53 protein-coding genes and 9 pseudogenes are annotated in these 55,593 nt (G+C 42.6%); 40 read left to right on the forward strand and 22 right to left on the reverse strand.

Annotated elements, in window-relative coordinates; translation table 11 throughout:
* The 10 genes and pseudogenes from PCORN_RS20290 to PCORN_RS09780 form a co-directional block, all read left to right on the forward strand.
* A pseudogene (locus PCORN_RS20290) lies at nucleotides 1–504 on the forward strand (hypothetical protein); the annotation flags it as partial.
* Complete coding sequence (locus PCORN_RS20295) at nucleotides 389–898, forward strand: UDP binding domain-containing protein (RefSeq protein WP_277620189.1); 510 nt, start codon at nucleotides 389–391, stop codon at nucleotides 896–898. The pseudogene PCORN_RS20290 and the gene PCORN_RS20295, both read left to right, overlap by 116 nt.
* Before the next feature lie 75 nt (nucleotides 899–973).
* The gene (locus PCORN_RS09745; protein ID WP_051999376.1) at nucleotides 974–1,789 is read left to right on the forward strand and encodes a glycosyltransferase family 2 protein; all 816 of its coding nucleotides are present in this window, start codon (nucleotides 974–976) and stop codon (nucleotides 1,787–1,789) included.
* A 1-nt stretch (nucleotide 1,790) separates the two neighbouring features.
* Nucleotides 1,791–2,912, forward strand: coding sequence for a phenylacetate--CoA ligase family protein (locus tag PCORN_RS09750; protein ID WP_036079861.1), 1,122 nt, complete (start codon nucleotides 1,791–1,793; stop codon nucleotides 2,910–2,912).
* A 180-nt stretch (nucleotides 2,913–3,092) separates the two neighbouring features.
* The gene (locus tag PCORN_RS09755; RefSeq protein WP_051999377.1) at nucleotides 3,093–3,941 is read left to right on the forward strand and encodes a glycosyltransferase family 2 protein; all 849 of its coding nucleotides are present in this window, start codon (nucleotides 3,093–3,095) and stop codon (nucleotides 3,939–3,941) included.
* Between the two features lie 127 nt (nucleotides 3,942–4,068).
* Complete coding sequence (locus PCORN_RS09760; RefSeq protein WP_036079863.1) at nucleotides 4,069–5,223, forward strand: CDP-glycerol glycerophosphotransferase family protein; 1,155 nt, start codon at nucleotides 4,069–4,071, stop codon at nucleotides 5,221–5,223.
* Nucleotides 5,220–5,651 (forward strand): FAD synthase family protein, encoded by a 432-nt coding sequence (locus PCORN_RS09765; protein ID WP_036079866.1) that lies wholly within the window; start codon nucleotides 5,220–5,222, stop codon nucleotides 5,649–5,651. Before PCORN_RS09760 ends, PCORN_RS09765 begins: the two co-directional genes overlap by 4 nt.
* A 20-nt stretch (nucleotides 5,652–5,671) precedes the next feature.
* The gene (locus tag PCORN_RS09770; RefSeq protein ID WP_036079869.1) at nucleotides 5,672–6,988 is read left to right on the forward strand and encodes a lipopolysaccharide biosynthesis protein; all 1,317 of its coding nucleotides are present in this window, start codon (nucleotides 5,672–5,674) and stop codon (nucleotides 6,986–6,988) included.
* A gap of 104 nt (nucleotides 6,989–7,092) precedes the next feature.
* The gene (locus PCORN_RS09775) at nucleotides 7,093–8,070 is read left to right on the forward strand and encodes a GDP-mannose 4,6-dehydratase (RefSeq protein WP_036079872.1); all 978 of its coding nucleotides are present in this window, start codon (nucleotides 7,093–7,095) and stop codon (nucleotides 8,068–8,070) included.
* A gap of 396 nt (nucleotides 8,071–8,466) precedes the next feature.
* The gene (locus PCORN_RS09780) at nucleotides 8,467–9,285 is read left to right on the forward strand and encodes a hypothetical protein (RefSeq protein ID WP_241433154.1); all 819 of its coding nucleotides are present in this window, start codon (nucleotides 8,467–8,469) and stop codon (nucleotides 9,283–9,285) included.
* 59 nt (nucleotides 9,286–9,344) lie between these two features.
* On the opposite strand, the pseudogene PCORN_RS09785 reads toward PCORN_RS09780, so the two are convergent.
* Nucleotides 9,345–10,140: pseudogene (locus PCORN_RS09785) on the reverse strand (Cof-type HAD-IIB family hydrolase).
* 177 nt (nucleotides 10,141–10,317) lie between these two features.
* Here PCORN_RS09785 and yjfP point away from each other — a divergent pair.
* Together yjfP and PCORN_RS09795 are read left to right on the forward strand one after the other, a co-directional pair.
* Nucleotides 10,318–11,070: pseudogene (yjfP, locus tag PCORN_RS21080) on the forward strand (esterase).
* Between the two features lie 61 nt (nucleotides 11,071–11,131).
* Nucleotides 11,132–11,440: a metal-sulfur cluster assembly factor gene (locus PCORN_RS09795; RefSeq protein ID WP_036066843.1), complete on the forward strand. Its 309-nt coding sequence runs from the start codon at nucleotides 11,132–11,134 to the stop codon at nucleotides 11,438–11,440.
* 72 nt (nucleotides 11,441–11,512) lie between these two features.
* Here PCORN_RS09795 and PCORN_RS09800 read toward each other — a convergent pair whose 3' ends face one another.
* Entirely contained in the window at nucleotides 11,513–11,866 is a 354-nt protein-coding gene (locus tag PCORN_RS09800) for a PTS sugar transporter subunit IIA (RefSeq protein ID WP_036079877.1), read from the reverse strand.
* Between the two features lie 149 nt (nucleotides 11,867–12,015).
* On the opposite strand from PCORN_RS09800, the gene PCORN_RS09805 reads away from it, so the two are divergent.
* Together PCORN_RS09805 and PCORN_RS09810 are read left to right on the forward strand one after the other, a co-directional pair.
* Nucleotides 12,016–12,213 (forward strand): hypothetical protein, encoded by a 198-nt coding sequence (locus PCORN_RS09805; RefSeq protein WP_036079880.1) that lies wholly within the window; start codon nucleotides 12,016–12,018, stop codon nucleotides 12,211–12,213.
* Nucleotides 12,214–13,240: 1,027 nt separating this feature from the next.
* Nucleotides 13,241–13,758, forward strand: a pseudogene (locus PCORN_RS09810) (type 1 glutamine amidotransferase domain-containing protein).
* Between the two features lie 33 nt (nucleotides 13,759–13,791).
* On the opposite strand, the gene PCORN_RS18445 reads toward PCORN_RS09810, so the two are convergent.
* From PCORN_RS18445 to PCORN_RS09825, 3 genes and pseudogenes are all read right to left on the reverse strand, one after another.
* A complete protein-coding gene (locus tag PCORN_RS18445) occupies nucleotides 13,792–14,055 on the reverse strand; it encodes a hypothetical protein (protein WP_077913857.1) in 264 nt (87 codons plus the stop codon).
* A gap of 122 nt (nucleotides 14,056–14,177) precedes the next feature.
* On the reverse strand, nucleotides 14,178–14,600 hold the full coding sequence (locus tag PCORN_RS09820) for a DUF805 domain-containing protein (RefSeq protein WP_036079885.1): 423 nt from the start codon (nucleotides 14,598–14,600) through the stop codon (nucleotides 14,178–14,180).
* A gap of 127 nt (nucleotides 14,601–14,727) precedes the next feature.
* Nucleotides 14,728–16,016: pseudogene (locus PCORN_RS09825) on the reverse strand (NCS2 family permease).
* 194 nt (nucleotides 16,017–16,210) lie between these two features.
* Here PCORN_RS09825 and PCORN_RS09830 point away from each other — a divergent pair.
* Together PCORN_RS09830 and PCORN_RS09835 are read left to right on the forward strand one after the other, a co-directional pair.
* A complete protein-coding gene (locus PCORN_RS09830) occupies nucleotides 16,211–16,858 on the forward strand; it encodes an HAD family hydrolase (RefSeq protein WP_036079887.1) in 648 nt (215 codons plus the stop codon).
* Nucleotides 16,859–16,892: 34 nt separating this feature from the next.
* Nucleotides 16,893–17,183, forward strand: coding sequence for a hypothetical protein (locus PCORN_RS09835; protein WP_051999384.1), 291 nt, complete (start codon nucleotides 16,893–16,895; stop codon nucleotides 17,181–17,183).
* Between the two features lie 63 nt (nucleotides 17,184–17,246).
* Here PCORN_RS09835 and PCORN_RS09840 read toward each other — a convergent pair.
* The 3 genes and pseudogenes from PCORN_RS09840 to PCORN_RS09850 form a co-directional block, all read right to left on the reverse strand.
* A pseudogene (locus PCORN_RS09840) lies at nucleotides 17,247–18,385 on the reverse strand (pyridoxal phosphate-dependent aminotransferase).
* Between the two features lie 65 nt (nucleotides 18,386–18,450).
* Nucleotides 18,451–19,173, reverse strand: coding sequence for an amino acid ABC transporter ATP-binding protein (locus PCORN_RS09845; RefSeq protein ID WP_036079893.1), 723 nt, complete (start codon nucleotides 19,171–19,173; stop codon nucleotides 18,451–18,453).
* Nucleotides 19,166–20,627, reverse strand: a pseudogene (locus tag PCORN_RS09850) (ABC transporter substrate-binding protein/permease). The gene PCORN_RS09845 and the pseudogene PCORN_RS09850 overlap by 8 nt, the downstream one beginning before the upstream one ends.
* 270 nt (nucleotides 20,628–20,897) lie before the next feature.
* Between PCORN_RS09850 and PCORN_RS09855 the strand changes: the two are divergent.
* Nucleotides 20,898–21,344: a hypothetical protein gene (locus PCORN_RS09855; protein WP_036079895.1), complete on the forward strand. Its 447-nt coding sequence runs from the start codon at nucleotides 20,898–20,900 to the stop codon at nucleotides 21,342–21,344.
* 66 nt (nucleotides 21,345–21,410) lie between these two features.
* Here PCORN_RS09855 and PCORN_RS09860 read toward each other — a convergent pair whose 3' ends face one another.
* The 3 genes from PCORN_RS09860 to PCORN_RS09870 all read right to left on the reverse strand — a co-directional run bounded on the left by PCORN_RS09860 (nucleotide 21,411) and on the right by PCORN_RS09870 (nucleotide 23,701).
* Nucleotides 21,411–21,929, reverse strand: a complete 519-nt coding sequence (locus PCORN_RS09860; protein ID WP_036079897.1) for a hypothetical protein — start codon at nucleotides 21,927–21,929, stop codon at nucleotides 21,411–21,413.
* Between the two features lie 137 nt (nucleotides 21,930–22,066).
* Nucleotides 22,067–23,068 (reverse strand): inorganic phosphate transporter, encoded by a 1,002-nt coding sequence (locus tag PCORN_RS09865; protein ID WP_036079900.1) that lies wholly within the window; start codon nucleotides 23,066–23,068, stop codon nucleotides 22,067–22,069.
* A 12-nt stretch (nucleotides 23,069–23,080) separates the two neighbouring features.
* Nucleotides 23,081–23,701, reverse strand: a complete 621-nt coding sequence (locus PCORN_RS09870) for a DUF47 domain-containing protein (RefSeq protein WP_036079902.1) — start codon at nucleotides 23,699–23,701, stop codon at nucleotides 23,081–23,083.
* Between the two features lie 481 nt (nucleotides 23,702–24,182).
* Here PCORN_RS09870 and PCORN_RS09875 point away from each other — a divergent pair, with 481 nt between their 5' ends.
* From PCORN_RS09875 to PCORN_RS09885, 3 genes are read left to right on the forward strand one after another with little or no spacing between them, the layout of a single operon-like run.
* Nucleotides 24,183–25,052, forward strand: a complete 870-nt coding sequence (locus tag PCORN_RS09875; protein ID WP_036079905.1) for an aldo/keto reductase — start codon at nucleotides 24,183–24,185, stop codon at nucleotides 25,050–25,052.
* A gap of 22 nt (nucleotides 25,053–25,074) precedes the next feature.
* On the forward strand, nucleotides 25,075–25,734 hold the full coding sequence (locus PCORN_RS09880; RefSeq protein ID WP_036079908.1) for a DNA alkylation repair protein: 660 nt from the start codon (nucleotides 25,075–25,077) through the stop codon (nucleotides 25,732–25,734).
* 13 nt (nucleotides 25,735–25,747) lie between these two features.
* Nucleotides 25,748–26,134 carry a VOC family protein gene (locus PCORN_RS09885; RefSeq protein WP_036079911.1) on the forward strand — a complete coding sequence of 129 codons (387 nt, stop codon included), beginning with the start codon at nucleotides 25,748–25,750 and terminating at the stop codon, nucleotides 26,132–26,134.
* 40 nt (nucleotides 26,135–26,174) lie between these two features.
* Here PCORN_RS09885 and PCORN_RS09890 read toward each other — a convergent pair whose 3' ends face one another.
* The 3 genes from PCORN_RS09890 to PCORN_RS09900 form a co-directional block, all read right to left on the reverse strand.
* Nucleotides 26,175–27,497 carry a hemolysin family protein gene (locus PCORN_RS09890; RefSeq protein ID WP_036079914.1) on the reverse strand — a complete coding sequence of 441 codons (1,323 nt, stop codon included), beginning with the start codon at nucleotides 27,495–27,497 and terminating at the stop codon, nucleotides 26,175–26,177.
* Nucleotides 27,498–27,790: 293 nt separating this feature from the next.
* Nucleotides 27,791–28,675 carry a cation diffusion facilitator family transporter gene (locus PCORN_RS09895; RefSeq protein ID WP_036079917.1) on the reverse strand — a complete coding sequence of 295 codons (885 nt, stop codon included), beginning with the start codon at nucleotides 28,673–28,675 and terminating at the stop codon, nucleotides 27,791–27,793.
* A gap of 95 nt (nucleotides 28,676–28,770) precedes the next feature.
* Nucleotides 28,771–29,190 carry a low molecular weight phosphatase family protein gene (locus tag PCORN_RS09900; protein WP_036079964.1) on the reverse strand — a complete coding sequence of 140 codons (420 nt, stop codon included), beginning with the start codon at nucleotides 29,188–29,190 and terminating at the stop codon, nucleotides 28,771–28,773.
* A gap of 357 nt (nucleotides 29,191–29,547) precedes the next feature.
* Here PCORN_RS09900 and PCORN_RS09905 point away from each other — a divergent pair.
* From PCORN_RS09905 to PCORN_RS09920, 5 genes and pseudogenes are all read left to right on the forward strand, one after another.
* Nucleotides 29,548–31,689, forward strand: a pseudogene (locus PCORN_RS09905) (transglycosylase domain-containing protein).
* A gap of 270 nt (nucleotides 31,690–31,959) precedes the next feature.
* Nucleotides 31,960–33,320 (forward strand): annotated as a pseudogene (gene fumC / locus PCORN_RS09910) (class II fumarate hydratase).
* A gap of 97 nt (nucleotides 33,321–33,417) precedes the next feature.
* Nucleotides 33,418–34,356 (forward strand): DUF445 family protein, encoded by a 939-nt coding sequence (locus tag PCORN_RS09915; RefSeq protein ID WP_051999379.1) that lies wholly within the window; start codon nucleotides 33,418–33,420, stop codon nucleotides 34,354–34,356.
* Nucleotides 34,337–34,552 (forward strand): DUF445 family protein, encoded by a 216-nt coding sequence (locus tag PCORN_RS20835; protein WP_206537439.1) that lies wholly within the window; start codon nucleotides 34,337–34,339, stop codon nucleotides 34,550–34,552. The genes PCORN_RS09915 and PCORN_RS20835 overlap by 20 nt, the downstream gene beginning before the upstream one ends.
* A 72-nt stretch (nucleotides 34,553–34,624) precedes the next feature.
* Entirely contained in the window at nucleotides 34,625–34,978 is a 354-nt protein-coding gene (locus tag PCORN_RS09920) for a YlbF/YmcA family competence regulator (RefSeq protein WP_036079920.1), read from the forward strand.
* Between the two features lie 59 nt (nucleotides 34,979–35,037).
* On the opposite strand, the gene PCORN_RS17355 is transcribed toward PCORN_RS09920, so the two are convergent.
* Entirely contained in the window at nucleotides 35,038–35,472 is a 435-nt protein-coding gene (locus PCORN_RS17355) for an NUDIX domain-containing protein (protein WP_051999381.1), read from the reverse strand.
* Between the two features lie 162 nt (nucleotides 35,473–35,634).
* Here PCORN_RS17355 and PCORN_RS09930 point away from each other — a divergent pair, with 162 nt between their 5' ends.
* From PCORN_RS09930 to PCORN_RS09950, 5 genes are all read left to right on the forward strand, one after another.
* Nucleotides 35,635–36,873, forward strand: coding sequence for a metallophosphoesterase family protein (locus PCORN_RS09930; protein WP_036079923.1), 1,239 nt, complete (start codon nucleotides 35,635–35,637; stop codon nucleotides 36,871–36,873).
* Complete coding sequence (locus tag PCORN_RS09935; RefSeq protein WP_036079926.1) at nucleotides 36,870–38,879, forward strand: AAA family ATPase; 2,010 nt, start codon at nucleotides 36,870–36,872, stop codon at nucleotides 38,877–38,879. Before PCORN_RS09930 ends, PCORN_RS09935 begins: the two co-directional genes overlap by 4 nt.
* Complete coding sequence (locus PCORN_RS09940) at nucleotides 38,839–39,678, forward strand: ATP-binding protein (RefSeq protein WP_036079929.1); 840 nt, start codon at nucleotides 38,839–38,841, stop codon at nucleotides 39,676–39,678. Before PCORN_RS09935 ends, PCORN_RS09940 begins: the two co-directional genes overlap by 41 nt.
* A 51-nt stretch (nucleotides 39,679–39,729) precedes the next feature.
* Nucleotides 39,730–40,671, forward strand: coding sequence for a 3'-5' exoribonuclease YhaM (gene yhaM / locus PCORN_RS09945; RefSeq protein WP_036079970.1), 942 nt, complete (start codon nucleotides 39,730–39,732; stop codon nucleotides 40,669–40,671).
* A 302-nt stretch (nucleotides 40,672–40,973) separates the two neighbouring features.
* Nucleotides 40,974–41,354, forward strand: coding sequence for a VOC family protein (locus PCORN_RS09950; protein ID WP_036079932.1), 381 nt, complete (start codon nucleotides 40,974–40,976; stop codon nucleotides 41,352–41,354).
* A 46-nt stretch (nucleotides 41,355–41,400) separates the two neighbouring features.
* Here PCORN_RS09950 and PCORN_RS09955 read toward each other — a convergent pair whose 3' ends face one another.
* The 5 genes from PCORN_RS09955 to PCORN_RS09975 all read right to left on the reverse strand — a co-directional run bounded on the left by PCORN_RS09955 (nucleotide 41,401) and on the right by PCORN_RS09975 (nucleotide 44,193).
* Nucleotides 41,401–42,294: a peptidylprolyl isomerase gene (locus tag PCORN_RS09955; protein ID WP_036079935.1), complete on the reverse strand. Its 894-nt coding sequence runs from the start codon at nucleotides 42,292–42,294 to the stop codon at nucleotides 41,401–41,403.
* Between the two features lie 147 nt (nucleotides 42,295–42,441).
* Nucleotides 42,442–42,630: a hypothetical protein gene (locus PCORN_RS09960; protein WP_036079938.1), complete on the reverse strand. Its 189-nt coding sequence runs from the start codon at nucleotides 42,628–42,630 to the stop codon at nucleotides 42,442–42,444.
* Nucleotides 42,631–42,641: 11 nt separating this feature from the next.
* Nucleotides 42,642–43,007: a DUF3267 domain-containing protein gene (locus PCORN_RS09965; RefSeq protein WP_241433150.1), complete on the reverse strand. Its 366-nt coding sequence runs from the start codon at nucleotides 43,005–43,007 to the stop codon at nucleotides 42,642–42,644.
* Nucleotides 43,008–43,385: 378 nt separating this feature from the next.
* Nucleotides 43,386–43,760, reverse strand: a complete 375-nt coding sequence (locus PCORN_RS09970; RefSeq protein ID WP_036079941.1) for a YtxH domain-containing protein — start codon at nucleotides 43,758–43,760, stop codon at nucleotides 43,386–43,388.
* A gap of 13 nt (nucleotides 43,761–43,773) precedes the next feature.
* On the reverse strand, nucleotides 43,774–44,193 hold the full coding sequence (locus PCORN_RS09975; protein WP_036079944.1) for an HIT family protein: 420 nt from the start codon (nucleotides 44,191–44,193) through the stop codon (nucleotides 43,774–43,776).
* A gap of 165 nt (nucleotides 44,194–44,358) precedes the next feature.
* Here PCORN_RS09975 and PCORN_RS09980 point away from each other — a divergent pair, with 165 nt between their 5' ends.
* Together PCORN_RS09980 and PCORN_RS09985 are read left to right on the forward strand one after the other, a co-directional pair.
* Complete coding sequence (locus PCORN_RS09980) at nucleotides 44,359–45,108, forward strand: ABC transporter ATP-binding protein (protein WP_036079947.1); 750 nt, start codon at nucleotides 44,359–44,361, stop codon at nucleotides 45,106–45,108.
* Entirely contained in the window at nucleotides 45,098–46,315 is a 1,218-nt protein-coding gene (locus tag PCORN_RS09985; protein WP_036079949.1) for an ABC transporter permease, read from the forward strand. Before PCORN_RS09980 ends, PCORN_RS09985 begins: the two co-directional genes overlap by 11 nt.
* A 593-nt stretch (nucleotides 46,316–46,908) precedes the next feature.
* Here the strand turns inward: PCORN_RS09985 and PCORN_RS21085 are convergent.
* Nucleotides 46,909–47,133 (reverse strand): antibiotic biosynthesis monooxygenase family protein, encoded by a 225-nt coding sequence (locus tag PCORN_RS21085; RefSeq protein ID WP_338151771.1) that lies wholly within the window; start codon nucleotides 47,131–47,133, stop codon nucleotides 46,909–46,911.
* Between the two features lie 2 nt (nucleotides 47,134–47,135).
* Nucleotides 47,136–47,411, reverse strand: coding sequence for a hypothetical protein (locus PCORN_RS20310; RefSeq protein ID WP_241433151.1), 276 nt, complete (start codon nucleotides 47,409–47,411; stop codon nucleotides 47,136–47,138).
* Nucleotides 47,412–47,625: 214 nt separating this feature from the next.
* On the opposite strand from PCORN_RS20310, the gene hemE reads away from it, so the two are divergent.
* The 8 genes from hemE (at nucleotide 47,626) to PCORN_RS18470 (ending at nucleotide 55,360) form a co-directional block, all read left to right on the forward strand.
* Complete coding sequence (gene hemE, locus PCORN_RS09995) at nucleotides 47,626–48,684, forward strand: uroporphyrinogen decarboxylase (RefSeq protein WP_036079952.1); 1,059 nt, start codon at nucleotides 47,626–47,628, stop codon at nucleotides 48,682–48,684.
* A gap of 15 nt (nucleotides 48,685–48,699) precedes the next feature.
* The gene (gene hemH / locus PCORN_RS10000) at nucleotides 48,700–49,605 is read left to right on the forward strand and encodes a ferrochelatase (RefSeq protein ID WP_277620190.1); all 906 of its coding nucleotides are present in this window, start codon (nucleotides 48,700–48,702) and stop codon (nucleotides 49,603–49,605) included.
* Nucleotides 49,606–49,638: 33 nt separating this feature from the next.
* Entirely contained in the window at nucleotides 49,639–50,400 is a 762-nt protein-coding gene (gene hemG, locus PCORN_RS20840; protein WP_051999382.1) for a protoporphyrinogen oxidase, read from the forward strand.
* Nucleotides 50,393–51,055, forward strand: a complete 663-nt coding sequence (gene hemG, locus PCORN_RS20845) for a protoporphyrinogen oxidase (protein WP_051999383.1) — start codon at nucleotides 50,393–50,395, stop codon at nucleotides 51,053–51,055. The genes hemG (PCORN_RS20840) and hemG (PCORN_RS20845) overlap by 8 nt, the downstream gene beginning before the upstream one ends.
* 224 nt (nucleotides 51,056–51,279) lie before the next feature.
* On the forward strand, nucleotides 51,280–53,433 hold the full coding sequence (locus tag PCORN_RS10010) for a WxL domain-containing protein (RefSeq protein ID WP_036079958.1): 2,154 nt from the start codon (nucleotides 51,280–51,282) through the stop codon (nucleotides 53,431–53,433).
* A gap of 52 nt (nucleotides 53,434–53,485) precedes the next feature.
* On the forward strand, nucleotides 53,486–54,232 hold the full coding sequence (locus PCORN_RS10015; RefSeq protein ID WP_036079973.1) for a WxL domain-containing protein: 747 nt from the start codon (nucleotides 53,486–53,488) through the stop codon (nucleotides 54,230–54,232).
* A gap of 109 nt (nucleotides 54,233–54,341) precedes the next feature.
* Nucleotides 54,342–54,938: a DUF916 domain-containing protein gene (locus PCORN_RS18465; protein ID WP_077913861.1), complete on the forward strand. Its 597-nt coding sequence runs from the start codon at nucleotides 54,342–54,344 to the stop codon at nucleotides 54,936–54,938.
* A gap of 32 nt (nucleotides 54,939–54,970) precedes the next feature.
* A complete protein-coding gene (locus PCORN_RS18470; protein ID WP_338151772.1) occupies nucleotides 54,971–55,360 on the forward strand; it encodes a DUF3324 domain-containing protein in 390 nt (129 codons plus the stop codon).
* The last annotated feature ends 233 nt before the right edge of the window (nucleotides 55,361–55,593 follow it).

Below are 55,593 nucleotides of genomic sequence, written 5' to 3' on the forward strand. Positions count from 1 at the left end.
GTGATTGTAAAATCGACGGTGCCAGTGGGGACGAATGACAAAATTGAAGCAATTGTGCGCGGCGCCTTGCAAAGTGCGGCGGACGTGGATATCGTGTCGAATCCGGAGTTTTTAGCGCAAGGAAGCGCGGTGTATGATACGCTACATGGTTCACGAATCGTAGTGGGAACGGAGTCGGCAAATGCGGAAGCCAAAATGCGGGAAATCTACGCGGATTACGGGCAACCCATCGTTTCGGTATCACGCAAAAGTGCAGAACTCATCAAATACGCCAGCAATGATTTCCTAGCTCTCAAAATCTCCTTCGTGAATGAAATTGCGAATTTGTGTGACATTTTGGGTGCAGATATCGAGGAAGTCACAGAAGGAATGGGTTACGACCCGCGGATTGGTAATAGTTTTTTTACGTGCCGGGATTGGTTATGGCGGATCGTGTTTTCCGAAAGACACGAAGGCACTGCATTGGCTCGCGGAAGATCACGGTTTTGTCTTACGGACGATTGAAGCGGCCATCAAAATTAACGAAAAGCAAAAATATTTGTTACTTCATAAATTGCGTCAAGAGATGCCGACGGTGGCGGGGAAGAAAATTGCGGTGCTTGGTCTGACATTCAAGCCAAATACAGACGATTTACGCGAAGCTCCCTCGATTCCCAACATAAAGGTGCTACAAAAAGAAGGCGCGATAATCCAAGCATATGATCCGATTGCGATGGCGCAAACAGCGGAAGAGCTTGGCGATGCATCGATCATGAAGGATTCTATCGAAGCGGCGTTAGAAGGCGCGGACGCTTGCCTAATTTTCACGGAATGGGACGAGATTCGCGCGATAGCACCAGATACCTTTAAAAAAATGGATGGCAAATCCAATCGTGTTAGACGGCCGAAACTGTTTTAACAAACATGAGATGGAAGCAGCTGGCATCGCGTACCAATCCATCGGTCGTCCATTGAAGAAAGTAGGACAGCTACAATGAATGCATCACCACGTATTTCAGTTATTATAGCGACACTTGGCAATCGAGTTGTTGAGCTTAAGAGATTGCTAGAAACACTAGAAAATCAGACATATTCGCACATGGAAATCATCTTAGTTTTACAAAAGGAGCAGGATGATTGGAGCGAGCGGTTGGCAACGTATAACTTAGAGTCTAAGGTCGTGCGAATAGATGATCGAGGTCTTTCTAAAGCGCGTAATATAGGTCTAGAGCACGCGACAGGAGATATTGTGACATTCGGCGATGATGATTGTTGGTATGCTCACGACACCTTCCAGCATGTGGTAGAAGCCTTTCAGAGGGGGAAAGAAGTTATTAGCTTGACAATGTATGATCCAGAACAGCAGAAATTTGGTCGAGCGCAAAAAATAAAGACCAGTCGTTATTTAACAAAACGCGAGCTAATGAGCCGTTCTTCGATTGAAATTTTTGTGAAGCGGGCGTGTTTGGAGAAGAATGAGGCTGGTCCAGCTATCCGTTTTGATGAAGCGTTTGGGCTCGGTGCAACCTATGTCTCTGGTGAGGAAAATATCTTTTTGGTCGATTTGTTTCGGCAGGGATATCGGACGTATTTTCACCCGGAATGGTTGGTGTATCATGCTGTACAACCAAGATTGACAAGGTTGACGAGAGCGCAAATGTTGAGTAAAGGCCCCTTGTTTAAACGAATGTATAATGCTCCACTGGCCTTTCTCTTTGTCTCTTTATTTTATGTGAAAAAGAAGCAAAAAAAACTATTTTGGGAAGTCCTAGAAGAAACACGGACCTATCAGCCAAGAGGGGAGCGGTAACGTGTATCAATGGATTTATAAACAAGGCGTCAAGCGGCGTAACCCACTTTTGCCAGATGCTGAACGATTTTTAGAAGAAACGAACAGGTGGACGCGGCCAGAATTAGAGGCATACCAGCTGGAGCGATTGCAAGCACTTGTACGCTGGGCCTATGAAAACTCTGCCTATTATCAGCGCTTATTCGATGAGCTAGGCATTCACCCTAATGATATACAAGAATTAGGCGACCTCTCACTCATTTCCCCGATTACAAAAAAAATATTGTTAGAAGAAAATGAAGCGATTCATGCAACGGCGGATTTTGATCGACTCCTTTTTTCCGAGACTTCTGGCAGTACAGGTTCTCCATTGACGTTTCAACGGAATTTAGAATGGGATGCGAGACACCGCGCGGCGATACATCGAGGGTATAGCTGGTATGGAATCAAACCTTGGGATCGTAATGGATATTTTTGGGGCTATAACTTGGACGTAAAGAAACATTGGAAACTGAAAATAATGGACAAACTAGTGAATCGATTTCGCATTTTTTCTTATGAAACGAAGGATATCAATACTTTTATAAAGAAATTAGAACGGGCGGATTATCTGGAAGGGTATTCTTCGATGATTTACCATATCGCGCAGAAAATCGAACGAGAAAATTTGCCGATTCAAGCGGATTTAAAAATGATTAAAGGAACCTCAGAGAAGATTTTTGATGCGTATCAACCAGTCGTGGAAAAAGTATTTGGACGTAAAATCATTAGTGAGTATGGCGCAGCAGAGACTGGGATTATCGCGTTTGAATGTCCGGATGGGAACATGCATGTGACCATGGAAAACGTGATTATCGAGGTGATTGACGGTGAGATTTTTGTGACAAACTTGTTTTCGCATTCGTTTCCGATTATTCGTTATGCGCTGGGAGATTATGTCGAGCTGGATACAGAGACGATGTGTTCTTGCGGACGTGAGCATTCGATTGTGAAGTCGGTGATGGGACGCATTGGCAAAGCAATTGTAGGAAAAAAAAGAAACGTATCCGAGCTTGACGTTTTATTATATTTTCAAAAATATCGTGATGGATGGCGGGGAAGCAATTGGTTACCAAGTATTACAGCGCGAGAAAGGGCATCTTGAGTTCCGAATTGAGTCTCATTTAAGTTCGCATACACGAAGGCGCTTAGAAGCCGAAATTGCAAAATATTTTATGGCGGATATGACTTATGAAATCAACGAAGGCGCTACATTTTATCGTGATGGCGGCAAGTTGAAGGATTTTGTTTCGTTCGTGGATATGGTGTGAGGAAGGAGTACTCGATGAAACCCGTAGAAGTATCGATCATTATACCAGTATATAATATTGAAAAGTATGTGGCACGTTGTTTGGATTCGGTTCTAGCGCAGAGCTATCCGCACTTTGAGGTTCTTGTGGTGGATGATGGTTCAACAGACGGCAGTGCTGGGCGTGTGTTGCAGTATGTGCAGCGCGATTCCCGAATAAAGTTACTTCAAAAAAACAATGGCGGCCAGGCAAGTGCGCGAAACTTAGCGCTGCAACAGGCGAGTGGCGATTATATTTTAATGGTGGATGGTGATGACTATATTTTACCGAATTTACTGGAAAAATGTGTTGGCAAATTGGAAGATGACACGGATATCGTGATATTTGATTATTTGACGCTTGATAAGAATCAGAAGACAGACAAAGTGGCAGTTGGAGCTTCGGCGATTACAGCGGGAACGGCTCCATGGAATAAGTTGTATCGCGCGACGCTTTGGCAAGATACTTTTTTCCCGGAAGGTTGTTGGTATGAGGACTTAGGAATTATACCTTTTCTATTATTAAAGGCAAAAAATATTTGTAAAATGGACGAGCCTTTCTATGTGTATGACCGATCACGCGACGGTTCCCAAACGAACACTGTCAATACCACGCGCTATATCGATATTCTATTTGTACTTCAGCATTTGAAGCAACAAGTTATGACGCTGCCGGGAACGCATACGGATGATATTGCGGGGATGTATTTAGAACAGCTAGGCTATGTGATGACGCTAAGTAAGAGCCAATTTATCCAGGACAAAAAAAGAACGGAGCGCCTTTCTAAAAAGGATGGAGCAGGAACTAGAAAAAGCATGTCCGAACTGGCGCACTTTCACGCATAAACCAGAAAATAAAGTTTTGAAAAAAAATGCGAAGAATAGCTATACAAGCCTATTTTAGAGGTCATTTTCCACTTGGAGATATGCTCTATGTATGGCCTAAAAAATGGAGAAGGATCGGAGCCAGACTATGAAACAAATTATGCATGCGTTACTTGCTTTATTTCGGTTGTTCCCTATGAAAAATATTATCCTATTTGAGAGTATGTCAGGATTTCAAGACAATTCCAAGGCACTATTTGAAGAGATGATAGCGCAAAACTTGAATCAAACATACAAGCTGATTTGGTTTGTTGCTAATCCGAATGATATGAAAAATCGGCATGACGCGAATGTACATTTTATGAAGAAATCCGGCATTACAAGGAAATCGTTGCGCTATCTTTATTACAATTGTGTTGCTAAATACTGTTTTTATACACATGAAGTGCTGGGATATCGCACGGATGATAAGCAAATTCGCTTTTTCTTGACACACGGAACACCTTTGAAAGATAGTCGTGGTTGTTTTGGACCAACAGAAAATCATACGTATATATTATCCACGTCGGTTTTTGCGGCGGAATTACGCGCGACCTCATTACTCGGTGGTGCACAGAAGATGCAGGTGTTGGGTTTTCCGAGAAACGATGCGATGTTCCGTGATGATGAGGGGACAAATCAATTCCTCGCTAAGCAAGATTATGAAAAACTCGTTGTTTGGCTACCCACATTTAAGCATATTAACAACAGTGATCGCGTCGATTTTAAGATGGATAGTGAACAAGATGTATCCCTTATGAGCCCCGATTTTTTTCATACCTTAAATGATAAATTAGCAGAGACTAGAACGCTACTTATCATCAAATTCCACCCGAATCAGGACTTAAGTTTCGTCTCCTTTACCAACCTCTCGCACATCAAGACGTTTTCCAATGTAGAGATGTTACGAGAACGCGTGGATTTATATGCTTTATTGGGTAAATCAGATGCACTTATTACTGATTTTTCCTCTGTCTACTTCGACTATTTGTTGTTAAATAAACCAATCGGCTTTGAACTCGGTGATATATTAAATTACAGTTCTGGTCGGGGTTTTCTCGTAGAAGAACCACTCGATTATATGCCTGGCAAGAAAATACGTGAAGAAGCTGATTTTCTACATTTTATCGAGCAGCTTGTATCTAATCAAGATGACTATGTGTTAGAACGGGCAAAACTGTGTATTAAAATGAACCTTCACCATGACAATAACTCTGCGAAAAGAATTTTAGAATTTCTAGGAATGGACGGTGCGATCGCATGAAAAAATATAAACTAGGCTACACCTCAGGAGTTTTCGATCTTTTCCATATTGGCCATCTTAATATTTTGAAGAAGGCAAAAGAACAGTGCGAGCATCTCATCGTTGCGGTGAGCACAGACGAACTCGTCCAAAGCTATAAAAATAAAACACCAGTCATCCCTTTTGAGGAACGACTAGAAATCGTCGAATCCATCACGTTTGTTGATGAAGTCGTGGCGCAAATGAACCGAGATAAAGTCGCCGCGATGGAGCACTATCAGTTTGATGTCATGTTTGTCGGTTCCGATTGGAAAGGTAATGCGCTGTTTACTGAAACCGAACAGATTTTCAAGGCAAATGATGTGGATGTCGTCTACTTTCCTTACACAAGCAACACATCCTCCACACTATTAACCGAAGTACTAAACAAAATTGCGCAACCACATTAAACAGGAAATGAGCCAGATACATGAGCAGTAAATATAAAAAATTATTTCAAAATACGATTCTTTTTTCGATCGGTAGTATGGGAAGCAAGCTCATCAGTTTACTGCTTGTCGTGGTGTTTACCCATCATTTGAATCCGCAAGAATACGGAGAGGTCGAGCTGATTTCAGTGATTATCAATCTCTGTTTGCCGTTTGTAACGTTGTCCATCTATGACGCCGTTCTCCGTTTTGTCATGAAAGATAATGAAGATCAAGGGAGCGTTCTACGCAACGGACTCGCGATTTGTGCGTTAGTTGGATTGGTTTTCCTATCGGGTAGTGTTATTGGTATTCTCTTTTTTGGCTTAGAAACGAATACGCTCGTGATAGCTGCGATTATTTTCGCTCAGTCCATCAATCTGGTGTTCGCTCAATATGCCCGTGGAACAGGGCGCATCAAGCTTTACGTCATAAATGGATTGCTTACCGCGATTTTAATTTTTTCGATTGTGAGTGTGTTGCTCATTTATTTCCATGTGGGTATTATGGGCTACTTTATTGGAATGGTTATTTCGTTTACGATTAGTAATATTATGTTGTTCTGCTTTAGTGGCAATGTCGTGGAAATGATGGTCAAAGCCCCGTGGGATGGGAACCTGATGAAACGCATGTTGCTTTACAGTTTACCGCTTATTCCTAATACACTGATGTGGTGGGTGATGGATACATCGGACCGCCTGCTCATTCAATCTTTTCTTGGGCTCGCCGCGAATGGCTACTACGCTGTCGCTAACAAAATTCCAGTCATTTTGAATACGCTAAGCGCCATTTTTATGCAAGCATGGCAACTATCGGCGATTGAAGAGGGCGAGCAAAAAGATCGAGATCGTTTTTATTCCAGCGTGTTTAATGCGTTTGCTTCCTTCATGATTATTGTCAGTGCGATTATTCTTTGTGTTTTAAAATGGGGATTTGGCATCGCACTCGGCAGTGAGTTTTACGAAGCATGGAAATTTGTTCCGATTCAATTGTTTGCCGTTATATTCTGTAGTTTTTCTGCATTCATTGGCGTTATCTATGCTGTACAAATGCGCACGAATCAAGTATTCATCACATCTTTCGTCGGTGCAGCACTCAATATTGGGCTCAATCTCTTGCTCATTCCACGCATTGGACTTTACGGTGCAGCGGTTGCGACGACGATTAGTTTTTTTCTCCGTCTGGATCGTACGCTTACTACAAACAAGAAAATATGTCCGGATACGCATTCAATACATCACGCTTTTGCCAGCGCTCATTGTACTGGGCATCCAATCCTTATTTCTCTATCAAACGACAATCCCAGCGCTACTTACTAATAGCCTGGCAGTGGGACTCATATTGTTAATAAATATCCAAAGCATCCGATTCATAATGAAAAATATCCGAATGAAAAAATCAAAAAAAGGAAGAGTGATGTAAAATGAGCCGAGAAACAGTTTTAATTACAGGCGGTGCTGGCTTTATTGGCGGACACTTGGTAGAGCAATTATTGAAAAAGTATCACGTTGTCGTACTAGATAACTTAAGCACTGGAAAAATTTCTAATTTACCTTCTAGTCCACACTTAGATTTTCTATTCGGGGATGTAAGTAAAGTATCCGATATAGATAATGCCTTCGAAATATATACTTTTACGTATGTTTTTCATTTAGCAGCTGTGGCTAGTGTCGCAGCATCTATCGAGAAGCCACTTGAAACACATCAAATCAACATGGACGGCACGATTCACCTATTAAATGCCGCGAAAAAACAAGCGGATACCATTCAAAAATTTGTTTTCGCATCCTCGGCCGCAGTTTACGGTAGCGAACCAACACTTCCAAAAAAAGAAACTTCGGTTATAGCGCCAATGACACCATACGGCATCGATAAATTAGCGTCCGAAAGCTATGTGATTGCGTACAGTCGTTTGTTTGGTCTTAAAGCAAGCGCCGCCCGTTTTTTCAATGTATACGGACCACGGCAAAATCCGGACTCACCTTATTCAGGAGTGCTTTCCATTTTGACTAGTTGCGTAGAGCGCGTGTCAAACGGTGATGAAAAAGCCATTTTCAACATATACGGCGATGGGACACAAGTCCGGGATTTTGTCTATGTAGATGATATTGTGAGTGGTTTGATCCTGCTCGCAGAATCGGACGAAAGTACATCAGAAGTTTTCAATATTGCCTCCGGTGAAAACCATACATTACTAGAAGTCATCGCGATTTATGAGGAAATTATCCATCAAAAATTGCCATTAAGATTCGAATCAGCAAGATCTGGAGATATTCATAAATCATATGCCAATATCACGAAAATAAAAAACATTGGTTATCGTTCACAAACTACTTTAAGAGAGGGCCTTGCGAAATACCATGCGCACGAAACTAGCCAAGAAGTGATGGTTCTTATATAATATAGTAGAAAGTCAATGAACCTGAGCGCTAACAGAAAGCTATGATAGGAATGTATACCCGCCGGAAAAGTGAGGAAGCGAACACAAAAAGGTGAGGAGATGACAAGTAACAATTACCTCCTCGCCTTCCTATGTCTTCATGTACAAACTCACATACTTGAATATTTTTCTAAGTACACGGCGATTCAATCTTCTTCATTTTTTAGCGGTTCACTGGCAGTTCCCATCGCATAGATGATTGCGAATAATATGGGAAAATTCATCGATAGTCTATAATCGGAAGGAGAAGTAGTATATGGTTTTTGTAGGGGTATCTATAGGTATTATTTTGGTGCTTTGTTTGAGTTATTTTTTTATTTTTATCCTTCTGAACCAGTCCTTAAGATCAAAAAATTGATGAGGATAAAGGAGAAGTATGCAACTGAAATAGAGGGGCCAAAGCGTCTTATTGTTGGGGGAAGTGACGCTCTTTATAGTTTTAACACGGATTTAATATCTGAAAAAACTAATGTTCCAACCGTTAATTTCGGTCTAAATGTGGGGCTCGGAATGGGATTTATCTTGGATGTAGCTCGCAGAAATATTAAAAGTGGTGATGAAGTGATACTTTGTTTGGCTTACTCACTGTACTTTAAACCAAGTTACGATGTGTTTGCGTATGAATATTATAGAATGCTTCGTAAACGAGAACTGCGCCATTTTTCATGGAAGCAACATGGTTACTATATCCTTCTCAACTTAAAATTGAATATTAAATATTTCATGCAGAAGTTCAAATCGGGAGAAGAGGGTGAACAAAGACCGCTGCATTTTTCAGAGAGTGGGTCTTGTTTGGACGCAGATGGTTCTGCATTTGCCGCCCGCAAAAATATCCCGCTACAATTTCCTGATAAATTCGAGAAAACGGCTTCTGTTTTGGCATTAGAAAAATTTTATGATGCGTGTACTGAGAAGGGGATCACAGTTTATATCACCTATCCAAGTACGCTGGGATTTGAAAGGTATAAAGACTTGAATTATTTAAGCGATTTAGAGAAATATGTAACGGGAAGATACGATGTTATTGGTAAGCCTAGTGATTATTTTGTACCATATGAAAATATTTATAATTCGGTGTATCATGTGAACAGTAAGGGACAGGAGAAGCGGTCCATGCGATTTCTAGAAGAATTACAACTACGAAAAGGAGATAGTAGTACACTGAAAAATAAATAGGTAGAACCGTCTCTATTGGTCCTACCTAAAAAAGCTTATATTAATTGATAAAGCGAAGATTATACGCCTAAAGTTTCTTCTAAATAAATGGCAATACCATCCTCTTCGTTGGATAGCGTGACTGTATTTGCTACATTTTTCAGTGGATCGATAGCATTTCCCATTGCGACACCAACGCCAGCGTAATCTAGCATCTCAAGATCGTTATCTTCATCGCCAAATGCAATAATATTCTTTTGGTCAATGCCTAGATATCGACTTGCTGCTTGGACCCCAATCGCTTTATGCACACCGAATTTTGTCATTTCCATCGCAGGCCATTCTGCGCCCCAATTTCGATACGTTACAATGTTAGATAGGCGCGTATCCATATGGTCGCTTATTTCTTGTAGCATTTCGTGACTCGCGAAGAACAGTAGCGATGTAGGATCTGACGTAATCGTGTTTCGCAAATCGCCAATGAAGACATTTTCCTTACCTTGCTGGAACATATCCGGCACGCTAGCATTTCGTTCTCGCAAGAACACACTGTCCTGCACTTCCGCAGCAATATTATCAAGCGTATAATTCGTCGAAAAATCGAGTAGTTCATGCGCCGTTTTCAAGTCAATCGCTTGGTGGTAGGCACTGCTGAATTTAATATCACGCGGATGATGGAATACAGCCCCGTTAAAATTCACAATCGGTGTATCGAGGCCTAATTCATAATAATACATATGGCTCATGCGGTAAGGTCGCCCTGTTGCAATCATGACTTCATGGCCTTTTTCACGCGCGTTTTCCAACGCTTTTTTTTGTTCGATCCGAGATGGTCTGATCGCCTTTTAGAGCAGTGCCATCAAGATCGAGAACGATTAATTTTTTTTGTCATATATGTCTCCTCATTCTTTCCATAATTCGTATATCTAGTCCCCGTTTTGATAAAGTGATAGAATAGATAGTATACCTTCATGATAGACGTTCGGGCGCGCTTTGTAAACGCCTAAGTGCTTTACAGAAAGTTAATAAATCACATGGAAATGAGGCCTACCAATGATTCAAGTGGAACATAAGTGGATAAAAGAAATTCCGGTCCTACATATTTATGAGGCAACACACGCGACCGAAAAATTACCAACTGTCTTTTTTTTATCATGGTTTTCAATCGCAAAAGGAATTATATTTACCGTACGCTTATTTGTTGGCGCAACGTGGAATGCGTGTTATTTTGCCGGATGCGCCAATGCATGGGGAACGAAGCGGGAATGAGTCGGAAACGGAGCAGGCGATTTATTTTTGGGACACGGTTCGTGGGAATATCGATGAGTTGCCTCTATTAAGAGATGCTTTAGATGCAGAAGGCTGATTGATCCGTCGAGGCTTGCAGTTGGCGGTTTTTCGATGGGAGCAATTACAAGTTATGGGATGTTAGCGCAGTATGATTGGCTGAAAGTGGGGGTTTGCCTCGCTGGGAGTTCGTACTATGGTCATTTCGCGAAGGCGCTTGCGGATGGTGTGACCAAACAGGGCATCGAGTTTCCTTTTGATGTGGACGCGCGGATTCGTGAATTGGCGCCGTATGATTTGAGCGCTGCGCCTACGAAATTGAAAAATCGCCCCTTGATGATTTGGCATGGGAAAGCGGATGATGTGGTGCCATTCCAGTACAGCGAAAAGCTATATGAGGCGTTGGTTGAGGAAGATATGTCGGATAATGTGGCTTTCATGGTGGACGAAAAGGCCAAACACAAAATCTCCATTGAGGGCATGCTTGCGGGTGTCGGCTTTTTAGAAGAAAAATTATAATGAAAATCATTCTCAACTATGTTACAATAATGAGAGAAAATCAAAAGGAGGCTACTACTTCATGGATGCAGAACTAAAAGATAATTTGATGGGTGCGTTAGAGCAAGTAATTGATCCAGAGCTAGGCATTGATATTGTCAATATTGGTCTAGTTTACGATGTGGATTTGGACGAGGACGGGCTTTGTACGGTAACAATGACGCTAACAACAATGGGATGCCCACTTGCTGGGGTTTTGACAGATCAAGTACGTGTAGCGATGTCAGATATTCCAGAAGTGAAAGATACGAAAGTCGACCTTGTGTGGACGCCGGCTTGGACGAAAGACCGGATGTCGCGTTACGCTAAGATTGCACTCGGTATTCGATAAAATGAAAAAGATACGCGGATAAGTGTATGCAACATCGAGTTAGGATGCGGCGGACTTATCTTCGTATCTTTTTTAGTTATTGGCTTGTTCTAATTTTGCGATGCGTGCTTCTAGTTTGTTCTGACGCTCGTATTGGCGAACGATTTGTTTAGCTAAGTTAAGCTCGGCTTGCGCTGTCATCAAATGATCTTGCCCGTGTACTAATAAAAAGGATGGCGTTATATCATTATCTGGGCTCCGGCGCGAGACTAATTTCGTCTGCCAAGCATGTCCTTCTAAAAATTGTACTTCTGCCTTTTGCAAATGAGATGTTGCCTCTTCGAAATGATAGTTTTCAGCGGCGGTAATTGCAGCATAAGCTTCTTTTCGCGTGTTTCCGCCATGAAGAATTAATTTTACAACGGCTTCTTCTGTATGAATATCCATTTTTTCACCTCATTTAAGCTATTTATCTTATTGTAGCAAAGCGTGCGAGTAATTGCTATTATTAGGTTAATCAGCCTATGGTACGATGACAGGGTGCGCGCAATCGATATATAATGTAACTATCAAAGTGGTCGAAAAGAGGGATACTGATGGAAGAACGATTATATGATCTTGAGGATAAAGTACAGGATTTAGAGCTAGAGGTGTTGAGTCTACGCCAACAAGTAAACGAGCTAGAGCAAGCGAAATCGACGAAATCACATAGAGGCAACTGGTCATGGGGAATGTTTGCGTTAATCCCAATCGTAGCAATTATTTGTAATATGATTGTAGAACTAGTAGACTAATAGAAGAAAGATAATTCCCTAATCTGATTGGGGAATTCAGTGTGTCGACAAACGCTCATTTTCGTCGTTTAAAGCTCCGTTCCAGTGCTCACGTACCCTAGTACGCTCCGCGCTGGTACTCACTTTTGCCTAGAAACTAAGCATTTGTCGACACGCTGAAGTTTTGAGAAATATCATATAAAGCGGTTTGTCTAGAGTCTGAATCCCCTAATCTGATTGGGGAATTATTTTTTGGGAATTTTGTTCGCCTCTGTTCGTATGGGAATGCGAAAAATTATACCCAAAATTATGTACAATACCCAGATATAACTAAAAAAGTTGTTAATTAAGCGCTTTTTTCATAAATTCGTATATAAAAGGCTATAAAACAAATTATTTTAGTCACAAAAATTACACAGTTTGTTCCCTTGCTTTTTCCGCTCAATAAAAGTAGAATATATATATACCTTGCATTTAGTGTAAGCTCTTATTTCGACAAAAGTATACAGTTCTTGTTTATTTTTGTGGGGATAAGACCCTATCATGGTTATAATGGAATTCGGTGTATCCATCTTCCAAATGGTGAGCACTTGTGTTTATCATATGATTTCGCACCGATAACCGTTATTTGTTTTCATTCATCTCATTTGCCATGTAGTTTTCGTTTGTGCCTCATCCCGTTAAGCATAAACATTCGAACATGATGGCCTGCCTAGTCAATTGACTGGGCCTTTTTTTTTGTTGTTGTGTCTGTTCGAACAAAGTGAGTTACAGCCTCAATATGCATGAGAGCAAAGCGAGCATGTAATCCTTCTCGGCTGTTGAAAGCAAAATCTCCGCCTTACGCCAAATAGTGGTTAAGGCAATTTTATTTTGTTTAGAGATTTACCCAATCAAGGAGAGAACATAATTTTACAATCATTATCACTAGCCTTCCACAAATCGTCATGAGAAACCAACCCAATAATCCCCCACAAGCAGATTACTTCAAGCCCACCATCTCTATTGGTATACTTGGAGTAAGAAATGATTGAAGGAGGACGATAACATGACACTACAAGGTAAAAAAGTAATCGCTCTAATCAGCGATGATTTCGAGGATTTAGAATTATGGTATCCAGTTTTACGAGTTCGCGAAGCTGGAGCTGAGGTTCATCTAGTTGGGGAAGAAGCCGGTGTTGTCTACCACGGGAAGTATGGCGTTCCTGCAACAAGTGATTTTAGCTTTGAGGATATTAAAGTGGAAGATTACGACGGGATTTTAGTTCCAGGGGCTGGTCGCCAGATAAGTTGCGCCGCTTCGATAAAGTATTGGAATTTGTACGCTACTTCGATAAACAAAAGAAACCGATTGGCCAAATTTGTCACGCCGGTTGGGTGCTTATTTCAGCAGGAATTCTGGATGGCGTCAACGTCACCAGTACGCCTGGTATCAAGGATGATATGACGAATGCTGGTGCGATTTGGCATGATGAAGCAGTTGTTACGGACGGCCATATTATTTCGAGTCGTCGCCCACCAGATTTACCAGATTATGTACCAGCTTTCATCGCAGCGTTTAAGTAAGTAGAAAAAAAAGAGCCGAATTTGGCTCTTTTTTCATGTGAAGTAATAACTAATTATGAAACCAATGAAGGATGGAATCGCGGCAACTGCGAGTAAGATGCTCCATCGTAATTGAATTTTGCGATTCGGATTTTGCGCTCTGCCTACGGATACGAGTGCGGAGCAGATGATCGACGCCAAAATTAAGACCATCAAGACGAAGGAGAATAGCGATGACATGCTGTATCCGGTCGTTAGTAGGCTGAAAATGATAACGAGTGCGGCAATTCCAATACCGCTAAAAAATGCTTTCCACAAATGGCTCACTCTTTTCTATTCAATATCTCTTACCTTTATAGCAGATATGGGAGGCAAATGTCTAATGATATGAAAAATACCAAACAAAAAAGGACGGAATTTCTTCGCGTCCTCGTCATACGTTAAAAATCAAAATCGTCACTGAATGATGGTTCACTAGGCAGACACATGAAAATAATCATAATAATACTACCTACAAATGGAATCAGGCTGAGCAAAACAAACCAACCGCTTTTGTTAGAATCGTGCAAACGGCGAATAGTTAAGGCTAGCAGTGGAATAAATGTTGCTAATTCATATAAGAACAGGAGTAGTAAGATAAGCAGTGTTGAGCCTGATGTCATGATGAAAGCAAAATCTCCTGTTGCGTCGCTTACCGATGATGTTGCAGCTGTGAACACGGTGAAAACTAAGATTAATACATAAAAAATACTGATAATAATCGCATTCCATAAAACGACATACCAATAGGCAGAACGTGAGGAACGCCCGCTGAAATTCACGTAATTTTTCCAAAAAGATTTATAAGCTTCTAGAAATCCCAAGATAAAACCCTCCCTTCTAAGATGTTACATTCCAGTATAGCACGGTTTGAAGCGGATTTGTTTGTCGGAATGGTGAATAATTTAAAAAAACTGTACTCCAAATTTGAATTGGAATACAGCTTTATTTTTAATGAGGTAGGAAGGCGACTAGAATGAAGAATAGAATCGCGATGACGATGATGAACCAGTTGAGTTCGCGCCATTTACCTGTGAAGATTTTTAGGATTGGGTAGGAGATGAAGCCGAATGCTAGTCCGATGGCAATGCTTGATGTTAGCGGCATTGCCAGGATAACTAGAAAGGCTGGGAAGGCTTCGTCGAGCGTGTCCCAATCGATTTCTTTGACGGCGCCAATCATCATGCTACCAACGATAATCAGGCTGGTGCGGTAATCGCTGAAATGCCGGATACTGCGCCGACAAGTGGGGCGAAAAACGCGGAAACTAGGAACAATCCGGCAACAGTAAGCGTCGTTAAACCTGTCCGCCCGCCTGTTGCAACACCTGCGGAAGACTCGATGTAGGCGCTAGTTGGTGTTGTCCCGAACATAGAGCCAACACTTGTTGCGACCGCATCTGCGAGTAGGGCGTGTTTTGCATTGGGCAAACTTTCACCTTTCATGAGGCCGGCTTTTTTAGCGACACCAATCATCGTTCCTGTCGTATCGAAAATCGTGATTAAAAGGAAGGACAGAACAACGCCGTAAAGGCTGTACGTGACGACATCGCCGAACGCGTGGATTGGGTTTGTGATAACCAAATCCGGCATCGACGGCATTTTGACAAAGCCATTGAATTTAAGTTCACCGGTGAAGAAAGCAATAATCCCAGTCGAAATCATCCCGATAAAAAGTGCTCCTTTGACGTTCAGCGCTAGGAAAATCAGCGTAATCAGAAGTCCGGCAATAGCAAGCAAGGCTTCTGGAGAATGAAGATCGCCAAGCCCGACTAGATTGGAATCGCTTTTTACGATAATTCCTGTCATACGGAAGCCGAGGAATGCAATGAAAAGACCGATACCAGCTGTGATTCCTGCTTTTAGAGTATGTGGAATCGCTGTGATTAATTTCTCCCGGAAAGGTGTTAAGGATAATAGTAAGAAAATAATACCTGCTACGAAAACGGCTGTAAATGCGGTTGCGTAGTCTAATTTTTGCGTGGTGACAACGGTGACGAAATAGGCGTTCATCCCGAGTCCTGGTGCAATGGCGATTGGGTAATTGGCGAATAGTGCCATCCAAAGTGTCCCGATGACGGCCGAGATAATCGTTGCCATGAAGACTGTGTTAAATGGAACGCCTGCCGCTGAAAGGATTGCCGGGTTTACGACGATGATATAGACCATTGTTAAAAATGTCGTAAAACCTGAAATAACCTCTGTTTTGACGTCTGTTCCATGAGCTTTTAGTTGAAACATATAATTCCACTCCCTTTTATAGTTAAAAAGATGATTCTTCGTCTTATTACGAACGTTTTGAAACCACAACTACAATAATATTCGTTTTTCGACTGAAATGCAAGCTTATTTTGGGAAGTTATATTCTTTTTAAGGATGAAACGGTTTCATATGTTATAATGAATGTGTTGAAATATGATAGGTGGAGGAATTTCATGAAAGCATTTGTTTTTGATTTTGATGGAACGATGATTGATACGGAAGCAGTTTGGTTTGACGAGACACAGAAGTATTTACAGGCGAACTATGGCATGAGCTTGCCGATGGATGTTTATGAGCAAGTGGTTGGAAGCACCGACGAACCGCTACTTCTTTATATGGCGGAACAAACGAATGGCAAATTTGACGCTGCGGCTTTTCAAAAATACATAGACTTACAAGTGCATAATGGCCGTGATAAATTAGAAATGCGCGATGGTTTCATGCGATTGTTCGATTATGCCAAGGACAATGGTTATAAAATTGGTTTGGCGACAAGCTCCGCGCGTGCTTGGGTGGACCCGATTTTGGAGAAGTTCGGCATTTTGGATGATTTTGAAACGATTCAGACGGCGGATGATGTGGAGGTTATTAAACCGGATCCAGCGCTGTATCGTCAAGCAGTGGAGGCACTTGGGGTGAAACCGGAAGAAGCGATTGCCGTGGAAGATTCACGGAATGGTTCGTTATCGGCGGTTGGCGCAGGGCTACACGTGATTGTTGTGAAGAATGAAGTGACGAAGGGCATTGTTTTCCCGGAAGGAACGAGTGTGTATGATTCGTTTGCAGATGTGGATTTGGATGCATTTTTAGCGGGTAAATAGAGTTAGAGGAGTGATTGGAATGATTGAAAATACGATAAAAGAAGTAGAGTTATTTGAACAAATGACGCATGGTGAGCCGGTGCTTTTTGTGACGGCAATTGGGTATGTTATCGGGATTACGGATATTCCTGATGAGATTCCGCACAGTGTTGTGAAGTTGAAAGATGTATATATTAATTGTGTGTCGGCATCACGGGTAAATCGTTTTTCGAAGGGTTTGACGGTTTCGGTGGATCAGATTATCGCGTTTAATGTGTTGACGGAGGAAGAGATGCAACGAATGATTACGAATTGGCAGGTATCTATGGCTCCTACTATAGGATAAAAAGGTTTGTGACTTTATTTTAATAAAGTCACAAACCTTTTTTTCGTTATTATATAGCTAAGGCTAGAATTTTAGTTTGGCTAGGCGGTCGAAGGCTTCTTTTAGGACGTCTAGGTTTTGTGTCGCGGCTAAACGGATGTAGTTGTCTCCGGTGTCGCCGAACGCTAAGCCTGGGATTAGTAGGACTTGCGTTTCTTTTAAGACGTATTCGCAGAACGGGACGGAGGTCATGCCGGAGCCGCTGATGTTGATGAAGGCGTAAATCGTACCTTTGACGGGGTGGATGGATAGGTAGGGTATCTCGGTGACGCGTTTTCCGACGTATTCTAGCCGTTCTTGGAAGGTTTTTGTGACGGCGGGTATAAACTTCTCGGCGTTGTTCATCGCGTGTACAGCGGCTCTCTGGGACGGTGAAGGGGCAGAGAACGTGATGCCTTCATTGATTGCCTTCACGGCTTGGATAATGTACTCGCCCGCAATCATATAACCGATCCGCCAACCGGTCATCGCAAAATTTTTCGAGAGACTGCCGAGTGTGATGGTTTGCTCTGGCGCGAATTTTGCCATTGGGGTGAACTTTTCGTAAAAACTGAAGCATCGTAGACTTCATCGGATAGGATGTAAAAATCGTGTTTTTTCGCGAGGGTAGCGATTTCTTCAAAGATTTCTTTGGAGAAGACGGCGCCTGTTGGGTTGTTCGGCGAGTTTAGAATCAGCGCTTTCGTTTTGTCGGTAATCGCGGCTTTTAAAATATCTAGATTGATCGCAAAATCGTCTTTTTCATAGGTTGGAATGAAGACGGGAATGCCACTAGCAGCCATCACTTGGTCTTTGTAAGGCGTGAAGTAAGGCTCGTGGATGATGACTTCGTCGCCGGTATCAATGATGGCTTGGAGCGCGAGATACATGCCGTGGCAAGCACCAACTGTTGCGCGGATTTCACTAGTTGGAAATTGCAAATCGTATGTGCGGTCGTAAAATCCCGAAATAGCTTCGAGTAATTCGATGTCACCAGAGGCTTCGGTGTATTTGGTTTGGCCGTTCTTCACGTCTTGGAAGGATGCCTCGATGATTTCCTGGTCGGTAATCAGGTCAGGATCGCCAATCGAAAAGTCAATTAGGTTCGGCGTTGTTTTCGCAATGGTCGTGATTTGAGATAGTATATTGACGGGCGCTTGTTGATATTTTTTAGCTAATTTCATTTAAAAAACCTCCATATGTAGATAAAAGTGGAATGCGCTTAGTTTGCATTCCACTTTTTTGTTTATTATAACACTTTTCCGAGGAAACTTTGTGTTCTTTCGTTCTGTGGGTGTGTGAAAATTTGTTCTGGTGTGCCTTGTTCTTGGATATAGCCGCCGTCCATGAAGATGACGCGATCGGCTACTTCTTTTGCAAAGCCCATTTCGTGTGTCACAACGACCATCGTCATGCCTTCTTTGGCCAAACTCTTCATAACTTGCAGTACTTCGCCGACCATTTCTGGATCGAGCGCGGATGTTGGTTCGTCAAAAAGCATCACATCGGGATTCATCGCCAAGGCGCGCGCGATGGCAACCCGCTGTTTTTGTCCGCCGGATAGGGAGGATGGATAGCTGTCAGCCTTGTCGTCCAACCCAACTTTGTTAAGCAATTCTAGGGCGTGTTTTTTCGCTGATTCTGCGGTTTCGCCTTTCACTTTTAGCGGCGCGAGAGTAAGGTTGTCCAGCACGGTTTTATGTGGAAACAGGTTGAAGCTTTGGAAAACCATACCCATCCGTTGACGCAAATCATTGATATTGACGTTTTTGTCAGTGAGGTTGGTACCTTCGAATTCGATAACGCCGCCAGTTGGTTGTTCGAGCAAGTTTAAACAACGCAGGAAGGTACTTTTTCCTGATCCTGAGGGGCCTATGACAACGACCACCTCGCCTTGCGCTACTTCTATATCAATTCCTTTTAAAACTTCTAATTTATCAAAATGCTTTTGTAGTTTGGTTACTTTAATCACTTGTTCTCATTCTCCTTTCAGCAACGCCTAAAAGTCTGGATAGACCGAACGTTAGGATGAAGTAAATTACGGCTGCGACTGCGTATGGAAGGAAGGCATTTAGACTTGCTCCTGCAACGACGCCCGACATGAACATCAATTCGCCGATACCGATAATCGATACCATGGAAGATTCTTTAATAACGGTAATAAATTCATTGCCCAGCGCCGGTAAAATGTTCTTAATCGCTTGTGGCAAAATGATGTAACGCATACTCGCGGCTTTCGTCATACCAAGCTACGCGCTGCTTCTTCTTGTCCTTTATCAACGGCCATGATTCCAGCACGAATGATTTCAGCAACATAGGCGGCACTGTTGAGCGATAGGGCGATACAACCGGCAACAATCGCGGGCAAATTCAAACCGGCAAAAATAGCGGTCGTACCAAAGTAGATAGGAAAATCTGAACGAGGAGTGGTGTTCCACGTAAGAATTCGATGTAACAATTGGCAGGCCAACGCAACCATCTTGTTTTCGATAATTTCATGAGCGCAATTAAAGCACCGATAATCGCACCGAAAAATACACCAACAGCGGCAATCCCGATTGTGTATAGTGCGCCTTTTACGTAATAAGAACCGTATTGCGTGAAGAAATTACCTTCTTGGAACATCGCTTTACTGGCTTCTTCTTGATATTGCTTCAGAAGACCTTGATCTTTAATTTCTTTTAAAGACGTGTTAATGCTTTTTTGCAGAGAAGTTGTCCCTTTATTCATCGCAATGGCCGTTTGTTTCGTACCATTGACAAAATTCACATCAGAAATCATTAAATCATCATATTGTGTGATATACGCGTCGGCAACGGGGCCTTCTAGTACAACCGCATCCAGTTTCTTTTGCTGTAACTCAAGCATCAGTGTCGTTACTTTGGATAACGATTTGACAGTAGCACCAGTTAGCTCGTCTTGTGCTAACGCTTCTTGTGTCGATTGTTTCTGCGCGCCGACTTTGGCACCTTTAAAATCAGTCGTTGATTGGAACTTATCCTTATCTTCTTTTCTGATCACGACTTTTTGTTGCACAGTCATATACGGATCGGAAAAATCAACTTCTTTAAGGCGTTCTGGTGTTGGAGACATGCCTGAAATGATGACGTCAATTTTATTTGTTTTAAGGGCAGGAAGTAAGCTGTCAAAATCCATTTCACTAATGCTTAAATCTACACCCATATCATCAGCAATTTTTTGTGCAATGCTGATATCAAAGCCGACATATGTGTCTTTTCCTTTTATAGTTTTGTGAAATTCATAAGGTGGATAATCTGCGGATAAACCAACAATCAGTTTCCCTCGTTGTTGAATATCAGCCAGTGACGTGTCTTTTTCTGCTGCTAAAACGGGAGAAAAGCTAGCAAATACCATCATTAGTATAAAAAATATAGCGGTTAACTTGAGATAAAAATTCCCTTTAATCATGATTACACTCCTTTATAATGTATATCATCTCGGTAGTTTATGCATTTTCATGAATAACTAGTAAAGATGAACATAGAATTTATAACTTCTTTTGATAGATATAATAATACATGTTTTTGAGTAATTATGCAATAGTGTTTTTAATAAAAATATAGAAAGGAGGAAGAGGCTGGTTTTTCGTTTGGCTGGGATGTTGGTGTCGTGTTATATTGAAGGTAAGGATATTATATCGTGGATAGCCAAATAAATAAAAAGGTGTGATTCGAGATGGAGAAAGAATTTGAGCTTGTGATGCAGGAAGTGGAATTTCCGAATGATTCCAGAGGGGTATTTGATGGGACGCTTTTGTGTTTGGAATTTTTTGTTGCTAAGAAAAAAGTGGCTTATGATGCAAAAAGCGGGGAACCGATGTTGCGCAGGGAGGATCGGCGTCTTGTGAATGGCTTGATTCAGGGCGAGTTTAAGGTATTTGAGCAAAGGATGGAAGAGGAGCAGGAGATCAGGCCGCTACATCATTTGGATGCGCTTTTTCAGGCGTTGGAAGTTGGACTCGGCGCGTTGTTTTCACCGGAGCAGGAGATTGAGTTTGCAAATGTGGGAATTGATGGCTTTATTCAGGTGTATAATGATCCAGATGTTCAGGCGAAACATGCGGACGCGATTCTGGCGAAGATGTTGGGAAGTTTGGACGGAGAGATGGATGAGGAATATTAAAATGAAATAGATATTGAAAAAAACGCCAATCTAACCAGTCATTAGCTGATTGGATCGGCGTTTTTTTTAGAATTCTTCTTTAATCAGGCGAACAATGAAGAAAGAAAGTAGGAAGAAGGCGGGAGGCAGAATTTCATTTTCTTGGTATTCAATGCTTACAGCGCTGCCGGATAAGGATTTATCAACTACGATATGGCATATATCTGTATGGTCAAGTAATATTTTGATAGTTCCTTTGGCTTCAGGCTGGATAATATCGATGCGATGATCTTGCTTTAGGCCGCGAATATGAAGGCTGTGATCGCTACTTGGAATTTCTTTGAGTGAGATATCAAAATTTGGTTGGGTATTGTGATACACAACAGAGGAACCGTCTTCCCCAAGCCAACCGATTTCGATAGTTAGTGTTGCGAGTTCTCTCTTTGTTTCGTCATTGGAATAGCTATACAATGGGTGGTTATTTTGAAAAGAGATACGTGATGAAATTTTTTCGATGGTTCCAACGAGTTCTTCGTTTTCATTCTTAACTTCGACGGGTGTGCTTTTTCTTAGGACTAGTGGTTTTTGGAAGTGAAAGCTTGGCATAATATTATTCATCTCCTGACGTAATATCTAATTTTTAAGTAAACGTTTTTTTACAGTCTTATAGGAACCTATTCCCTTTATTTAGTAGTGGAAACATAAAAAACTCGTCTCTGCTATCCAGAAACGAGTTTTTGAAATTATGCTAGGAAGAAACGTAGGACATAGTAAATGGCTGCAGCAAGTGCGGCTGAGATTGGCAACGTGATAATCCAAGTGATAATCATGCGTTGTGCTGTATCCCATTTAACGCCTTTCACACGGTGAGCTGTTCCTACACCAAGGATGGAGGAGCTGATAACGTGTGTTGTACTTACTGGTAGATGAATGAATGTCGCACCGAAAATGATGAACACAGAACTTAAATCTGCGGCTACACCACTTACTGGTTTGATTTTCATGATCTTACCGCCAACTGTTTTGATGATTTTCCAACCACCGATCGATGTACCGACGGCCATCGCGATCGCACAGGATACTTGTACCCACAGTTGAACGTCATCGGTATGTTGGAACCCGTTCGCGATCAAAGCTAGTGTGATGATTCCCATTGATTTTTGGGCGTCATTGGTACCGTGTGTGTAAGATTGGAGTGCTGCTGTTCCGACTTGAATAAGCCTGAAACGTCGATTGGTTGTAGATAAGTTTAAGTTTTTTAAGAAAATTTTAAATAGGCTATAAATCAGGAAACCAACACCGAATGCTAGGAATGGAGACACGATAAGGCCTATAATAATGGTTAAGAAGCCTTTATATTCGAGTGCGCCAAATCCTGCTGCGGCAATCGCACCACCAGCTATAGAGCCAATCAGTGCGTGAGAGGAACTACTTGGGATACCGAAGTACCACGTGAGTAAATTCCAGGTGATGGCTGATATCAGTGCTGCAAGGATAACGAGATCGCCATGCGGTAATGAGAACGGGTCTACGATATCTTTTGTGATTGTTTTGGCAACCCCAGTGAAGGAAATCGCACCGACAAAGTTCATCACAGCGGCGAGGACAATCGCATGTTTTGGTTTTAATGCTTTCGTTGAGACACTGGTTGCAATCGCGTTGGCTGTGTCATGAAATCCGTTGATAAGGTCAAACGCTAGTGCTGCAATAACAATGACAATCGTTATAAATAACATACCTTCCATTTAGCCGACCCCTTACGCGTTTTTCATAACAATTGATTCAAGCGTATTGGCTACACTTTGACAACTGTCTGCGATTTCTTCAAAATTCTCATACACTTCTTTCATCCGAATTAAGCGGATTGGGTTTTCTTCGTTTTGGAATAGTTGAATTAGAGACTCGCGATAAACTTCATCACAAATCGATTCGTAGTTTTTTATTTTAATAGCTAATGTGCGTACGTCTTTTAATTTTTTATCGAAAACGAGATCTACTGCTTTTTCAATTTCCACAGTACTTGCTTCAATCGCATCAATGAATTTCTGCATGTAGTCGTCAAATCGTTTGATATGACAGATTTCGAATGTGAAGGCAATTTGTTCAAAGCCGTCCATTACGTCATCTAATCGGTTTGTTAGCTCTAACATGTCTTCGCGCTCAATTGGCGTGATGAAGGCATCATTTAGTTCTAAAATCATTTTGTGGACAAGTGAATCACCGTGTGTTTCATATTCCTTCATCTTCTCCGAAAAAGTATGTAAGTCTTCCCCAGTTTCGATGTTGTAAGAAGCGAAATAGTTGGCGCCCTCACGTAGGTTTACTGCCATGTCATGTAATAATGAAGCAAAACGGTCCTTTTTGTTTTTAAAAGCCATTTTTTAATTCCCCCGATCTTTTTTGTGTGATTTTTTCCCAGTATAATAGGGCCCACTTTTTCGTTGATGTTTAGTGAGCGGATGTTTACAAAAATAATACAGAAAAAAATCATAACAAGGATAGAAATTTACTACATATTCATACTAACATAGGATGGAGCCAATAGGTATCTTTTTTTTGAAGCGAAATAGGTAGAAACTAGTTGAAATCGGTTACAATTGTTATTTAGCGGGTTTTCAAGAGGTTTGGCTGTTTGATATTTTTTTTTAGCAAACACAGCTGATTTTTGATTATAGTAGAAGGGGCCGAGAATGAAAGTATTATTTGGAAAAAAGAATTGTTAGTTTTTTCACGTAGTTTTACATTTTAAGTTGCATTTTGATGGATAAGGGAAGCGTATTTATGTATACTAACGATAAGTATTAATGAAAGAAAATGCGGCAAGTATCGATTAAACTACAAAAGCAGGAGGTTTTATCAATGGTCAATTCCTTTCAATCACGTTATCGTTTAAATAATGGCGTGATGATTCCTTATCTTGGTATGGGTGTTTTTCAAGTGACAGATCAGCAGCATGTGGCTGGCGCAATTGAGAAGGCGCTCGAATTCGGTTATCGTTCGTTTGATACGGGCGCGGTTTATAACAACGAAAAGCTAGTGGGCCAAGCGATTAGCCATAGTGCGGTACCGCGAGACGAGCTCTTTATTAGCTCGAAAATTTGGAATGGAGACCAAGGTTATGATAAGGTCTTGACTGCTTTTGAGCATACATTGGCGAATCTTGGTGTGGATTATTTGGATATGTATTTGATTCATTGGCCGCTGACGGAGATGTATACGGAAACATGGCGGGCGATGGAGCGATTGTATGAGGAAAAAATGGTGCGCGCGATTGGTGTCGCGAATTTTAAGGAGCATCATTTGGCTAGTTTGGCTGTGAAGGCGAATGTGAAACCGGCGATTGATCAGGTGGAGACGCATCCGTTGTTGCCTCAAAATGAGCTGCGGGCGTATTTGGCGGATCATGACATTGCGCACGGTGCTTGGTCGCCGCTTGCGAAGGGTGCGCTATTTCAGAACCCAGTAATCGAGGAGATTGCACGAAAGCATGGTGTTCATGTGGATCAGGTGATTTTGCGGTGGCATATGGAGCGGGGTACGATTACGATGACACGCTCCATTAGTGCGAAACGGACGCTTGAGAATACGCAATTGTTTGATTTTTCTTTGGATACAAATGACAGGAAGCGTATTGGGCAGTTAGAGAGCGGGAAGCGTGTGGGCCCAGATCCGGATGATGTGGAATTCATGTTAGCGAGTATGGAAAAGGAACGCGCGATGTTTTCTTGAAATGATATGTCGGGAGGTTCAGATGGATAGCTATACGGAGCAGTTGGTTTTATATATGAAAGAACATGCGGATTCTGAGGAAAAGCGAGCAATGGAGCAGTACATGCGAAATCAGTTTGTTTTTCTTGGTTTGCGGAGTCCTAAGCGGCGTGTTGTTTATCGGGATTTTGTTGCGGCATATGGGAAGCCGAAAGATGCTATTGCTGTTGCGAAGGAGCTTTATGCGCAGTCGGAACGGGAATTTTATTATATGGCGATTGATATTTTGACGAAAGGTGTTAAAAAGCAATCGATGGATGCCGTGGATTTTTATGAGCGGTTGATTTTGACGGAACCTTGGTGGGATACGGTAGATTTATTGGCGAGTACGCTCGTTGGTGGACATTTTGCGTTGTACCCGGAGCTAGTTGAGAAATATAATGCGAAGTGGATTGAAGGGGATAATATTTGGCTGGCGCGCACGGCGATTTTGTTCCAGCTGAAATACAAGGAAAAAACGGATGAGACGCTGTTATTTGCGAACTGTGAAAAATGGTTGGGCTCGGATGAGTTTTTCATTCAAAAGGCGATTGGATGGGCGTTGCGTCAATATGCGAAGTTTGATGCGGATGCGGTGCTTGATTTTGTGGAGTCGCATGCGTTGGCACCGCTGAGTCGGAGAGAGGCGCTGAAGCATTTTTAGGAGGAGGAGCGAATTGTTGCATCATGTGGAGATTAATGTTTCAAATTTGAAAGAGGCGCGGTTGTTCTGGGATGATTTGTTGGGGCGACTGGGTTATACGCTTTATTCGGAGTGGGAGAAGGGCGTTAGTTGGATGTATGGGGAGACATATTTGGTGTTTGTGCAGACGGAAGAGCGTTTTTTGGAGTCTGGGTATCATCGCGGGCATACGGGATTGAACCATTTGGCATTTCACGTGGCGACGCGTGCGGATGTGGATGCTTGGACGGAGCGTTTTCGTGCACTGGGGATTCCAATCCTGTATGAAGACCGTCATCCGTTTGCGGGAGGCCCGAATTATTATGCCGTTTTCGCGGAAGGACCGGATAGAATGAAGGTAGAGTTAGTCGCGAAAAAATAGAAAATCCCGAAATCCGGTAAAATGGATTTCGGGATTTTTTTTATGCTTCTGGGGTTTCTTTATGTTTTTCTTTTTTGAAAACTTCGATGTAGGAAATGTGATGTGGCTCGGCTTCTTTTACGCGGAAAATGTAGCCGTTGTTTTCAATCTCATCACCAATTTCGACTTCATAGTTATGTGTTAGGAACCAGCCGCCGATTGTATCGACTTCTTCTTCTTCGATATCTGTGCCAAGCATGTTGTTAACTTGATCAATCAGAACTTTCGCGTCAATGATGAAGTGCCCGTCCTTAATTTTACGGATTTCTGGGATTTCGTCAGCATCGAATTCGTCGCGAATGTCACCAACGATTTCTTCGACGATATCCTCGACCGTTACAAGTCCTGATGTTCCGCCGTATTCGTCAAGCAGAATCGCAATATGAGAGCGTTCGCGCTGCATCCGGATAAGTAATTCTTTAATTGGAATCGTTTCGATAACACGGATGATTGGTTTTACGTAAGGATCGGTGCTAAACGATGGATCAGAGCCATTTTCGACGTATGCAGAAAGGATTTCTTTCAGGTTCAGCACGCCGATAATGTGATCTTTGTCGCCTTCAATGACTGGATAACGAGTGTAGCGTTCGTATTTCATGATATCGGATAGATCGGCAATCGTGCCACCTGTATCCACGGTAACGATTTCTGTACGTGGAATCATGACTTCTTTTGCCATTCGTTCGTCAAAATCAAAAATCTTATTTACGTAGCTAAATTCGGATTGGTTAATTTCACCGCTCTTGTAACTTTCACCGACGATAATGCGCAATTCTTCTTCTGTATGGGCAATTTCGTGATCGTTCGCTGTTTCTAAGCCGAATAGTTTCGCGATGACAACCGCGGACTCGTTTAAAAGCCAGATGAACGGGAACATCACTTTGTAGAAAATGTGCAATGGGCGTGCGACAGCAAGCGCGACAGCCTCAGTTTTGTCGATAGCTAACGTTTTTGGCACAAGCTCACCAACAACAACGTGCAAGAACGTGATGAGGACGAACGCGATGGTAAAGGAGAGAACGGATGTAACGGAGCTCGGCAATTCAAACATCACAAAAAGTGGATGAAGAGCTGCTTCGACAGTCGATTCTCCTAGCCAACCAAGTCCAAGGGAGCTGATGGTGATACCCAACTGACAGGCGGAGAGGTATGCGTTCATGTGCGCGTAGATATGTTTTGCTAACGTCGCGCGTTTGTTACCTTCTGAAATTAGTTGGTCCAAACGACTTGGACGCATTTTTACGATGGCGAACTCGGTCGCAACGAAAAATGCGGAAATTGCAATTAGTAAAACGATAATTAAAAATTTAGTGGTTAGTATCAATGAATGGCCACCCCTGATAAAGCACCAGAAATGGCGAACACCTCCTATGGGTTCTAAAGTTTTTTATGCTGTGTTTGTGTTTGTTCCAGAAGGTTTATCCATTCGGTGAGGAAACACGAGACAGCAACGATTTATATTTTTTGGTTCTTTTTATATGGTTTCTTAGTTTGTCTGCCCCACTGTGTTTTTCCCTCCCAACAATTTACGTAGAATACACTTATTCTAAATTATAAGTCAAATGCTTCAATAAGACAAGCGAACAAGAAAATGTATTTAGTCTAAATTTTTACATTTTACTCGGTTGTTTGTGTATCGAAATAGGGCTCGATGTGGACAAGTGTATAAGCGTTTGGATAAGTTTCACGAATGGCTGTTTCGATTTGTTCTGTGATGGCATGGCTTTCGGCGACACTAAGGTCGGCTTTCACGGAAATGGTGGCGTCAATCCAGATACGGTTGCCGTTCATGCGGGCTTTGATATCTAAAATTTCGTGGACTTGCGGGACGCCTGCGATAATGGTATGAATATCCTCGATTTTGCCAATATCAAAGCCATCAGTGAGCGTGTGTGCTGCATCGTAAAATATTTTCCACGCAGTGTAGAGGATGAGAACACCAACAAGGAATGCGGTGACGTTATCGAGCCATGAAATGCCGATAATCGCACCAGTAATCCCGATGAAGGTTCCAAAACTGACGTAAGCATCAGAGCGATTATCGTAGGCGGCGGCTTTAACGGCCAAACTGTCGACTTTGTTTGCGAGATTATTGTTGATTAAGTAGACGATATACATGACAATGCCTGAAAATAGGGCGACGATAGCAGTAAGCGCGGAAGGTGTCGCGAATTCTTGGTGAATAAATGCCAGAAATGCTTGCCAAATAACTTGGAGGCCCACGAGAAACATGATAAAGGAGGCTAGTAAGGAGCTGATGGTTTCCGTGCGCCGGTGTCCATAAAGATGATCTTTGTCTGGCGGGATGCGTGAGATTTTAAGCCCAACAAGTAAGGCGACAGAGGCGATAATATCGGTCGTGTTATTTAAACCATCAGCTTGCAGTGCGTCGGAATGCCCAACGGAACCAACGACGATTTTTAGAGTAGCTAGGAAAATGTAAACAATGATACTGAGCCATGCGCCTCGTTCGCCTCTTTTTAGGTCTTCGTAATTTTCCATCTGACTTCACCTCGTTTCCTCATTAATATATTAGATAATAAAAATCCCGCTAGCAAGGCGTATCGAAATACGATGGGCTAGAGAGATTAGAAATTTTATAAGAGTGCTTTTTCTAAACCTTTAACGGAGGTGGCAATGTTGTCGCAAACTTCTTGGTAATACGCCCATTTTACAGGTGCCTCTGAGCTTTGTTCAGGATCCTTGATGTCCCAATAGACGATTTTGTCGCTTAGCTCGGCTGGAAATCCAGGGGCGAGTTCGGAGGTGGAATCGTAAATTGTGACGATTAAATCAGCCTCGTTTAATAATTTTTGACTAGGAGTTACGGGCATTGTTGCTGGTGGTTCCATGGCGTATTCCAAAAGGGCATCGGCGACAAAAGGTGATGTCTGTGTGTGACACCAAGAGCCGCTAATAAATTGAGCGTTACTGATGGCGAGTTTTGAGGCCCAAGCTTCCGCCATGGAACTGCGAATGTGTCTTTGTGATAAGAAATAAATGAGTTTTTTCTTCATGCTCCAAATCCTTTCTTGCTCTTTAGACTGAAAAAATGAGAGTTTTGCGTTATTTTTCAACTAGGTCTAAAAGGAAGCAGGTAGTAACGCCTGTGTGAAGAACAGCGGTGATTTATAGATTCATTCATTTGGCCTTTCCCGTTAACACTAGGTAAATACCCCATCTGAATAGACAAAAACCTGATTTCAAAAATAAAATTAAAAAAGCGTAAATATTGTTACGAAATTGTGTATTATTACAAAGCTATTACAAAAATCGGTCTAAAGTTGGTGGCGCAAATCGGGCTTTTGCCGTAAAATGGGTGTATACAGCTGAGTTTAACTTACCAAACTAATGTAGAAAGCTAGGAGATATGCGTGAATAATGAGAACAAATCTATCTTGACCTATTTAAAAAGCTTCTTTCTCTTTCTAAAGAAGTGGTTGGGGATCGGTTGGAGTAAATTCCGCCGTTTTTGGAAGAATAAGCATATCGGAAAATTTTTTAACACTTATCGGCTTGACGTGTGTACTGATTTTTATCGTATCACTGGTCATTGTAGCCAAAACAGCCGATATCGATGCTTTAAAAAAGGGACTTGAAACGACGACAGTGATTTATGATAAGGATAATGACAAGGCGGGCGAACTTTCCGCGTCGGATGCTACATTTGTGAGTATTAAAGATATTTCTCCGAATCTGCAAAATGCTGTTATCTCAATTGAAGATAAACGTTTTTATGAACATGGTGGTTTTGATATGAAGGGGATTTTCCGATCTATTTGGGGACTTGCCTCGACAGGAAGCATCACGGGTGGTGGTAGTACAATCACGCAACAGGTAGCAAAAAATGCGCTTTTGACGCAGGATCAGACTTTTACGCGGAAAGCGAAAGAGTTATTTATGGCGCGTGAAATTGAGAAGACGTACACGAAGGATGAAATTTTAGAGATGTATTTGAATACGTCCTACTTTGGGAATAATGAGTGGGGTGTGGAGAACGCGGCGAAGAAATATTTCGGAACGAGTGCTTCTGACTTAACGATTCCGCAAGCTGCGACAATTGCTGGTCTTTTGCAAGCTCCATCTGCTTATGATCCTTATACGCACGCGGATAGAGCAGTAAATAGACGTAATATCGTGCTTGGTTCAATGTACACAAACGGTAAGATTACGAAGGAGCAAATGAAGGAATACCAGGCGACGAAGCTTGTATTGACGGATAAATCGAATGACCCGGATAACTATCACTATCCTTGGTATACCGACGCTGTCATCAATGAAGCTTTGAAAGAAACGGATCTGACGCAAGATGATATTATGAAGCAAGGTTACCAAATTTACACCGAGCTCGATCAGAATTATCAAGCAGCATTGGAGAGTACGTTCGAAAATGATAGTTTGTTCCCGTCAAATGCAGCAGATGGTACGCTTGTACAAGGTGGTGCGGTGTTGATGGATCCTGCGAGTGGTGGAGTACGTGCGCTTGTCGGTGGCCGTGGAAAACATGTTTTCCGTGGATTTAACCGTGCGACGCAGATGAAAGCCCAACCAGGTTCGACAATGAAACCACTTGCGACCTATGTTCCAGCGCTTGAAGAGGGTTGGAAAGTAGACGACATGTTGCAGGATAAAAAAAACAACGTACGGCAAATATACACCGACGAATGTTGGTGGAATATATCGCGATGAAGTACCAATGTACACAGCCGTAGCGAAGTCCATCAATGCACCGGCAGTCTGGTTACTTGATCAGATTGGATTGCAAAAAGGTGTCGATTCCGTGAAGCGTTTCGGAATTCAATTAACGAAGGAAGATGAATACCTTGGTCTGACACTTGGTGGCCTGAACAAAGGTGTATCACCGGTTGAATTAGCAACAGCTTATGCGACATTTGCGAATGGCGGTGCGAAACCAGAATCGCATATCATCCGCAAAATTGTCGATCCAACTGGAAAAGTAGTATATGAGAACGAGGAATCTAAGAAGCAAATAATTTCCAAGAAAGTTTCAACAGACATGACTTCCATGCTAATCGATGTCATTAATAATGGTGGAACGGGTGAAAATGCTGGTGTTTCTGGTTATGAAATGGCCGGAAAAACTGGTTCAACACAAGTACCATTTACAACGGATGGCACGAAGGATCAGTGGTTTGTAGGTTATACACCAGAATTGGTCGGTTCGGTTTGGATTGGTTTTGATAAAACAGACGAAGCGCATTATTTGAAAACGAAGAGTTCTGACGGTGTGGCTTCACTTGCGCATTACGTGATGAAGAGCGGGTTGAAATATCAAAAACCGGTTGACTTTGGGACGAAGAGCGCGTCTGCTAAGACTGAAGAGAAGAATCAGGAAAATGCTGTAACGGAACAAGCTGGCGATTTCTGGGGTTCGATTAAGGACTCTGCGAAAGGCGCGGGCGAAACCATCAAAAAAAGGCGCTGATAAAGCGAAAGAAATTGGTGGACAGATTACGGATGGGTTTAATAATATACTCGATTCGTTTGGAAATTAGTTGCTCAGAGGGCCGACAAACGCTCATCTCCGTCGTTAAAAGCTGTGTTCCGATGCCTTATGTACAAATCGTACATTCCGCTTCGGTACTCGCTTTTGCCTAGAATCTGAGCATTTGTTGGCCCCCTGAGGTTCGGCGATGCAGGCAGGATTTTAAAGAAATAACTATAGATTTTGACTCAAAGCGTGGATTGTTGCTTTGGGTCTTTTTTGTTGGTAGGATGGATATAGGAAAGTACGGCGAAAGTACATAGTTTGGGAAGGGGATTTTTTGATGGTAAGAATGGAGCGGGATACGATTGGTGAGATTGCGGTTGCTGAGGATAAGTTTTGGGGCGCGCAAACGGAGCGGAGTCGTCTGAATTTTAAGATTGGTGAGGAGAAAATGCCGGATGAGGTTGTGAAGGCTTTTGCGCGGTTGAAGAGGGCGGCAGCTTGGAGTAACGCGGATCTTGGAAAGCTGCGTGTGGAGAAGGCGCAGGCGATTGCGACGGTGTGTGATAGAATTGTAGCTGGGGATTTGGATGCGCATTTTCCATTGGTGGTTTGGCAGACGGGGAGTGGGACGCAGTCGAATATGAATGTGAATGAGGTCGTGGCACATGTTGCGGGGATTCGGTGCATCCGAATGATGATGTGAATATGTCACAGAGCTCGAATGATACATTTCCAACGGCGATGCATATTGCGGCTTATACGGCGGTTGTGGAGCAGTTGATACCGGAGCTTGGAGCGATGCGGCGAGTGTTGACGGAGAAAAAGGAGAAATATTGGCGGATGGTCAAAATTGGACGGACGCATTTGCAGGACGCAACGCCACTGACGCTGGGCCAGGAGATAAGTGGTTGGGAGAGCATGATGGCGCATGCGAAAACGTTTATTTCGCAGAGTAGTGATCATTTGTTGGAGCTCGCGATTGGTGGCACAGCGGTCGGTACTGGGCTGAATGCGACGGCGGATTTTGGTGATCGGGTTGCGAAACATTTGGAGGCTGATACGGGATATCCGTTCCGCTCGGCGTCGAATAAATTTTACGCGTTGACGAGTCATAGTGAGCTTAGTTTTGTGCATGGCGCTGTGCGTGCGCTGGCTGCTGACTTGATGAAGATTGCAAACGATGTGCGGTTTTTGGCGAGTGGGCCTCGTAGTGGGATTGGTGAATTGACGATTCCTGCGAATGAGCCGGGTAGTTCCATTATGCCTGGAAAAGTGAATCCAACGCAGTGTGAGGCATTGACGATGGTTGCGGCGCAAGTGATGGGCAATGATACGACGATTAATGTGGCGGCGAGTCAAGGGAATTTTGAGTTGAATGTGTATAAGCCTGTCATTATTTATAATTTCTTACAGTCGGTGCGCTTGCTCGCTGACGGGATGCGATCGTTTCGAGTGCATTGCTTGGAGGGCTTGGAGGCGAACGAAGCAGTGATGCAGGAATTGGTGGATCGGTCGTTGATGCTTGTGACGGCGCTAAATCCGCATATTGGTTATGAAAAAGCGGCGAAAATTGCGAAGACGGCGTTTGCGGAGGATTTGTCGCTAAAAGAGGCGGCGATTCGCTCTGGTTTTGTGACAGCAGAGCAGTTTGATACGTGGATTGATCCGCTTAAAATGACGAACTTAGAGGGGTAATCATACTTTAGGCTGAACTTTTGGGGAAACTATTGTGTCGCTGGCTAAAATGCCGTAAGATGATAGCACTACATGGAAATTAGAGGGTGATGCTATTTTGAGTGACTGGATGACGATTTTATTTATGGTGATTGTTGGGGCATTTATCGGTGCTGCGACGAACTTTATTGCGATTCGGATGCTTTTTAGGCCGTTCGAGGCAAAATATATTGGTAAATGGCGAATTCCTTTTACGCCGGGGGTGATTCCGAAGCGACGCGAGGAATTGGCTGTGAAAATTGGTGAAGTTGTCGCGGAACATTTGCTGACGAATGAGGCGGTGCAGGCGAAGCTTTCGGAGGAAGAATTGCGTGCGGAGTTGATTGTGACGGCAAACTCGCTGGTTCGTGAAAAGTTGGTGATTACGACGACACCGAGGGAACTGTTGGTACAGTGGGACATGACGACTATTGGAGACAAGGCGCATGATAAAATCGCTACGGTTTTAAAAGGGCAACTGGATCAGTTTTTCGTGAAGCGTAATGAGCTGGCGGTGAAAAATGTGTTACCGGACGTGGTGCACGAAGAGTTGGCTCGGAAAATTCCGGCGATTTCGGCGCAAACATTGGCGAAAATCGGGTTGTTTACGGCGAGTGATGCTGGGAAACTCCAGATGAAGGCGATGATTGAGCGAATTTTGGCGGAACGTGGGAAAGTTGGCGGAATGGTCGGACTTTTCTTGAATAACGATACGTTCGTGACCAGGATGCAAAAAGAGGTCGTGAAATTTATTGGTAAGCCGGAGACGGAGGCAGTTTTGGAGGCATTGATTGTATCGGAATGGCAGCAGTTTTCGGAGCGTGCTTTGGTGGACGTGATGCCGGTAGAGAAGCAGGAGCAGTTTTCCGAGCAGTTGATTGCGGAGATTATGCGAACGGTGCAGTTGGAGAAGTGGATGGATACGCCAGTTCAGGATTGGATTCGTCCTTATGAGCAGGATATATTGGATAAAGTCGTGCCATTTTTGGGGGGATGCGGTGTTGCAGTTTGCGAGTGAGCATAGCGCAGAGGTAATGGAGCGTCTGGAAATTGGGAAGATGGTGCAGCATCAGATTGAAGCTTTTTCATTGCGAGAAATGGAACAGATTGTGCTTGATATTTCTGGAAAAGAGCTGAAAATGATTACGTATTTAGGCGGTTTTCTAGGAGGATTTATCGGTATACTTCAGGGGATTATTGCGATTTGGTTTTAACTTTTGCCCTTGTCCTCGAAATTTGATATAGTGGGGAAGGAAGAAAATTTCGTATATATGGAGGAACATAAAATGACTATCAATATTTATGACATTGCGAACGAATTAGAACGTGGTATTCGTGAAACAGAACAATTTACGAACTTGAAACAAGCGTATGCGGATGTGAATGCTGACGCTGAGGCGAAAGTGAAATTCGACCGTTTCCGCGAAGTACAAGTAACGATTCAAGAGAAACAAATGAGTGGTCAAGAAATCGATGATGAAACGATTGACTTAGCGCAAGAAGTTGCAGAAGAAGTGCAAAGCAACGCGGCTATCACGAACTTGATGGAAAAAGAGCAAGCGATGAGCTTGATTATCAATGACTTAAACCGCATCATCATGACTCCGTTACAAGAATTATATGATGTAAAAGAAAAATAAGGATGAGGGAAACGCCGTACAAAAGCTACGAATGAGTGGCTTTGGTACGGCGTTTCTTTTTATTTCTGCAGGATTTCAGCGGCTTTTAGGGCAGCTGGAGTCGCATTTTTGTCTGTTAGTAAATCCATTGGAACCCATTGATAAGTGCGTGTTTTCGTAGGTTCGGATTGGAAGATGAGCGGAACGGCTTTCTCCGCTGAAAAATCAACGCTCATATAGAAAAGAGCCGTGATGTGTTGCAAAATTCGTTTATCAAGAAAAGGATAGCCAACAAGGAAATCGTAGACGCCAAGATTGGCAGTAATATCGGGCTTTCCGCCAATTTCCGCTATATTTCGTTTAAGGCAATCCATCAGTGTTTCGTCGTCGTTTAGTTTGCCCCCAGGTAGATCCCATTTCTGCTTATAGGGATCGTTTTCGCGTTGTATCATGAGTAGTTTGCCGTTATCTTCTGCGACGCCATATACGCCCAAACTTCGGTGCCAGTTGCTCATTGTTCTTACCTCCTGTGATGTTGTTACGTTTAGGATAGCATGTTTTCTTTCTAAATGGGAGCCTTTTGGGAAAAAATTATCAAACTTTGGGAGGGAATTCATTGTGTGATAAGGGTTTTCAGGTTATAATAGAACGTATATTCGTAATTTAGGAGGGCTACAATGAAAGAGATACGATTTGTACATATGGCGGATTTACATTTGGATAGCCCGTTTTTAGGCTTGAAGCAGTTGCCGGATGAGGTTTTTAGGCAGTTAAAGGATAGTACGTTTGTGTCGTTTGCGAAGGCTGTGGATGTGGCGATGGAAGAAATGGTTGATTTTGTAATTATTGCAGGGGATATATATGATGAGGAAGATCAGAGTATTAAGGCACAAGCTCGGTTTTATCGGGAAATGGAGCGCTTGAAACGGAGTGGGATTCCGGTTTATATGATTCATGGCAATCACGATTATGTGGCGAAATATCAGGATCGGTTGCAATTGCCTGATAATGTGACGGTTTTTGATACGGAATTAGAATGTCATGCTTTTATTAGTTCGCAGGGATATAAGGTGAATTTGTATGGATTTAGTTACGGAGAGCGTCATATTAGAGAGGCTGTTTATACGAGATATAAGCGTGAGGGTGAAGCTGATTTTCATATTGGTTTGTTGCATGGTTCGGAAATGACAGGAAATCCAGTGCAGGATGTGTATGCGCCGTTTCGAGTGAATGAGATGAAACAGATGGATTATTGGGCACTTGGACATATTCATATACGACAGGTTTTAGCGGAGGAACCAATGATTTATTTCCCGGGAAATATTCAGGGGAGACATCGTAAGGAAACTGGTGAGAAAGGTGTGACGCTTGTTTCATTGCGTGAAACGGGAGCGGGGTTGGTATTTGTTGATACGGCGCCAATTATTTGGGAGGAGAAAACGCTCGAGATTCAGGCGGAAATTGATTTTTCGGGGCTTTTTCAGTTGTTGATGCAAGCGGTGAAAGAGGCTACAAGACCAGATAAGGCTGTTTTATTGTCGTTGGTTGTGAAGTCGGAAGTGGCGCTTAGTAGTGATGTGAAGCAGCGAATGGACAGTGGTGAATGGCTGGATATGTTGCAGGAGCTTTGGATGGATGAGCCTAATTTCGTTTGGGTGATGCGGGTGACCTATGAGGTGGCGAAGCAGGATACGGATTGGTTGGCTACATCGGGGCTTTTGAATGAATGGGAGCTAGCGAAAGCGGATTTGAAGCAGGAGAGTGCGTTTTATCAAGCGACAGAGAGTTTATTTGCGAATGGAGCAACGAATCGATTTTTGGAGGATTTGGGAGAAGGGGATCGGGAAAGACTTGTGGAGGAGTCTGCAAGTTTGCTTGAAAATATGTTGGAACAGTTAAAGGGTGACATCAAATGAAGATTAGTGCGTTGGAAATTGTCGGATATGGTAAATGGGAAGGTAAAAAAATAGAAGGATTGCAGGATTTTCAATTGTTTTTCGGGGCGAATGAGGCTGGAAAGTCGACGATTATGGCTTTTATTCATAGTATTTTATTTGGTTTTCCGACGAAACAGCAGAGTTTGCCGCGGATGGAACCAAAGAGTAAAGGGGCATATGGCGGGAAACTGGTGTTGGAGGATACGATATTTGGTCGGGTGATGGTAGAGCGATTGCGCGGAAAAGCGACTGGAGATGTTACGGTTTATTTTGAGGATGGTTCGACTGGAACAGAGGCTTATTTAGAGCAGATGCTTGGGGGAATGGACCGGACGCGTTATCAGTCTATTTTCTCGTTTGATATTCATGGGTTGCAAAATGTGCAGAACTTGAAGGAAGTGGATTTCGAGAGGTATTTATTGGCAACGGGGACGATTGGTTCGGATGTGTTGATTCGGGCGGAGGAGCGATTGCAGAAACGTTTGGATGAACTGTTTAAGCCGAGTGGGAAAAATCCGAAGTTGAATCAGCAGTTGTTGAAGGTGAAGCAGGCGTTTGCGACGTATCAGGACGGGAAGCGGAATAATCAGCAGTATTTGCGTATTGTGGAGGAATTGGAAGGGGCGCAGGCTGGTGTTTCGCGGGCGTATACAGAACGGCAAGGACTGCGGATGGAGATGGAGCAAGAGGAAGCGCTACTAAAGGTTTGGCCGGTTTATGAGGAATGGCAGTTTTTGCGGAAGCAGATGGAGCAGTTGGGTGATTTGGATTTTCCAGCGAATGGAGTTGTGCGATTGGAGCATCTGGAGGCGCGGGAGAAGGAGTTGAACGCGCAACTCATTCAGTGGCAGGAACGATTGGTGCAACTTGTGGAGCAGCAGCGGGCGAGTGATTTGTGGAGTGATTCGGATGCGGAGAAAGTGGATGGCTTGCTTGAGATATGGCCGCTTTTTCAGGAATGGCAGAGGCGTGCAGGTGAGTTAGAGCTGGATATTCGTTATTTGGATCAGAAGGAGTCGCAACAGTTTGCTTCGCTGGATGCGGTGAAAGTGATTCCGGAGGACGAGGATATTTTAACGATGCGGCTAGATGTTTCGGTGGAGCAGGATTTGGCTCGATTGCAGCAGGAGTCTGAGCAGAATCGAGTTCAAGTTGTGGAATTGGAGCAGCAGCAGGCGTGGAAGAAACACGAGTTGGAGCAGACTCAGAAACAATGTGAGGATTTGGAGCGGAATTTGTGGTCTTCGGCGAAATTTCAACAGGTACAACAGCAGTTGGAGCGGCCTGAAACGAGGAAGCGAACGGTGTATCCTGTTCCGGTGATTGGTTTTGCTTTGTTGTTTTTGGTGAGCTTGATTTTAGCTGGTGTTTTGCAGTGGGTTATTTTATATGGTATTGCGGCTTTATTTCTTGTTGGGATGGTATTTGCTTGGATTGGATTCGCTCGGAAACAGGGAGGGAAAACTTCTTATGAACCGGCAGAGTATGGTGCTTTTATGGAGCAGAAGCAGGCGAGAGCGGCGCTTAAGAAATGCTACGATGGGATGGATCACTTGGCGCTAGAGATAGAGCAGAATGAGCGACGATTGAGGGAACTGCAAGTTGTGGATACGGATTTGGATGCTAAATGGCAGGCGTATCGAGAGCTGTTTTTCTTACCTAGTGATTTTTCTGGGAAGCGTTTGGAGAGTATTTTTTTTGTGTGGCGTGAGATTAAGCAGGGGATTGAAAACAAGAGGAAGACCGCAAAAGATGTGCAGATGCTTCGCGGGAAAGTGGCGGAATGGGAGGCGAATCTGGAGGAATTGGTGCAGCAATTGGATCTGGAATCGTTGCCTGTGGTTGAGCAAGTGATGCTTTTGAAAACGAAGCGGAAGGCTCGGAAATCGTTTGTCGCGGAGATTGCGAAGTCACAGGAGAAAGAGGAACAATTGCGGAATCAGATTGCTATTTTGGAGCGGGAAAAAAAATTCGATAGCGCTTGATAAATCGGAATTGTTGAAAGCGGCGAATGTGAAGAATGAGGAATTTTTTCGTCAGAAGGGATTGCAGGTGGAGCAACAGTGGAAATGGCAGGAACGGGCTGTGTTACTTCGGGCGCAGATTACGGATTCGCATTTGGAGAGCTTTGCGGGGATTCAGCAGGAAAGTGAGATTAGTGCGCAGGTGTTGGAGCGTAAGGACCGGTTACGGGTGCTGGATACTGATTTAGATCGTTATCGCAAGGTGATTGCGGAGAAGGAATTGGCACGGGAGACACTTGAGGATGGACAAAGTTTTTCGGATCGGATGCAGCATTTTTATTCGGAGCAGGAGTCTTTTCAGGAGTTGGCGAAGGAATGGATGCGCGTGAAGTTGGCGAAGGAAATGGTTGGTCAGATTATGCGTAAGTTGCAGGAGGAGAAGTTGCCGAAAGTCTTGACGCGTGCGACGCATTTCTTTGATGTGCTTTCGGTGGGAAATTATAAGTTAGTTCGATTCTCGGAGAATAGGTTGCAGGTGGAACGGTATGATGGGATGCGCTTTTTCCCGGAGGAGTTGAGTCAGGCGACGAAGGAGCAGTTGTATTTGGCGATTCGGTTTGCGGTGATTCAGATGCTACACGCGGAATTACGATTGCCGATTATTATTGATGATAGTTTTGTGAATTTTGATGAGGAACGTTTGGAAGAAATCATGGTATTATTACAGGAGATACGGCGGGAGAATCAGGTGATATTTTTTACATGTCATAAGCAGCTTAGCAAATATTTTTCCAAGGAAGAGCAACACATGCTATACTAAAGGGGTAAAGTAGAGGCGAAAATGGAATCGGAGAAAGTAGGCGATCTGAAGATGGATAAGAAATTACTGGATTATGAAATTGGTGAAGGGCTTGATTTGTTTCTATTAATAAAATCGAGTACGAAGGGAATCGCGAGCAATGGTAAGCCTTTTTTATCGTTAGTTTTACAGGATAAATCGGGGGAATTGGAGGCGAAACTGTGGGATATCTCGGACAGTGATGAGGAAAATTATGCGAGTCAAAATATCGTGAACATCGTTGGGGAAGTGCAGAATTATCGTGGTAGAAAACAGTTGAAAATTCGCCAAATTCGTCAGTCATCAGGACTTGATGGTGTGAGTATTGGGCAGTTTATGGAGACGGCACCGATTGATAAGGTTGAGATGAGTGAAGAGGTAACGAAGTATATTTTTGAAATGCAAAATCCGAATTTGCAGCGGATTACGCGTGCGCTTTTGAAGAAGTATCAGGATGATTTCTTTGATTATCCGGCGGCTGTGCGGCATCATCATGAATTTGTTTCGGGACTTAGTTTTCACGTAGTATCAATGTTGCGATTGGCGAAATCAATTGCGGATTTGTACCCAACGGTGAACCGTGATTTATTGTATGCTGGCGTGATTTTGCATGATCTTGGGAAAGTGATTGAGCTTTCTGGGCCGATTTCTACTACATACACACTGGAAGGAAATTTGATTGGTCATATTTCGATTGTGGTAGAAGAAGTAAGCAAGATGGCGGATGAGCTTGGAATTGAAGGTGAGGAAGTTGTGATATTGAAGCATGTTCTTTTGAGTCATCATGGGAAGGGCGAGTGGGGTAGTCCTAAGCCGCCACTTGTGAGAGAAGCGGAGATTTTGCATCAGATTGATTTGATGGATGCGACGATGAATATGATGGATAAGGCGCTACGCCATACGAAGCCTGGAGAATTTTCAGAGCGGGTATTTGGATTGGACAATCGATCGTTTTATAATCCGAACTTTAAATGAAGTGCTGAAAGAGCCCGTTTAGCTTCGACAGAAATTGTTAGGGGGCGCAGTGAAAGTCCTCTTTGACTTTTACGGAGGCCACGAAATTTTCGAGAGGCTGGCTCTTGAAGCCGGATCTGGAGGTCATGACGCAGAGCCACAACAAAGCTAGATCGGGGGGAGATGCTGGTATGACGTAAAGCAAGGATTACATGCTCACTGCGTTCTCATGCATATTGAGGCTCTAAATCAGCAAAAGATGCTTCATAAGAGCTACAACATAAAACAAGCAATCAAAAAGTAAAAGAAAAGAGGAATAAGACATGATTAATAAAATCGGGCAAGTGATGATTTACGTTAACGACCAAGAGGCAGTTGCTAAATTTTGGACAGAAAAAGTAGGATTCGTAATCAAATCCGAAAATGCAGCAAGTGACGCAGAACGCTGGATTGAAATCGCGCCAACCAAAGATGCTGCAACGACATTCGTCCTTCAAGATAAAGTAGCCGTGGCCAAAGCCCAACCAGAAATGAACTTGGGAACACCATCTATCTTACTATATGGTGATAATCTGGATGCGATGTACGAAGACTTTAAAGCAAAAGGTATCACAGTCGGTGCGCTTGTAGATGTGCCAAATATGGGCCGCGTTTTCAACTTTGCTGATCCTGAAAATAACTATTTTGCAATCCTTCAAAAATAAGCAAAAAAAGACCTGAAATCTATCACAGATTTCAGGTCTTTTACTATTACTTAGTAGTTGTCGATGAATCAGTTGATGCAGAACCGTCATATTGCTTGAATGCATCTTTCAAATCTTTATCATCAATCTTAACGTCAGCTTTTTTGTAAATCTTTTGTAGTGCTGCAGTTTTTGATTCAGCAGTTACTTTCGATGCCAAGTAGTCTTTCTTCACTTGTGCTTTGTCTTTTGCAAAGTCAGTTTTTGCTGGGTGGTCAAGCATTTTGATGATGTGGTAACCAGCGTCTGTTTTGATAACAGGGCTGATGTCACCTTTGTTTTTCAATGCGTAAGCTGCTTTTTCGAATTGAGGTAACATTTTACCAGGACCGAATGGAGCTAATTTACCGCCTTGTGTAGCAGAACCTGTATCTGTAGAGTTAGCTTTTGCTAATTCTTCAAAGTTACCGCCAGATGTTACTTTCTTGTGAAGTTCATCTGCTTTCGCTTTGTCAGCAACTAAGATGTGTTCTACTGTGATATTTGGTTGCCACGTTTTGTAATATGCTTCTAGTGCTTTATCGCTTGTATCAACAGAAGCTTCTGCTGCTTTTGTGCTTAAAAGATCGAATTTAAGGTAGTCAGACTTGAATGATTTCTCTGTGTAACCACTTTGTTGTAACATACTCGCAAGTTGGTCACCATATTGGTCTTCGAAAGTCTTGTATGCTGCATCGATTTCTTTATCTGTCACTTTGTATTTGTCTTCTAAAATCTTCGTCATTGCTAATTGTGATACATATTGATCGCCGACTTTAGCTTTCATTGCATCGTAAAGTTCTTGTTGTGTAACGTCTCCGGCTTTGGTTTCAACAACAGCATCGTTCGCTGAATTTCCACAAGCTGCTAAGCTGAATAGACCCATCATTGATACCATACCTAATACTAATTTCTTCTTCATTAAATAATACACGCTCCTCAAAGTTTTAAATAAGTTCTGCTTAACTACATAATTTATCATACCACATAATGGGTGATAATAAAGCAAAATGTCAAAAATCTAATCTATTTCTAATTTTTTCTGTTGTTTCTCTCACATGTTTTTTTTTTAGGATAACATAATCCCTTCCAGTGTCGCTGAAAACAGTAGTAACAGGACGCCAATATTCACAATTCGATAAAATAATTGGCATTGTTTTGGGTTGAAATCTTGTTTTGTGGCGTATCGCTCGACTAACAAATTAAAAGCTAATAAAGCGAGGACTCCAAAAACGGTGTACAAGACGTAAAGTAACACTGTATCCCTCCTTACTCTTCTGAAACAAGCACCGAAAAGCCACGATCAGCATCTTCCACAAAAGTATGTTTTGGTGTTCCGATAATGTTTCTAATATGAATGAAATCTGGATAGCACATACCTGCATGAATCGCAATCAAAATAAGAAAGAGTGGCGAGTGGAGTACAGGTGTCGCGAACATAGCAACGATTAGCAGCGCCGAGATAACGACAAATGGCAAAGCAAGTGATGCAATGTACCGCCATTTCGGAATGACGCGTTTTACTTTTACTTGTAAACACGGCACGATATAAAAGTGTCGTTTAAAGCGCATCTGCACGCCATCACGATAACGTAATAAGGCGAGTAAATGAAGCCCTTTATGAATCGGATACAATAGAAGTAAGGCGATAAACGTCGGCAGTTCAAAAACCCATCACAAATTGGCCAGGAAAAACCAGATTTTCAACTAAAAATAAGATGCACATCACGAGAAGTGAAATTAAGCTGGATTTAAAAAAAGACGCGATTATACTCATCTCTTCGTTCCACATTAATTGTCTTTAAACAACGCATGGATAACTAATCCTCCAGTACAATAATAAAATAGTAATCTCCTTGGATCACCTTAGTATTGTAGTCCCTGCGGCGCTTTTTTTCAACCCTTTTTCGAGTAATAAATAATGGACTGTGTATAAACTGTGACAAATGTAGCTTTTTATACCATTGAAAAAGGCGCAAATGCCCTGCGAGAGAACAGTTTGCACCTTTTCATTTAATTGCTTTCTTTTTTTGTCTTTTTTTTAGTGTTTTTTTCTAAATCTGAGATCGTTTTTTGCATATCTTTAATCTCGTCTTTAAGGCGGGCTTTTTCGGGTTCCATTTCCTCGTTCCAATTGGCAACGGATTCTTTGATATCTGTAGATAAATCCTTGAGTAAAGTCGTGCCTTCTGTACCTAGAACTTGAACGGATTGGAATAAATCTGTCGCATTATAGGCTAATTCTTTCAAAATAACGCTTGCTTCGCCTGATTTAGAGGCGATATCGTGGCGCAGTTCGCGACCTGACTTAGGTGCTAAAATAATAGCTGTTGCGGCGCTTGTTATACCACCAATAAGTACGCCGAGTAAGATTGATTTTGCATTCATAGTTAACACTCCTTTAGACTTCTTTGGCAATTTTGTTGGCTAGTTCTTGGAAGGCTTCTTTTGTATACCAGTTGGCATTATCCGCCCATTTCAAACCGAAATCGTCTTTATTTGTATAGCGGGGAATAAGGTGGATATGAAAATGAAAAACGCTCTGTGACGCGATTTCTTCATTGTTATTCAAAATGTTGAGTCCTTTTAATGGCAAGGCTTTTTTGAGGCCTGCCGCAATCTTCGGAACACGCCTGAAAATTTCTGCGGCCGTTTCTTCCGGCAAATCAAAAATATTACGCGCGTGTTGTTTTGGAATGACCAGTGTGTGTCCTTCTGTTACTTGTCCTAAATCAAGAAAAGCGTATACTTGGTCATCTTCGTAAACTTTAGCAGAAGGAATCTCGCCGTTTACTATTTTGCAGAAAATACAATCATCCATATTGAATTAGACACCTCCGAATAAATTCACTCTCTATGTATCTAATGTACCATAAAAACGCACAAAACGCATGTCTGAAACAAGGTCAAAATAGTTAATTTATAGCGAAAACGGTATCAACTGTGCTATTATAGGGACAATAAGATGGATAATAGGAGTGATAACATGGCTTTAGTGGAGGTTCATAATTTAACTGGTGGCTATACGAAACGCCCGGTTTTAAAAGATATTTCCTTTGCAATTGAGGAGCGCCAAATCGTCGGGCTGATTGGTTTGAACGGTGCTGGTAAAAGTACAACGATTAAACATATTACAGGTTTGATGCAGCAGAAGAAAGGTACAATCACGATTAATGGGCACACGTTGACGGAAAATACGGAGGAGTATCGCAAACAGTTCGCGTATATTCCAGAAACGCCAGTACTATATGAAGAGTTAACGCTGAAAGAGCATTTGGAGCTGACGGCGATGGCGTATGGTTTGACGGAAGAGGAAATGAAGACGCGAATGGCGCCACTGCTTAAAGAATTTCGTTTGGAGAAGAAGCTGAATTGGTTTCCGGCGCATTTTTCAAAAGGGATGAAGCAGAAGGTGATGATTATGTCGGCGTTTTTGATTGAGCCGAATTTGTATATTATCGATGAGCCGTTTGTTGGGCTTGACCCGCTTGGTATTCAGTCACTGTTACAGTGGATTGAGGAGATGAAGGATACGGGCGCTAGTATTTTGATGTCAACGCATATTTTGGCGACGGCGGAGAAATATTGCGATAGTTTTATTATTTTGCATGATGGAGTTATTCGTGCGCAGGGGACACTCGCTGATTTGCAGACGGATTTTGAAATGCCAGGAGCCTCATTGGATGAGATTTACGTACAATTAACAAGGGAAGAAGAGCAGGCCGATGAAGTTTGATGCGGTAGATTTATTTAAGAAGCGTTTTGGTAGTTATATGGAAGAAGTCAGCCGATATATGCGCTATATGTTGAATGACCACCTGTTGTTCGTGCTGATTATCGGTGTCGGAGCGTTTGTTTACTCATATTCTGGCTGGGTGAAGACGCTGACGCCTGTTTTTCCGGCTATTCCTTTGATGGTGATTTTACTGACGGCGGCGATTGCGGTGACGACGATTAATACGTTGCTTAAACGGCCGGATGCGGTTTATTTGATCGTACAGGAAAAAGGGATGGATCAGTATTTCAAAAAGGCGAATATGGCAAGTTTCTGGATGCAGATTTATATCTTTATTTTAGTTTTAGCTGCGTGTATGCCGATGTACGCTGCGGTGACTGGATTTAGTTTTTCCCGATTTTTCCCGTTATTGCTTGTGATGCTTTTGATTAAACTGTGGAATGTGTATTTCCAGTGGGAGACGATGAAGCTGGAAAATACCGATACGACGTGGTTGTTTACGCGGGTTATCGTGAGTGCGGCGCTGATTTATTTGGTGCTGGCGTTCAACTTGACTTGGTCGATTCCAGTCGCGTTAGTTGTGTTGCTCGCGAGTTATGTGTGGATGAAGCGCAAAACGGTGGGGCTGACGATTAAGTGGGAGTATTTGATTGATAAAGAGGAAGCGCGGATGAATCGGTTCTATCGTCTAGCCAACCTATTTACAGATGTCCCTCATTTAAAAGGAACCGTGCGTCGTCGTGCGTATTTGGATTTCTTATATCGCCTGATTCCGTATGCGAAAGAGAAGAGTTTTGCGTATTTGTGGAGCCGTACGTTTGTGCGGACGAACGAATTTATGGGCTTGTATGTGCGCTTAACGGTGATTGCGTTCTTGTTACTCGTTTTTGTACAAGGATTTTATCTCAATATTATCTTTTCGCTGTTGTTTATTTATTTGACAGGATTCCAGTTCATCCCGATGTTGCGCCATTTCGATGGGCAGGTCATGTTAAAACTGTATCCGATTGACGACCATTTCAGACGGCGTTCGTTCATTCACTTTTTGCGGATTTTACTCGTGGCTCAGGCGTTGTTGTTTGGGATTGTGGGGATTGCGCAGAACGGATCGATTGGCGGCGTGATTATTTTGGGGATAAACTTGGCGTTTGTTGCGGTGTTTACGTTTGTGTATGTGCCGTATCGGGTTAAGAAGATATATGCATGAATTTCCTGAAAATTATATGTAGGTACACTGTTTTTATTCGGATTAGAATAGAAACATTGCTGGAATAGAAACACTTTGTTATAATAGAAATGAAAAGGAAGCCATGCACTAACATGGCTTCCTAGTGCAAACACCGTATAAGATGGTGTGACAGCCTTAGATCAATGACCACTCAGCTGTGCGAGAGCTTATGAGTGGTCTTACTTTTTGTCATCTTTACTGTTCATGATCATAACGACTAATCCCGCGAAGGCGATCATGATCGTTAATGATTCAAAGACAGTCATGCTTAATCCTTTCTAGGAGAAACCATAAATAACATAGGCATCACCTGCTTTCATAAAAAGAAGGCTGCCGACTACATCACAAACAAGCTTGAACGTTCTAGTATATCATAGAAATGAGTAAATAAATTTAATGTACATTCCAAAAGTAAATCATCTCTATTTTGAATATGTTATGATGGTTAGGGACAAAGCTAAACTGGTGGTGACTTTACATAGAAAGTAGAGTAATAGAGAAAACAACGATAAGAAATCAAGTTTAGATTTCTTATCGTTGTTTTCTGAAGTATTGTTTATTGTAACCGCTTTTTATTTCTCATCATGGAAGTATTCTGGGAAGTGGAAAACATCTACGTGCGAGAAACCGCTTTGTGAGCTGTTGCTGCGAATGAGATCCATGATTTTGTTGTGTGATGCGCCGGTTTTCCAGTGTTGGTAGTCGTCGCCACTATTCCAGAAGGTGATGATTAAATACTTGTTTTCAGTTCTAGATTGTAGTAATTGCATGCATTGTAAACCGCGTGCCTCGTGCAATGTTATCGAGATGGATTGGTATAATTTCTGGAAAATAGGAATTTCTTCAGAACGTAGATATAAGTATTCGAATGTGACGGTGCCGTGGCCTCTAATGTCGCCAAAGCTTTGTTGATGCGGTAAGCTGTTCCTTCTTTGAAAACGGTTGGTTCAGCTGTTTCTTCGAGCAAAATGGAGTCGCCGAAATTTTGTAGTAATGTGATGTCGCGGGTTGGGTTATCCGAAAGAATTTGACGAAGATAATGTTCCGTTCCACTTGTGATATACGCATATTTCATAATAATGGCCTTCTTTCTAAAGTGTTATGCAAAATAGGGATAAATTATTCCATACCTAGATAGTACAACTATATTCCTCTTTCTGCAAAAATAAAACGTTATGGAGCTACTTATCTGGTTTTTGAGTCATTTTTTTTGGTATGCTGTAGATTGTAATGAGTATAAAGTGCGCTCGGAATTTATGTGCTTTAATGAACAATGAAGGGGTTTTGTTATGAAGAAGTTAGAGAATGACTTATTTTTACGTGCCGCTAGAAAAGAAGCTGTGGACAGGATCCCGGTTTGGTATATGCGGCAAGCAGGGCGCTCACAGCCAGAATATCGCAAACTAAAGGAAAAGTATTCATTATTTGAAATTACGCATCAGCCGGAGCTATGTGCTTATGTGACGCGTCTTCCTGTGGAGCAGTATGGTGTCGATGCGGCAATTCTTTATAAAGATATTATGACGCCACTTCCTGGAATGGGTGTGGACGTGGAGATTAAGAGTGGGATTGGGCCAGTGATCGCGAATCCGATTCGAACGGGCAAGGATATTGAGCGGTTGGCGTTGTTTCAGGCGGACGAGCATGTGCCGTATGTGCTGGACACGATTCGTTTGTTGACGGAGGAGCAACTCAGCGTACCGTTGATTGGCTTTGCTGGTGCACCATTTACGCTTGCGAGTTACATGATCGAAGGTGGCCCATCGAAAAGTTATCACCAAACGAAAGCGTTTATGTATACACACGAGGCGGAATGGCATATGCTGATGCAAAAATTAGCAGTCATGACGGCGGATTATTTGTTAGCGCAAATGAAAGCTGGCGCGAGTGCTGTGCAGATTTTCGATTCGTGGGTTGGAGCGCTTAGTGCGGCGGACTACCGTACATATATTAAACCGGCAATCATGCAAATCGTGGCGACCGTGAAGAAAGCGAGTCCAATGACGCCTGTGATTATGCAAGCGGTTGGCGCGACGCATTTGTTAGCGGAATGGCAAGACCTTGGCGTTGACGTTGTTGGTGTGGATTGGCGGATGTCGATTGCGGATGCGAGAAAGCGGGCTGGTGGCATGGCGTTACAGGGGAATCTGGATCCATCGCTACTTTTGGCGCGTGAGAAGTGTTTGACGCAAGCGGAACTTATTTTAGCAGAAGGGACGCAGGAACCGGGCTTTATTTTTAATTTAGGACACGGCGTTTTTCCGGAGGTGTCGCCTGCGATGTTGAAGGAATTAACGGCTTTTGTACACGATAGAAGTGCAATTTTACTAAGGGGTGGAGAAGCGTGAGTAAAAAAAGTTGGATTGTTGGTAATGGCTTATGGAACGCCGTATAAAGATGAGGATATTGAGCGTTATTATACGGATATTAGGCATGGTCGTACGCCGAGTCAGGATTTGATTGATGATCTTCGTTCGCGTTATCATGCGATTGGTGGGCTTTCACCGCTCGCTAAAATTACGCAGGCGCAAGGCTACGGATTGGCGGAGACGCTGAATGGTATGCAATCGGATATTGCATTTAAAACGTATATTGGATTGAAGCATATCGAGCCGTTTATTGAAGATGCGGTGCAGGAAATGAAAAATGATGGTGTGGAAGAGGCGATTTCGATTATTTTGGCGCCGCATTATTCGAGTTTTAGCGTGAAGGAATATAATGGTCGTGCGCTGAAGAAGACGGAAGAGATTGGTGGGCCAACGATTAAGACGATTGATAGTTGGTATGATGAACCGACATTTATCGAGATGTGGGCGAAACGCATTAATGATGTGGCGATTCCAAAAGAGGAGCTAGATCAGACGGTGCTTGTTGTTTCGGCGCATAGTTTACCAGAGAAGATTAAAGAGCATGGCGATCCGTATCCTGACCAGTTGGCGGAGACGGCGAAACTTATTTTTGATCAAGTGGATGTGCCACATTATGCGTTGGGTTGGCAGAGTGAGGGCAAGACTGGAACGCCTTGGCTTGGCCCTGATGTGCAGGATTTGACGCGTGCTTTGTTTGAGGAGCATGGCTATAAGCATTTCATTTATACGCCGGTTGGTTTTGTGGCGGAGCATTTGGAAGTGCTGTACGATAATGATTACGAGTGTAAAGTTGTGACGGACGAAATTGGAGCGACATATCACCGCCCACCGATGCCAAATGATGATAAAGAATTTCTAGATGTGCTGGCAACGGTTGTTTGGAAAAATTGGAGTAAATAGAGAGAAATCTAACTAAAAAGGTGCGTGTTTCCTGTGGTTAAGAAAAAGATAGTTGTGATTGGTGGAGGTATTACAGGATTATCCAGTACATTTTACTTGAAAAGGGAGCTTGAAAAACAAGGTTTAGACTATGAATTGGTATTGCTGGAGGCTGGGACAAAAGTCGGGGGAAAGATTGAAACTGTGCGGCGTGATGGCTACGTGATTGAGCGGGGGCCGGATTCATTTTTACGGCGAAAACCGGAAATGCAGGAGTTAGTACGGGATCTTGGACTTGAAGACCAGTTGGTGGAGAACGCGACGGGGGATAATTATGTGCTCGCAAAACAGGGACTTCATGCGATTCCTCGTGGTTCGATTATGGGGATTCCAGCGCGATACCGTCCGTTTTTCAAGACAGGATTGCTATCTGCGAGTGGGAAACTGCGCGTGATGGGTGATTTGTTTTTGGGAAAGCAGCAAGTGGATGGTGCGGATATGTCGTTGGGGGCATTTTTGCGTGCGCGTGTTGGTGATGAAATGGTCGACAATGTTTTAGAACCGCTGATGTCAGGAATTTATGCGGGAGATCTGGATGAGATGAGTGCGGAGGCGACCGGTGAGCAATTTTTAAAATTGGAGCGGGAGCATGGCAGTCTGATTAGAGGGATTCGCGCAATTTATAATGAAACGACGGCGAAACAGAGTACGGAATCGACGTTTTTGACGCTACGACAAGGTTTAACGACGATTGTGGAGGCGCTGGAAAAAGAGCTTTCTGCTAAAATTATAAAAAAAAGGCAAACGCGTGCATAACATTTCGAAACAGGCGCGCGGCTATGAGTTGACAGTTTCAAATCAGGAGAAGCTTCATGCAGATAGTATTTTTATCGCGTTACCGTACCATGAGATTATTCCGATGTTCCGAGATGACGCGATTTTTGAGGAAATCGGTGAGATTCCAGTTGCGAGTGTGGCGACGGTCGGGATGATTTTTCCAAAAGATGCGATTGAGAAGGATATTAAGGGAAGCGGTTTTGTTGTGTCGCGAAATGAGGATTTTTCGATGACGGCGTGTTCTTGGATTCACCGGAAATGGCCGCATACGGTTCCTGATGACAAAATTTTGCTGCGTGCGTTTGTTGGTCGTAGGAAAGAAGAATCAATCGTTGACTTAGCAGATAAGGCGATTGAGGAGACGGTTCTGAATGATTTGAATCGGATTATGACGATTAATCAGGCGCCGGAGTACACGATGGTCACGCGGTGGCGGAATAGTATCCCGCAATATACGGTGGGACATGTGCAACGGAAAGAAGCGATTTTTGAAGAATTTAGGAAAGCCTATCCGGGCGTCTTTGCTGGTGGTGCATCGTTTGACGGCGTCGAGTTGTCGGAATGTGTGCGGCAGGGGAAAGACGGGATGAGCACAGTCTTAAATTATTTGAAGGGAATCACCACTCAAAATTAAAGAATAGCTAGAAGTAAAGTTTGTTTATTAATGTCATCATCGGCATTATGAACAGGCTTTTTTTTGTTTGAAATAGTTCATAACAGACAAAAAACTTTTCTGATGTTTTTTATATTTTTTTGAGGGTATTACATAAATAGTTACAATCATAAGCAATGATATACATAAAACGTAAATTTTTAGGTCTGTAATTATAACTGCAAATCAAAGCTGGGAGTGACGAAATGAACAAAAAGAAAACGTGGCGTATGTTTTTTTATTTAGGCATGATTAGTCTGATTATTGTGGGAATAGTCACAGGACATTCTGTTTCTGGTGAACGTAAAGAAAATGTTGCAGCTCCGTCACCAGCTGCAACAATAGCGCTAGGAACAAGCACTTTAACGGGTTCTTATGCAACTGGTTCTAGTGGACAGGGCATCATGCATTTAACTTACCAATACACGCCCTTAGTTTCGCTCACTCTGAATGATGTTCCTCTTGTAATCGTGCAGTTACCAAGTGAAATTGGTGATCAGTTAGCAGGTAATATTAGCAAACAAACCGCATTTTTGAATAGTTTAACAGGTACAATAATGTATCCACAAAATCTGCTGAGTAACCTGACATTTGATATGCAAGCAACGAATAGCGGTGTCGTAAAATCCTACGATGAAGGGACGCATTCCGTCGTGTTTACTTTTCCCAAGAGCACCACATTATTAAGCCTTACAAATACATGGAAAGTAGATATGAACTTAGATGCAGGCGTACTTTACCGAAATGCAATCTCTGTTCCTAACCCTTACAACGGCACAAATTACACCGCAAAAGGGACGCTCGTTTCAGCGTCAGAAGGCATTAATTTAATCACTGGAAATGCCAGAACTGCAACAATCACGACGGCATCATTTGGCATTGGGAATTACCCAGTTTTGGCGATTTACCCGCCTGTTTTAGCCGACACACTGTCGCATCTTGGAACAGTAATCAGTGGAAATGCGAGTCAAACGCTGGACGGCAATTATACATACACTGCTGACATAACATACAAAACACGAGCAGGCGCGACTACAAAACAAACGAATTTACCAGTTAATGCTTCGGGGATTTTTACAACAACACTCGCTGTTCCTTATGAATATGGAGATACGGCAACGGCAATTTTACGAGCTAAATCTAAAACAAATACAGATATTTACGAAACAAAATCAAGCGCACTAATTACCGCAAAATGGCCGATCCAGGACGCCACATTAAATCCAGCTAAAGTTGGTGATACACAAGTTACAGGAGTGTCCAACCAAACGAATCCAGGCATTTATAAAGCTCATATAACGATAAATCAAACAAATTATGACGTCATACCACAGGTTGATGGGAGGATATCATTAGCAGGAATTCCAGCTTTACGCTCAGGCGATCAAGTAAGCATTATCATGCAAGGCTATAGCACTCGAACTGGAGAATTGCTCGTATCAAGTGCCTCAACGACAACCACGGCAAGATATAACTCACCTAGCTTAGCAATATTTCAAAAAATAGAGCGCAAAAATGGAAGCGATGTTTGGGAAGGCGCACCGAGTGTAGCATCCAACCAAAACATCAGATATATTGCCACTACAACATTACAAAACGCAAACGCAATATGGATGAATCAAAATGTAAAAATACACATACCATCCGGCCTCATCAATATAAGCAATATCACACTCACAAAAATAAGCAATGGCGTAACGACACAACTCACAGCGCCGACAATGATTAGTGATCCTACGAGCCCGTCTATGCAGTCGATCCTAGGCACAGTTAGCAATAATCCACTCACAGTCCAGGGTGATCAAATACAGCTACAATACACCGCTACAGTTGCCTCTACAGCTTATCCGCCAAACCTCACTAGCACTATTTTTGCAAATGGGCAAACCGGGAATGCTACGGCGATTCCAGAAATAAGTAATAGTATAGTCATTCCAATTACAGATGGCACGTTAAAGCTGTTGGAAGTGCCTAGCTCTATTACATTTACTAATATTCCGATTCCAAGTAAGCCGCAAATATATAACCGCACGAATGCCACAGGAACAATCAAAATTCGTGATGGCAGGGTTAAAAAAACACCATGGCAACTCTACGTTCGAGAAGATGTACCGCTAACGAACAGTGACAATCAAAAATTAGAGCAGAGCCTAGTATATAGTCAAAATAATGTCGATTCTATTTTGAATGCAAGTAATCAACTTATTGTTAACCAAAGCCAGCAGGATGACCAGCTGTATGAAGTAATATGGCAACCTACAGAAGGTATCCGATTAAAATTAGCACCCAGTCCCAATCTAGTGAAAAATAAGCAATATACGGGAAAGTTAATATGGACACTTGCAGATACACCAATGTAATTATATTAGGTTATCCTAATTGATTAAATAAAAGGAGAAAGTGGGAAAACAAATGAAGTCGAAAAAATGGTGGGCAATTTTAGGAGTAGTGAGTACTTTTGTAGGGGGAAGTGTGTCTGTATCCGCAGCAACAGCAGGTAGTATGGATTCCATCACAGATACAACATTTATTCAAGATACGACGACAACCTCACCGCTCGATCCAACTAATCCGAACACGCCAGTTGGGCCTGTGGATCCGACAAATCCGCTCGATCCACATGAACCAGGAACCGCTGGGCCACTGAGCATCAATTACGTCTCCAATTTTCATTTTGGGAGTAATGTAATCACACCGGCAACCACCACATATTACGCAAAATTAGATAAGGTGAAAGTGACGAGTACAGGGAATGTGATTGACGTTCCTAACTTTGTACAGGTAACAGATAAACGTGGTACAAACGCTGGTTGGAAGCTAACGGTGATGCAAAATGGGCAATTTACGACACAAGATGGCACTGCGAAAGAACTAGATAACGCAGAACTAAGCCTTGTTGCGGGTACTCCTAAATCACTCACAGATACTAGCTATGCACCAACAACCTCGGTGGCAACGCTTGATCCAGTAGGGGGAGCTTCTTCTGATATCGCAACAGCAGCCGATAAAAAAGGAATGGGTACATGGAGCATTGCATTTGGCGAAGGTGCAGCATCGGAGACGGGTGTCAGCTTGAAAGTGCCAATTGACACCGCCAAAGTTGCCAATGTACAATACAAAACATCACTCACTTGGAACTTAGAGGACACGCCTAACTGATAATACCCAATAAATCCAGCGATGCGTGTTTGTATTCAAATGAAGAAGATACCAACATGTGTCGTTAGATTTATATTTTGATGCCAGTATAGAGAAAGAAGGAACCTAAATGAGACCTAATAAGATAATAATCACGATTTTACTGTTAATCATGATTTCGCTGATACCTGTAAGGACCGAAGCTTCAGAGTTAGGATTTTCGGTTCAAGCAATATTACCTGATAATCAAATAGATCCGTTACATACTTATTTCGATTTAATGATGAAGCCCAATCAAAAACAGGCGATTCAAGTTGCGATAACCAATGATAAAGAGGAAGATATCCAAGTACAAGTATATGTGAACACGGCGATGACTAACAAAAATGGTATCATCCAGTACTCTGAAACTGCACCTAAATTAGATTCCTCGCTAAAAACACCATTTAAAAGTATCGCTAAAACAGAGAATATTGTTACTGTTCCGAGCAAAAGCACCAAAAATATATCGGTTGACATTCAGATGCCACAAGAAAAATATGACGGGATTATTCTAGGCGGGCTTTATTTCATGGAAAAGAAAGCGGATAAAGCGACGGGAAGTAAAGATAATATCCAAATAACCAATCGCTATTCGTATACCATCGGGGTTGTATTGCGAGAGTCCGATACAGAAGTTTTACCTGATCTCAACCTACAAAAAAATAAAAAAAAGGACAGCTTATAGCTCAAAACACTATTTTTGCTAATTTACAGAACCTGAAAGCCGCTCTATTAAACGATTTGGATGTAACGGCTAGTGTATATAAACAAGGCGATACGAATCCGATAAAAAAACAACAAACCAATAATTTGAGAATGGCACCTAATTCTAATTTTGATTACGCTATAAAATGGGATAATCAAAAGTTCAAACCAGGGAAATACAAGATGGTTATTGATGCGAAGAGTAAAGGGCAGACATGGCATTTACGAAGGAATTTTACGATTAATTCGAAAGAGGCAGATAAATTGAATAGTACGGCGATAAACCTGGAGCAAGAATCGACGCCGGTTTGGCTGTACGTAGGAATAGGGATTGTTTGTGCATTGTTGGTGGGTGTTGTTGCTTATTATACAGGGAGAAGGCGGAATCAAAAAGGAGACTGATGACAATGTTGTTGTGACTCTTATGAGGCATCCCCTGCCGATTTAGAGTCACAATATGCATGAGAGCAAAGCGAGCATGTAATCCCCCAGTGACTCTTATGCGCGAAACAATGTGCTACTGCTAAAGCTAATAAGAAGCAGGAAACTATGATGAGTCACAATATGCATGAGAGCAAAGCGAGCATGTAATCCCCCCAGTGACTCTTATGCGCGAAACAATGTGCTACTGCTAA

The sequence above is a fragment of the Listeria cornellensis FSL F6-0969 genome (assembly GCF_000525855.1).
GTDB classification, from domain to species: Bacteria; Bacillota; Bacilli; order Lactobacillales; family Listeriaceae; genus Listeria_A; species Listeria_A cornellensis.

Excerpts from the sequence above, each read along its gene's own strand:
- PCORN_RS17355 (WP_051999381.1), bottom strand. The coding sequence starts at position 35,472 with ATGAGCAACTGGCACCGAAGTTTGGGCGTATATGGCGTCGCAGAAGAT.
- PCORN_RS09950 (WP_036079932.1), top strand. The coding sequence starts at position 40,974 with ATGATTAATAAAATCGGGCAAGTGATGATTTACGTTAACGACCAAGAG.
- PCORN_RS09920 (WP_036079920.1), top strand. The coding sequence starts at position 34,625 with ATGACTATCAATATTTATGACATTGCGAACGAATTAGAACGTGGTATT.
- PCORN_RS09755 (WP_051999377.1), top strand. The coding sequence starts at position 3,093 with ATGAAACCCGTAGAAGTATCGATCATTATACCAGTATATAATATTGAA.
- PCORN_RS09775 (WP_036079872.1), top strand. The coding sequence starts at position 7,093 with ATGAGCCGAGAAACAGTTTTAATTACAGGCGGTGCTGGCTTTATTGGC.
- PCORN_RS09935 (WP_036079926.1), top strand. The coding sequence starts at position 36,870 with ATGAAGATTAGTGCGTTGGAAATTGTCGGATATGGTAAATGGGAAGGT.
- PCORN_RS09865 (WP_036079900.1), bottom strand. The coding sequence starts at position 23,068 with ATGGAAGGTATGTTATTTATAACGATTGTCATTGTTATTGCAGCACTA.
- PCORN_RS18465 (WP_077913861.1), top strand. The coding sequence starts at position 54,342 with ATGAGACCTAATAAGATAATAATCACGATTTTACTGTTAATCATGATT.
- PCORN_RS09970 (WP_036079941.1), bottom strand. The coding sequence starts at position 43,760 with ATGAATGCAAAATCAATCTTACTCGGCGTACTTATTGGTGGTATAACA.
- PCORN_RS09830 (WP_036079887.1), top strand. The coding sequence starts at position 16,211 with ATGAAAGCATTTGTTTTTGATTTTGATGGAACGATGATTGATACGGAA.
- PCORN_RS09955 (WP_036079935.1), bottom strand. The coding sequence starts at position 42,294 with ATGAAGAAGAAATTAGTATTAGGTATGGTATCAATGATGGGTCTATTC.
- PCORN_RS09745 (WP_051999376.1), top strand. The coding sequence starts at position 974 with ATGAATGCATCACCACGTATTTCAGTTATTATAGCGACACTTGGCAAT.
- hemE (WP_036079952.1), top strand. The coding sequence starts at position 47,626 with ATGAAGAAGTTAGAGAATGACTTATTTTTACGTGCCGCTAGAAAAGAA.
- PCORN_RS09860 (WP_036079897.1), bottom strand. The coding sequence starts at position 21,929 with ATGCCAAGCTTTCACTTCCAAAAACCACTAGTCCTAAGAAAAAGCACA.
- PCORN_RS09770 (WP_036079869.1), top strand. The coding sequence starts at position 5,672 with ATGAGCAGTAAATATAAAAAATTATTTCAAAATACGATTCTTTTTTCG.
- PCORN_RS09895 (WP_036079917.1), bottom strand. The coding sequence starts at position 28,675 with ATGGAAAATTACGAAGACCTAAAAAGAGGCGAACGAGGCGCATGGCTC.
- PCORN_RS09780 (WP_241433154.1), top strand. The coding sequence starts at position 8,467 with ATGAGGATAAAGGAGAAGTATGCAACTGAAATAGAGGGGCCAAAGCGT.
- PCORN_RS09805 (WP_036079880.1), top strand. The coding sequence starts at position 12,016 with ATGGAAGAACGATTATATGATCTTGAGGATAAAGTACAGGATTTAGAG.
- PCORN_RS09760 (WP_036079863.1), top strand. The coding sequence starts at position 4,069 with ATGAAACAAATTATGCATGCGTTACTTGCTTTATTTCGGTTGTTCCCT.
- PCORN_RS09900 (WP_036079964.1), bottom strand. The coding sequence starts at position 29,190 with ATGAAGAAAAAACTCATTTATTTCTTATCACAAAGACACATTCGCAGT.
- PCORN_RS09980 (WP_036079947.1), top strand. The coding sequence starts at position 44,359 with ATGGCTTTAGTGGAGGTTCATAATTTAACTGGTGGCTATACGAAACGC.
- PCORN_RS09795 (WP_036066843.1), top strand. The coding sequence starts at position 11,132 with ATGGATGCAGAACTAAAAGATAATTTGATGGGTGCGTTAGAGCAAGTA.
- PCORN_RS09975 (WP_036079944.1), bottom strand. The coding sequence starts at position 44,193 with ATGGATGATTGTATTTTCTGCAAAATAGTAAACGGCGAGATTCCTTCT.
- yhaM (WP_036079970.1), top strand. The coding sequence starts at position 39,730 with ATGGATAAGAAATTACTGGATTATGAAATTGGTGAAGGGCTTGATTTG.
- PCORN_RS10010 (WP_036079958.1), top strand. The coding sequence starts at position 51,280 with ATGAACAAAAAGAAAACGTGGCGTATGTTTTTTTATTTAGGCATGATT.
- PCORN_RS09765 (WP_036079866.1), top strand. The coding sequence starts at position 5,220 with ATGAAAAAATATAAACTAGGCTACACCTCAGGAGTTTTCGATCTTTTC.
- PCORN_RS09870 (WP_036079902.1), bottom strand. The coding sequence starts at position 23,701 with ATGGCTTTTAAAAACAAAAAGGACCGTTTTGCTTCATTATTACATGAC.
- PCORN_RS09800 (WP_036079877.1), bottom strand. The coding sequence starts at position 11,866 with ATGGATATTCATACAGAAGAAGCCGTTGTAAAATTAATTCTTCATGGC.
- PCORN_RS09855 (WP_036079895.1), top strand. The coding sequence starts at position 20,898 with ATGGAGAAAGAATTTGAGCTTGTGATGCAGGAAGTGGAATTTCCGAAT.
- PCORN_RS09930 (WP_036079923.1), top strand. The coding sequence starts at position 35,635 with ATGAAAGAGATACGATTTGTACATATGGCGGATTTACATTTGGATAGC.
- PCORN_RS20310 (WP_241433151.1), bottom strand. The coding sequence starts at position 47,411 with ATGAAATATGCGTATATCACAAGTGGAACGGAACATTATCTTCGTCAA.
- PCORN_RS09875 (WP_036079905.1), top strand. The coding sequence starts at position 24,183 with ATGGTCAATTCCTTTCAATCACGTTATCGTTTAAATAATGGCGTGATG.
- PCORN_RS09985 (WP_036079949.1), top strand. The coding sequence starts at position 45,098 with ATGAAGTTTGATGCGGTAGATTTATTTAAGAAGCGTTTTGGTAGTTAT.
- PCORN_RS10015 (WP_036079973.1), top strand. The coding sequence starts at position 53,486 with ATGAAGTCGAAAAAATGGTGGGCAATTTTAGGAGTAGTGAGTACTTTT.
- PCORN_RS09880 (WP_036079908.1), top strand. The coding sequence starts at position 25,075 with ATGGATAGCTATACGGAGCAGTTGGTTTTATATATGAAAGAACATGCG.